The sequence below is a fragment of the Janthinobacterium sp. GW822-FHT07H10 genome (genome assembly GCF_058798675.1).
In genome coordinates this window covers 452,065-509,735 of the sequence record NZ_JBXAKS010000004.1, presented here as the reverse complement: position 1 = coordinate 509,735, position 57,671 = coordinate 452,065, and the positions used below count along the sequence as shown (strand labels likewise).

Here is a 57,671-nt window from a genome sequence, read left to right as displayed (position 1 = left end):
CCCTGCCAGGCAAAGTGTATGTGGGCGGCAGCGCCACGGCCGGCGTCAGCTGGTCGGCGCTGGAAACGGGCAAGCGCTACCTCGGCGGCGTGGTCTTCCTTGATGGCAACAACGCGGCGGCTTCCACCACCGTGCTGTCGGTGGAAACCAACAGCCCGCTGCCGCTGGCAGTGCCGAGCCTGCGCAACGTGAAAGCGGACGCCAAGCTGTAAGCACCTCGTTCCAACGGCAACACGGCGCGCCCTGCGGGGCGCGTTTTTTTATGTGCGGCCGGTAGCGCCGCAGATACAGGCGTAGAATCGGCAGCACAGGTACCTCCCCTACGCCTGGAAAGCATGCCATGCCCTCGAAACACTGGATACTAGCCGCGATCGCCGGCGTAAGCAGCATGGCCGGCGCCGCGCAGGCGGACCAGCACAAGCCGGCGCAGCAGGCGCGACACGCCTATATCGTGCAATTGACGGATGCGCCGCTGGCCTCGTACACGGGCGGCGTGGCGGGCCTGGCCCCCACCCTCGTCCAGGGCCGGCGCCTGGACACGGGCAGCGAGGCGGCGCGCCGCTACACGGCTTACCTGGAAGAGCGCCAGCGCGCCGTGCTGGCGCTGGTGGCCAAGGCCCCCGTGCAATACCGCTATACGGTGACCCTGAACGGCTTCGCGGCCATGCTGACACCGGACGAGGTGGCGCGCCTGAGAGCCAGCCCGGACGTGGCGCAGGTGTCGCTGAGCACCATCGAATACACGCACGGCGACGGCGGCAATGGCAATGGAAGGCAGCAGGCCACGCCGCGGGACCAGCGCTAGTGGCTGAGCAGGCGCAGCGCGATGCCGCGCGACACGGCTTGCATGCGGTTGCTCACGCCCAGTAATTTATAGATGCGCTGCAAATGGCTTTTCACGGTGGCGCCGCTGATGCCGAGGATTTGTCCCACTTCATCGTTGCTTTTTCCCTCGCGCACCCAATGCAGCACTTCCAGCTCGCGCGCGCTGGCCGCGCGCGACGCGGCCGGGCCAGCCATGGACGTGCGCCCGCTGTCCTGCAGCGCCAGCCAGTGCATATGCAGGCAGGGCAGCAGCAATTCCAGCATGTAGGTTTGCCGCATTGCATCGGCCGACGACAGCGCGAACAAGGCGAAAAAACTGCCGCCCCCCGCCGCCGCATTGCCATGCACCAAGACCTGCCCGATAACGGCCGCCTTCTGGCCGCCCGCGCGCCAGGCCTGCGCCAGGCGCGCCACCTGGCCATCGCGTATATCGTTGATGTCGCGCAACTGCGCGGCATCGAGCACGCAGCTGTGCCACGCCTCGCTGCGCAGCACGCTCCCATCGGCGCCCAGCTGCGCGCAGACGAGGATGGCGTGCGGCAGCAAGGCTTGCAGCGGCCCCTGGCTCCACAGGAAAAAATCGCTGGGCGCGACGATGCCATGCGCGCCCACGATGGCATGCAGCAGATACTCCTGTTCGCGTCCCGTCAGCAATATCATGCGCAGACAGCCGCATCGGCTGCCAGGTAGCGGTAACCGCTGCCGCGCACGGTTTCGATATGGTGGCCGCAGCCGCCCGGCTGCAACGCTTGCCGCAAGCGCCCCACATGGGCATCCACCGTGCGCTCGTCGAGGTAGGCGGCATGGCCCCATACCTGGTCCAGCAGTTGCGCGCGGCTATGCACGCGGCCCGGATGGCCCATGAGGAAATGCAGCAGCTTGAATTCCACGCGCCCCAGGTTGACGGCCACGCTGCCTGCCGTCACGCGCAAGGTGTGCGGATCGAGGCGCAAGGCGGTGGCCGCCGTCCCGCGCAGGGCCGAGGGCGCGCGCCGGCGCAGCAGCGCATGCACGCGGGCCAGCATTTCACGGGGACCGAAGGGCTTGCACAGGTAATCGTCGGCGCCGCTCTCGAGTGCCAGCACCTTGTCGTGCTCGCTGTCGCGCGCACTGGCCATGATGATGGGCAAGTCGCACAGCAGCCCATCCTGGCGCACCTGGCGCAGCAGCGCGATGCCGGAAGCGTCCGGCAATTCCCATTCCAGCAGCAGCAAGTCCGGCGCAGCGGCCGCCAGCAGCGCCAGCGCACCGCGCGCGTCCGGGGCGCAGCTGACGCGGTAGCCGGCGCCCGTCAGGTTATGCGCCAGCAACGCTTGCATGGCTGGCGCGGGGTCCAGCACCAGGATATGGCCAGGCATCGATGCATCCTCCGGAAAAAGTTGGCGGCAGTCCATGAAAAACTAGACTGCTCGACAAGTTTTTACTATGCATCAAGCGTAAAACGCTGACTAATACAATTTAGTTTCCTGATTTATAGTTTTTACAAATAAATGGCGAAAAAAAACACAGCGGGCCGAGGGCGCGCTGTGTTCAAGCTGGAAAGACGGTGCTTAGGCTGGCGTCACCGCCCGGCGCCGGCGCAAGGCGAAACCGATCAGCGCCAGGCCGCCCGTCAGCATCATCCATTCCGACGCTTCCGGCACGGCCGAGATCGACGCGATGCTCGCATACGTGCTGCCGGCTATGCTCGCTGGCAAGCCACCGTTCAGCGGCGTCAGTTCGAATTGCAGCAGGTTGCCATTCACGTTGCCTAGGTAAGACGTGGCCGTGGCGTCGAGCAAGCCCACGCCGAAGGTCGTGCCCGCATTGCCTGCCGTGTTCAGGAAGTCGCCGCCAAAGACGATATTGAAGGCGAACTTGCCGCCCAGCGTCACGTTCTGGAACCAGTCGTTGTAGGCGCCGCTATTGCCGAAGGTCAAGGTCCCCGGCGCGCTGCCGCTGACGCTGCCCTCCTGCGTTTCCAGCGCGCCAAAGGCGCCCGTGAACTGGCTCAGGGTCGCGGTCGCGCCCGGTGCGGGGCTGTTGCCGGCGATGAAGGCGAAGTCGAGGAAACCGGCGCCCGAGAACTGGCTCGTGTCGATTTCCACGTGGTAGCCGAGCGGATCGGCCAGCGCCACGCTGGAGCTGCCGGCAAGCAAGGCGGCCAGCACGGCGCGGCGCAGGGTAAGGTTGAGTGTCGATGCAAACATGATGAGGTCCTTAGAAGTTGCCGGCAAAGATGCTGGCCGAGTAATTGATCGTCACTTTCGACGGGTTAGTGAAGCTGACGGCAAACGAGGCCGTCGCGCCAGGCGCCAGGCTGGCCGCGTTGACGCTGACATACGCCGCGCCCGCATGGCTGCCCGTGGCGTTGGCCAGGGTCACGCCGGCCGGCAAGCCGCCGAACACGACCTGGAATGGCCCGTTGATGGCGGCCGTGCCCGTGTTGGTGAAGGAGAAGGTGCCCGTGTACTTTTGCGTCACGCGGTTGAAGGTCAAGCCCGAGCTGGCCTGCGCCACGCCGGCCGTGATGTCGCGGTAGGCAGGCTGCAGGTCCAGGCTGATGACGACGGGATCGTGGTCCGAGGCGCGGTACGGCAAGGCGTTGTACAAGTCTTGCGGCTTGGCCGAGTCGATGTTGTAGTCGATCACTTCCGGCTCGTCCGCATTCACATGCCATTCAGCCACGCCGGCTACTTGCGGGCTCAGCGAAGCACTGGCCAGGGCATGGTCGAGGTAGCCGCTCTGCCCGCCGAACACGTACGAGTACGGCATGCCGGACGGCCGCACGAAGCGCTCGAGCTCATTGACGAAGCCGGCGCCCGTGATGACCTGGATCGGGTCTTCCGCGCCATACGAGTTGAGGTCGCCGATGACCAGCACGTCGGCGTCGCCGGCCGCAGCGGCCACCTGCGGCACGAAGCTGCCCACCAGGCGCTGCGCTTGCTGCACGCGCGTGGCGTTCCAGCAGCTCTGGCTGTCGTTTTGATCCGCATCAAGACCGCCGCCGGACGGGCAGCTGCCCTTCGATTTCAGGTGGTTGACGATCAGCGAGAATTTCTCGCCATTGCCGGCGCGGAAAGTTTGCGCCATCGGCGGACGGTTGTTGATGGCATTCGCGTCCGACAGGGCGCCGCCCACCAGGCCCAGCTTGGCAGGCTTGTAGATCATCGCCACGCGGATGGCGTCCGTGCCCGTGGCGGCCGGCTTCGGCACCACCGCGTACGTGACGCCGCCGATGGCCGCGTTCAGCTGCTCGACCAGGTAGGTGACGGCCGTCTCGCCATTGTTCTGGATTTCCATCAAGCCCACCACGTCCGCGTCGATGGCTTTCAGCTCGGCCACGATCTTGTCGCGCTGGCGCACAAACTCGGCCAGGTTGTCGGCGCCGCGGCAATTGCTCTTCGTGGTCGACGAACCGACGGTGCAGCCCTGCCCCGTCTGGCCAAACACGTTGTTGCCATTCGTAAAGGTCGTGAAGAAGTTCAGCACGTTGGCGCTCGCCACTTTCACGTTACCTGCGGCCAATTCCGGCGCGCCGGCGCGCGGATTGTCGCGCGAGAACTGCGGCGTTTGCGTCGGCTGCAGTTTATAGGCGGCGCCGCCACCGCCGATGGCGCCAAAATCGACCACGCCCGTCAGGTCGGATACCGTGTCGCCGCTGCGCACGGTGCCATCCTGGCCGATATACGGTATCGTCGGCGGTGCGACAAAGATGCCATCATCGAGCACGATCAGGTTGTTCGCATTGGCCGCGATCAAGGCTTGCGCCTCGGCGGAACCGGCCGGATGGCGGTTGGTCGGCACTTCGCGCCGTCCTGCCGACAGGGTCAGCTCGCCGCGCGCGCCCAGGTAGGCGTTTTGCGACACGGTCAACGGCTGCGTGAAGCGCACCAGCATGCCTTCCACGGCGCCCAAGTTGTCGTTTGGCAAAGTTACATTCGCCGGCACGACGCTGTGGCCCGCGCTTTGCGTGAGGATGGCCGTCACGTCCTTGAATTCCGTGTAGGAATTCTTTGCGCCCGACGGCGTATATTCGAAGACCGTGCCCGTCACGCGCACCAGCTCGCCCGGCTGCACGGTGGTGGTGTTCGCGCCGGTGTAGACAAAGATGCCGTCCGAAGTCGATGGATCGCCATCGCCGGCCGCATCCTGGAGGAAGAAGCCGGTGCCCACTTTCAGGGTCACCACGCCCTCCGTCGTCTGCACGGAATTGGCGTACGGGCTGGTGGCGCCGCTGCCCTGGATTTGCGGAATCGTGTGGCTGACGGCCGCCAGTCCCTGCACGGCCACGTCGATCCGGCACGAAGCCGTCTGCTGCTGGTCGTTGCCGAACTGCACGACGACGGGATAGTTGCCCACCGGTACGCCCGCTGCCACCAGCAGGCTGACGCTGGCGCTCTCGCCGGCCACGCCGGCGGCGCTGAAACCGGCCAGGCTGATGCCGGCCACGGCCGGCGAAGTCAGGATGGCGGCATTGACGACGCCATCGATGTCGGACGCGCGCAGCACGGCGTTGCCGCCATTGCCTGCGGCCAGCGCCAGGCTGGCCGGGCAGCTGGTGATGATCTGGTGCACCACGGGGCCGCCGCAGACGTGGCGTTCGGATGCCGTATTGCGCGGCGTCACACTGCCGCTGCTAAAGTCGGCGCCGTTGTCGTCCGTGTCGCCGCAGCCGCCATTGGCGCGCGAAATCGACAGCGTATTCGATGGCGCGGGCGCCACATTGCCCTCGTAACCGTTGGCCGTGCCGAAGCCGACCAGGTCGATGACGGCCGCACCCGTCGGGCTGGCGCCCGATTGCGCCGTCTTGCTATTGCTGAGCAGCACCTTGCCCGCCGTGCCCGACATCGCCAGGCTGCCGGTGGCGTCCGGCGTCGGCAGCGCTGCCGTCCCCCCCGCCCCCTTGGCTTGCTGGACCAGCAAATACTGGCCAGGTTGCAAGTCGATAGCCGGCAAAGCCGTCACGGCCCAGGTGGTGCCCGCGGCGGACGCGTACTGCACGCTCCAGTTGTTCACATTCACGGGGCTGGCGCCGCGGTTGAAAATTTCGATGAAGTCGTTGGTATACAAGGCGCCGCTATTGCCGCCGCCGCCATAGACCTGGCTGATGACGATATCGGAAGCGGCCAGGGCCGGCACGGACAGACCGGCCAGCAAGGCGGCCATGACGGTCAGGCGCAGGGGCGCGCGCAAGGGGGAGAACGAGGTGTGCATGAGTATCCCGGTCGGTAAATAAATGGCGCCGGTCCCGGATGGTCGGCCGGCGCACGACAATTAACAAAAGTATTTCAGACTTGTTATTTGCATATTAAACGTCCACGATGACGACTTGATGACATTTGATTAATCCGAACGGCGTAAAAACCTTGCCCTTCGGCCTCTTCTGATGCCTGGTGAAACGTATTTTTTGAACAACATGCAGCACGGCCGATCAGGCCAAAAAGACGCTGCCAGGAAAAATGTGATATATTTAAGGCAAATAAGTTTGGTTCCTGATAACAACAACCAGCTTCGCAACAACGATACCGCGACAATGAGAGCAAGCCCCAGCCTCGCTTGCCTCTTGGAATGCACATCCGGCCATGCACATAAAGGTCGCATTACCGGTAGCAACATTAATCGCATCACGAACGGACAGCGCACCAGCGCGACGCTCGGGTGCATTCTGAAGAGATACACCATGTTCAAACCAAGCAAGCAATATTCCGTTCTCTGCGCCGCCATGGCGGCAGCCCTGTTCATGTCGGCAGGGATGGCCCAGGCGCAAAGCACGGCGCCCCAGGCCAATGCGGACAGCAAGCGCTGCGAAGCGGGCAATGCGGATGGCGGTGGCAAGGGCGCCGAATTCAACCCCGACAGTTCAAGCAGCGCCTGCAGCCTGGCGAATGGTTTCGTCAACTTTGGCACGCGCAGCAATGACGGTGTCGGCTCGACGCCCGAATTCGGCACGGGCGAGTCCGACCAGGTATTGCGCGCGCCGGCATTTTCCGGCAATAACCATCGCCTGGCCAACGCCCTGGGCCAGCCTGCCGATGCAGGCTACGCCGGCAGCGCCAGCCTGCTGAGCAGCACCGGCGAACACCATTTCGGCAGCCGCGACTTCGTGTATGCGCAGGAAGAACCGGCCATCGAGGGCCGCGGCTATCACGCTGGCCGCGGCCTGCCCGCCGGCGACGTGTATGAGCCATTGCTGGTCTCGTCGGGCGGCGGCATCGCGCCACCGGCCGGTGGCGGCGGCATCGGCGGCGGCGGCGCCGGCGGCGGCTTCGACCGCAGTGGCGGCGGCACGATCGACACGGGCGGCAATGGCGTCGTGGTGCCGCCGATTCCTCCCGTGCCGGAACCGGAAACCTATGTGATGCTGCTGGCAGGCTTGGGACTGCTGAGCTGGATCGGCCGCCGACGCAACGGCAAGGCATAAAAAAAAATGGCTCGTACGAGCCATTTTTTTCGCCTGCCGTCATGCCAGCTTGCCGTCAGCGACGGAAGCTGGCGTAGGGCGCCGCCAGGGGGTCGCCGATGAACAAGCCCTGGGCCGGCCAGGCGACGCTGCCCCAGTACGCTTCGAGCGCCGTCATGCCGCTCAGGTAGCGGCGCAGCAGCACCGTGGGGTTGGGAAATTTCTGCCAATAATTGCAGGGCTCGCTGACGGTGCCATAACTGGCGGTCGCGCCCGCCTCCAGCCAACGCTGGCTGCTCATCTGCGCCGTGCCCTGCAAATCGCCGCCGAACGAGGTCAGATGGTCGGCCAGGGCGCCCGGCAGGAAGCGCAAGGTGTCGAGCTTGTCCACCTTCGCCATGCCCGTCTGGTACACCATGATGTCCTGTGCGCCTTCCAGCACATCGGCCTTCATGTTCTTGATCGTCAGCTTGCGCTGGCGCACCATCCCGGCAGGCGGGAAAAATGCCGCGCGGCTGTTGCGCGCGCCTTCACTCGTGTTCAGGTAATAGGCGCTGGCGGCCGGCACGGCAAAACCGCTGGCGGTGCCGCGGTCGACGACCGCCTTGGCCTCTTCGACAAAATCGATGGGCAGCAACATCGACAGACGCAGGCCCAGCTGGCTGAAGGGCTGGCCCGTATTGCTGTTGAAGTAGGTGCTGGCCTTGCCGGCGCCGCAGCTCTTCGCGCACTGTCCGCCGTCATACCCCAAGGTAAAGGCCGACGTGATCGAATTGCACTCGACCGCATACGGCGCGCTCCACACCATCAGCACGGCCTGGATGCCCGGCTTCAGCTGGCTGTCGATGCGCTCCTTCAGTTGTGCGAACTGGTCCATGCTCAGCTTGCGCGGCCGGTTCGGGATATGCACATGCACGACATTGGCGGCAGGAATGGCGTGCGCCTGGCGGTAATATTCGCCCACCTCGATACTGTTCGGCTCTGCATCATTGATGACGATGGCCAATTGTGACGGCTGCAAGCCGGGCGCGGCGGCAGGTTCGGCGCCATGGGCGCTACTGGCCAGCAATGCCAGCGACAGACAGAGTGAAATACGCAATGGGGATACCGTGGCAAGATACACGTGCGATTGATCAAAACGGCCGTTTGCCGGCCGCCAATAGTGCCAACAATTATAGCCGCGAACATGGCCCCGGAAACGGGGCCCAAAAAAAACGGAGGCCGAGGCCTCCGCTTTTCCATTCACGCCACGGCCATCACGCCTGCTGCTTGCGGCGGCGCGCCATGAAGCCCACGAGACCCAGGCCTGCCAGCAGCATGGCATAGGTTTCCGGTTCCGGCACGGGATTGACCGACACGTTGCCGCTATAGCTGCCGCCGGCGGCTGAAGCCACGTAGCCATTGACTTCCAGGAAGTAATCGCCAGCGCTCAGGGGCGCCGCGTTGGACGACAGGACCCAGGCCTGGTCCGCCGCCGTGAAGTTCACCAGGTCCAGCGCGCCTTGCAAGACGATGCCGCCGGCGTTTTTCAGGCTGAAGCCCGTCAAGGTCAGGCCCGAGTTCAGGCTCGGCTTCAGGGAAGTGGCCAGGCCGCTGAAATCATTGCTACCCGTCAAGGTAAACAGGAACTTGTCGCTGAAGAAGTTGTGCTCGGCGCCTGCCAACTGGCCCGGCGCCAGCGTAAACGAACCGAACAGGTTGCTGCCCGAATAATCGAGCAAGTCCTGCGTCAGGTCGACGGGCGCGTGGCTGATGTCGACGGGGGCCGCTTGCGCGCCCAGGCTGCTGCCGGCCAGCATGATCGCCAGGAACAGGGATTTGAGAATTTTGTTCATACTTTTCACCAAGAAAACAGCGGCCGGCACAGGCTGGCCGCAGGATAAAAATGCGGAAAGGGAGCGATGCCGCGGTGTTCAGGCAGACTTCTGGCGACGGCGTGCCAGGAAGCCCAGCAGGCCCAGGCCGCCCAGCAGCATGCCGTAGCTTGCCGGTTCCGGCACGGCCGACACCAGGCTGCCATTGCCGCTGAAGGTAGCGCCCGCACCCGAAACGAGGTTGCCGCTGACCTTGACGTAATAAGAACCGGCTGCCAGGTTGGCAAAGGACAAGGTCCACTTGTCATCCTTGCCCGTCAATACCTGCGCACCCTGCAGCAGGCTGTGGTTGGCGCTGTCGTACAGGCCCAGGCCCGTCAGGTTCAAGCCATTCGCCGCGCTCGTGCTGGTCGACGTCACCACCAGGTTCACATTGCTGAGCTGCGCCACGTTGAACGTGAAATGATCGTTGAAAAAGTTGTCTTTGTTGCCGGATTTAAACTTGTCGCCAAAGGTCAGCGATCCGCCATTCGCCAGCGTCACGGCCGTCGGCACGGAGCTGATGTCGACGACGGCGGCTGCGGCGGCCTGGGAAAACAGGGCGGCACCGGCAAATGCCACGGTGGCCACGACTGAGCAAATATGTTTCTTCATGCGACTCCACCAAACGTAATTGCAGGCTATAAGTTGCCCACGAGAATTGAATTAATTTAACCAGTGAGAATGATAGCATAAAGCAATTTATTGCATTATTCTTTTTTTAATGAATAATTTCTTTATGGCATCAAATTTGGATGCCGGTTTTTATCGCGGCATGCACAAACATAGTAAAGATATAATCAGTGCCAACGACAACAGGATGGGAAACATGGTGACTGTATGGCAACTTGGACAGCATTAAAGGCGGACACGTATCGGCAATTCGGTCGCAGCAGCTGGGGCTTGACCTTCAAGCAAATTTTACTCAGTAGGACCTTCCGTGTCGTCGCCACCGCCCGCCTCTGCCAGGCGGCATCGCAGGCGGGCGGCTTGTGGCCCATGTTCTTGCCCTTTTGCAAGCTGCTGCATCGCTACGCGGCCAGCCGGGCGGGCGTGGACTTCCCGTGGAAGGCGCAGATCGGCGCCGGCTTTTCCCTCACCCACGGTTGGGGCATGGTCATGAGTCCGGGCGCCGTCCTTGGCCGCAATGTCACACTGTTCCATGGCGTCACGCTGGGCCGCAGCGACCGCATTGCCAAGGATGGCCAGCGCATCACCGGTTACCCGACCCTGGAAGACGAGGTGTGGGTCGGCCCGCACGCCATCATCACGGGCGGCATCACCATCGGGCGCGGCAGCCGCATTGGCGGCGGCGCCGTCGTCACGGAAGACATCCCGCCGTATTCCATCGTCGTGGGCAACCCTGGCAAGGTCGTCAAGAGCGGCTGCACGCCGGATGTGATGCACCGCGTGCCCTGAACCTCAGGCGCGCTGGTAGGCGTCGGCGTAGCGCACGATATCGTCTTCCCCCAGATAGCTGCCCGTCTGCACCTCGATCAGGTGCAGCGGCAGCTTGCCCGGGTTTTCCAGGCGATGCGTCATGCCGATGGGAATGTAAGTGGACTCGTTTTCCGTCAGTAATTTGACGGTCTCGCCGCAGGTGACGCGGGCCGTGCCGCGCACGACCACCCAGTGTTCGGCGCGGTGATGGTGCATCTGCAGCGACAGCTGCCCGCCGGGATTGACGACGATGCGCTTGACCTGGAAGCGCTCGCCCATGTCGATGCCTTCGTAGCTGCCCCAGGGGCGGTACACAAGGCGGTGCTGGACATGCTCGGTGCGCGCATGACGCTCCAGGTGCTCGACCACCTGCCGCACGCGCTGCACCTGGTCGCGGTGCGCGACCAGCACGGCATCATCGGTCTCGACGACCACCAGGTCGTCCACCCCGAGCACGGCCAGCATGCGGCTGCCGGCCCGTACCAGGCAATTGTGCGCGCCATCGAGATAGGCATCGCCGCGCACGACATTGCCATGCTCATCGCCTGGCAAGGCTTGCCACAGGGCCGACCAGGAGCCGATATCGCTCCAGCCGATGGCGGCCGGCACGACGACGGCCCGCTGCGTGTGCTCCATCACGGCATGGTCGATCGAGACGCTGCGGCAGCGGGCAAAGGCGGCCGGCTCCAGGCGGAAAAAGTCGAGGTCGCGGCAGCCGTGCGCGACGGCCAGCTCGCAATCGGCCAGCATGGCCGGTTCCAGCGCCTGCAACTCGCCGAGGCAGGCGGCGGCGCGCATCAGGAACATGCCGCTGTTCCACAGGTAGCGCTCATCGGCGAGCAAGGCGCGGGCCGTGGGCAAGTCCGGCTTTTCCACGAAGCGCTCGACCTGCCGCCCTTGCGCCGAGCCGGGCACCGCGGCGCCGGCCAGGATATAGCCGTAACCCGTTTCGGCGGCGGTCGGCACGATGCCGAACGTGGCCAGGGCGCCCGCGGCCGCCAGCGGCGCGGCCTGCGCGATCGCCCGGTGAAACGCGGCCACGTCGCCGATCAGGTGATCGGCCGGCAAGACCAGCATCAGGGCATCGGCATCGCGCGCCAGCAGATACTGCGCGGCGGCCGCCATGGCCGGCGCCGTGTTGCGCCCCAGCGGTTCCAGCAGGATGGCCAGCGGCGCCACGCCGATCTGGCGCAGCTGTTCTGCCACCATGAAACGGTGCTCGTTGCCGCACACCAGCAGCGGCGGCATGACCGTCAGCCCGACGGCGCCCAGGTCGCGCACGCGCAGCACGGTTTCCTGCAGCAGGGTCTGGCTCGATACCAGCGGCAACAATTGCTTGGGCAGCGCCTGGCGCGACAGCGGCCATAGACGGCTACCGGAGCCTCCCGACAAGATCACTGGATAGATGTTCATGTCGGGGCTCCTGGTTATTTGACTGCGCGTAATTCCACGGACATGTCGGCACGCCGGCGGTTGCGCCGGTCGCGCGCATTGGCCCAGGCGTCGGGGTCATACTGCGACGCGTGCCGCATCTCGCCGGCCCGGTCGACGCTGTAATCCTTGAAGACGATCATTTCATCGAGCACCACGCCCGGCAGCACGCGCGTGTACTCGAACAGCACGCTGCGCACCACTTCGGCGCCCGCGCACACGTGGCTGCCGTGGCCGATCCAGGTCGGCCCGATGATCGTCGCGCCCGCCTCGATGCGGCTGCCCGAACCGATGTAGACGGGGCCTTCGATGCGCGTGCCGCCGCTCCAGTCGATGCTGGTATTCAAGCCGACCCACAGGCCGTCGTCGATCTGGATGCCGGGCACGTCCAGCTGGGCCACTTCGCCCATCAGCACGCTTTGCAGCACTTCCCAGTAATCCTTGACGCTGCCGATATCGATCCAGTTGTAGTCGCGTTTTTGCGCATAGAAAGGCAAGCCCTTCTCGACCAGCAGGGGGAACAGTTCGGAGCCGATGTCGAACGGCCGGTCGCTGGGGATCAATGCCAGCACTTCCGGTTCGAAAATATAGATGCCCGTGCTGACGCAATTGGACAGCGCATCGGCTTGCGCCGGCTTTTCCTGGAAGGCGCGGATGCGGCCGTCGGCGTCGCTGACCACCACGCCATAGCTCGACACCTTGTCCCACGGCACTTCAAGCGTGATGACGGATGCCAGCGCGCCCTTGCGGCGGTGTTCGAACAGGGCCGACTTGATGTCGAGGTCGATCAAGGCATCGCCGCACAGCACGATGGTCGTTTCATCGAAAAAGTTGCCGAATTCCTGGATCTTCTTCATGCCGCCGGCCGAACCCAGCGGCTCGGGCACGACTTCGCCCGCGTCATTCGTATAACCTTCGAAGGAATAGCCGATCTGCACGCCGAACTGGTGCCCCTCGCCGAAATATTCCTCGATTTTTTCATGCAGGTAGCTGACATTGACCATGATTTCGGTAATGCCGTAGCGGGACAGATGTTCGACCAGGTAAGCCATCACCGGCTTGCCCAGGATGGGTATCATCGGTTTCGGTAAATCATAGGTCAGGGGGCGCACGCGGGTGCCCTTGCCTGCAGCCAGTATCATTGCTTTCATCGTCGATCGCTTTCCATCGTTGTTTGGGGTGGATGCGGCGTCCGGCTGGCGTGCCGCCAGCCATCGGCCGTCTTGCGAGCGCATGGGCGGCGCTATCCGTGTCCGCCCTGTGCGCCAGTCCAGTCCTCTTTCAGCCTATCCCTTGCCTGCCTATGCCAGTTCCTGGTCCAGTTGCGCCACGATGCGCTGCGCGGCCTGGCCATCCCACAGGTGCGGGCGGCGGCCCTGCTTGCCTTCGCCGCGCAGCACCTTGCGCGCCTCGGCCACGATGCGCAGCGGATCCGTGCCGGCCAGGACATTGCTGCCCTCGTCGACGGTGACGGGACGCTCCGTATTGTCGCGGATGGTGATGCAGGGCACGCCCAGCGCCGTGGTCTCTTCCTGCAGGCCGCCGCTGTCGGTCAGCACCAGCGCCGCATCCTTCCACAGGTCGAGGAAGGCCATGTAGCCTTGCGGCCCCACCAGCGTGATGTTCGGTCCCAGGTCGATGCCAAACTTGTCGAGGTTGGCGCGCGTGCGTGGATGCACGGGAAAGATCAGGGGCAGGTCGGCGGCGATCTCGACCAGGGCGCCCGCTACCTTGCGCATGTCTTCGGCACTGTCGACATTGCTCGGACGGTGCAGGGTCACCACGCCATAGCGCGCGCCCGCGCCGCTGTGCGCCGCCTTGAAGGCCGACGTTTCAAATTGCTGCGGCGACTCGCGGCCCAGTTTTTCAGCCTGGTACAGGACGTTGTCGACCATCACGTGGCCCACGTAATGCACGGCGGCTTCCGGCTTGCCTTCGCGCCGCAAATGCTCGACGGCGCTCGGCTCCGTGACAAAGAACCAGTCCGAGATACTGTCCGTCACGAGACGGTTGATCTCTTCCGGCATGCCCATGTCGCCGCTGCGCAGGCCCGCCTCCACGTGCGCCACGGGAATGCCGAGCTTTTTCGCCGCGATCGAGCAGGCCAGCGTGGAATTGACGTCGCCCACCACCAGCACGGCGGCAGGCCGTTCGGCCTGGCACAGCTGCTCGAAGGCCAGCATGATCTTGCCCGTCTGTTCCGCGTGCGAGCCGCCGCCTGCCGCCATGAAGACGTCCGGCTCGGGGATGCCCAGCTCTTCAAAAAACACGTCGTTCATCTCGCGGTCGTAGTGCTGGCCCGTATGGATGATCTTGAACGCCAGGCGCGCATGGCCTTGCAGCGCGCGCACGATGGGCGCGATCTTCATGAAATTGGGCCGCGCGCCGGCCACCAGGTAGATCGTCTTCATGATGCCTGCTCCTGCGCCGCCGGCCAGTAGCGGTCCACCAGTTCGCGCGTGTTGCGGATATTGCCGCGGCTGGAAGCGCCAAAGACGATGGACTCGATGTTCGGCTGCTGGCACACCCATTCGATCGCTTCTTCGGGAGCGATGGCGCCCGAGGCGAAGACGGACATGGCGATCGCGCGGAACTTGCGGTCGCGCAAGGCGCTCTGGTAGGCGTCGAAGCCGCCGGACATGCGGAAGCCCACCTTGTTGATGTTCGAACAGACGATGGGGTTGTCGATGCCCTGCTCTTCGAGCACGTCGAGCAGCATCGGCAGATTCATCGTGATGAAGCCGGGCTCGGCGTTGTAGCGCTTGCGCACGTGATTGGCGAAGATCGAGAAGGCATCCTTGAAACCCAGGCCCAGCAACAGGTCGACCACCACGTTCTGCAGGAAGATCACGGGCGTATTCAGGCCGGCGAACATCTTCATTTCCGCATCCACCAGCAGGGTGATGATGCCTTCGATATCCTTGGTCGCCAAGGCCTTGCCGCCACGCAAGGCGGCATTCAGGAAGCCTTCATCGGGCGTAAAACGCTTGAGCGCGCCCATGATGCCGTCTTCCGTGACGGCATTCGCATACTTGTGGGCATACGGCATGCAAGGCATGAATTTGAAGTCCTTGTAGCGCACCGGGTCGGCGCGCATGTGATCGCACACCTGTGCGATACGGTCATGGGTCGTGCACATGAAGGATTTCACTCCTTCATCATAGGCACTATCGAGCACCTTGATAACGGCCTTGATATCCTGGAAACGCATGGCCTGGGCCCGCGCTTTTTCCTCCGACATATGATTCACGCCGAAGAACTGATTATCACCAAATAACAAACGATCGAGTTGATCCATTTCCTGCTCCATTCATATTTCGTATCGAATTCCTGCTGCGCGGCATGTCAGCGGCCGAAAAAGAAACCTTTTTTCTTTTTCGGCAGTTCCGGCAAGGCATCGCCGGACAGCACGCCAGGACCTTTTTCCGCATCGGCGATCAGCATCGAAATGACGCGGTCGGTCGCCAGCGCGGAAGCGAACGAGTTGACATTGTCGTCCGCGCGCTTGTCGACGATGCAACGGACAAAGTAATCGAGCTGGGCCGAGTACTCCTCGCCGCGCAGGTAAAAGTCGACCGGTTCCGTCAATTCCGTGGTGTAGCGCACGGTCCAGCCTTCGCCGTAGCCTTCCGGCGCGCCGCTGGCGTCGCGCAGATAGACCTGGATTTCCTGACGGTCGGCGGTGATGCGGCCGTTCTTGCCCCACACGCTGATCTTCGTCGACATCTTGCGGTAGGACTCATCGCTCCAGTTGACGGACAGCTGGGCGCTCTTGCCATCGGGGTAATACAGGGTGGAAAACACTTCATCGTCCGTGTCGGCCGAGAAAATCTTGTTCAGCACGGAGCCGCCCACGCCGCGCGGCGCGCCAAAATACCAGTTCAGCAGGTTCAGCGGATGGGCCGCGTAGTCGTACAGACAGCCGCCGCCTTCCGAGCGCTGGGTACGCCACGTGGAACCCTTCGGCTTCAGCACCACCGGGCCGTAGGCCTCGGCCAGCATATGCGTCACCTCGCCGATCACGCCCAGGTCCAGCAGGCGCTTGACTTCCTGGAAGGCGCCGACGAAGCGGTAGTGGTAGCCGACCTGGTTGACCAGGCCTTTTTCCGCCGCCAGGCGGGTCGCCTGCTCGCCTTCCTCGGTATCGAGGCAGAACGGCTTTTCGCAAAATACGTGGATATTCTTGTTCAGCGCGGCCAGCACCATCTTGCCGTGCATGCTGGATGGCGTGGCGATGATGACGGCATCGAGTTCCAGTTCATTGAGCATGACGTCGAAGTCCGTATAGGTCTTGACGCCCGTATATTTGCCCAGGATGTCGAGCATGTAGCCGGTGGCGTCGCAGACGGCCGCCAGCGTGACACCGGGATGTGCATTGATCATGGAGTGATGGGACAAGCCCATCTTGCCCAAGCCTACTACTGCGAGGCGTATCATATTGTCCTGTCCTTTAGCGCTGCCGTGACAATGAGGGCCTGTGCCGCCATCGTCACGGATGTTGTTGATTAAAATTAGCCTTTGACGAGCTGCCGCTTGACCAGCTCATATGCGGCGCGGCCCTTTTCCAGCAGGCTGCGATTCGGCGGTTTCTGCGTGGCGCTGTCCAGGTAAGCCAGCGCCTGCGCGGCTGTCAAGTCGGGCCAGTGCTCGAAGGCGCCCACTTCCAGCAGGTGGCGGTCGACATCGAGCAAGGCATCCTGGTAGACGGAAATGGTGGGAATGCCCAGCACCGCCATCTCGCGCGTCATGGTGCCGCCGGCGCCGATGAACAGGTCGCAGTCGGGCGCGATATCGGCGATATCGAGCGCGGTGGTAACCACGCGCACGCCGGCAAACTTGGGATCCTGGTAATGCACGCCCTGCTCTTTTCCACGCGGCAATAACACGATATCGACCCGGTCTTTCATGCCCAACAGCAACTCATCAAGAAAATTGCGGCTGCCCTTGTAATACTGGGCCGTCCAGGGTTCCGGACGGATATACACCACGGGCCGCGCCCGCCCGGCCCGCTGCTGCACCGCTTTGGCGCCGAGGCGCTGGTCCAGTTCCCACAGATAGATCCCTTCCTTGACGCCCGGATAGTGCAGGACCTTGCGCGGATTGGCCCATTGCTTCTTCAATTTATCCATGCCGAGAAACTCCGGCACCATGATGCTGTTGGCGAATAAAAACGCGGGAATATTGCCTACCGCATGTTCGTTATCGTTCATGTAGATGGAACGGATGCCCATCAGGCGCGCCACCACCGGCGAATGGAAGGAACTCTGCGAGATCGCCACGTCGATCTTCTTGCCACTCAGAAAGCGGCACAGCTGGTAGACGCGCACGGGGAAACCAAACAGCTTGGCCGATAGCTGGCCGCCATAATGCTTGCCCACCACCGTGTACTTGAAGCCATGCAAGTCGAGCAGCTCGACCGTATTGGCCAGCGGCCGGCACGTGATCACGACCTCGTGCTCGCGTTCCAGTTCGCGGATCATGGCCCCAAACATATTGATGTGCGGCGAGTTGGTCAGTTCAAACCAGATACGCATGAATTACCCTTGCAACAATAAAAAAAATGCCGCGCCGATGCGCGGCGCCGGCCCTTACAGGCGCCAGACCTTGATGCCTGCCTCTTCCAGCGCCTGCTGGTCGAAACACGCCTTGACGTCGATGAAGCAGCCGCTCTTGATCAGCTTGCGCTGCAGCTCTTCCACGGGCAGGTCGAGCAATTGCTGGTGCGACACGGCCGCCACGATGGCGTCGGCGCGCGGCAACTCTTCCCAGCTGAACAGGCGCACGCCATACTCGTGCATCGCCTCTTCCTGTTCCGCGTACGGATCGTGCACGAACACCTCCACGCCGTAGGTCTTCAGTTCACGGATGACGTCGCCCACCTTCGAGTTGCGCAGGTCGGCGCAGTTTTCCTTGAACGTCAGCCCCAGCACATTCACGCGGGCGCCCTTGATGTAGCTGCCCGACGCGATCATGTTCTTGATGGTTTGCTCGGCGATGTACTTGCCCATGCCATCGTTGATGCGGCGCCCTGCCAGGATCACCTGCGGGTGATAGCCGAGCATTTCCGCCTTGTGCGTCAGGTAATACGGGTCGACGCCGATGCAATGCCCGCCCACCAGGCCCGGCGAAAACTTCAGGAAATTCCACTTGGTGCCGGCCGCCTTCAGCACTTCCGACGTATCGATGCCGATCTTGTCGAAAATGATCGCCAGCTCGTTCATCAACGCGATATTCAGGTCGCGCTGGGTGTTTTCGATCACCTTGCACGCTTCCGCCGCCTTGATGCTGGAGCAGCGGTGCACGCCTGGCTCGACAATGGTTTCATACATGGTGGCAACGCGCTCGAGCGTCTGCGGCGTGTCGCCAGAGACAACCTTGATGACATTCGTCAACATATGCTTGCGGTCGCCCGGATTGATACGCTCGGGGGAATAACCGACAAAGAAATCCTGCATCCACTTCAAGCCGGAAACCTCTTCCAGCACGGGGATGCACACTTCTTCGGTCGCGCCCGGATACACGGTCGACTCATACACGACGGTGGCGCCTTTTTTCAGGTACTGGCCCACCGTGCGGCTGGCACCGATCAGGGGCGAGAAATCCGGGTTGTGGGCCTGGTCGACGGGGGTAGGCACGGCAACGATGATGATATCGGCCTCGGCCAGTATCTGCGGCTCGGACGAATACTCGGCCTGCACGGCCGCCGCCATTTGCTGGTCGCTCAGTTCGCGCGAAGGATCCGTGCCGCGCTGGCAAGACTGAACCTTCTCGACGGAAATATCAAAGCCGATGGTACGCCCCAGCTTGCCAAACTCCACGACCAACGGCAGGCCTACGTAGCCAAGGCCAATCACGGCAATCACACTCATAATCAGCTTTCAAAATATTAGGGAACGTATCTAAAGAGACAATGCAGCACGAAGAAAAACATTGTCAAAGAAACTCCATTATAGAATAAAATACAATTGATGCAGCGCACCGTACGCAATTAAATTTCAAATGAAATATATTTCATAATGAAAAACATCATGCCTACGCCCGGGGATTGCCACTAAAAACGACACTTCCGCCATGCCACAGCGATTCTTCGTTTACTGTTGCAGGAACATCCACGCGTCTCGGTAGCGGCCACTTGCATGCCCACACGCCCGCAACACAGCCTTTTTAACAATATATTTCTTGCTGGACAGTATGAAAAGTATGATGAGTTCTTCCCCCTTATGCGTCATGATCGGTCCCGGACCACAATCCCAGGGTGGCATCGCCAGCGTCGTCCGCGTCTATGCGGAAGCAGGCCTGTTCGCAGACGGCGAAGTATGCATGTTGCCCAGTTTCAGCGAAGGCGGCAAAACCCACAAGCTGGGCGTGGCAGCACTCGCCCTGCTCCAGTATGCCGGCTTGCTAATGCGCGGCAAGGGGGCGGTACTGCACATTCATGTCGCCTCCGATGCCAGCTTCTGGCGCAAGTCGATCTTTATCTGGATGGCCTCCCTGGCCAGGCGCAAGATCATCTTTCACCTGCACAGTGGCGGTTTTGGCCGCTTCATAGACAATCTCGCGGGATGGCAGCGGCGCTACGCCATTGCCACCATCCGTCGCAGCAGTCAGTTGCTATGCCTGTCCACGCCGGCCCAGAACTGGCTGAAGCAGATAGCACCGGAGTTGCCGCTACGCCTGTGGCCCAATCCCGTGCCGGCATGTTTATTTGAGGACAACGAAGATCATATGGCACGTGAACCCGTTGTGTTGTTTTTGGGCGCACTGCTGCCAGCCAAGGGCGTCGCGGAGTTGCTGCAGGCCTTCGCCACCCTGCATGCGGCAGATCCCTCTGCGCAACTGGTACTCGCCGGCAGCGGGCCGGATCTGGCGGCGTTGCAAGCGCAGGCTGCCGAGCTCCACATACAGGATAACGTGCATTTCCCCGGCTGGATCGATGCACAGGAAAAGGCCGGCTGGCTGCGCCAGGCTCGCGTCTTAACGCTGGCGTCCCACGTCGAGGGACAACCGATGGTCTTGCTGGAAGCCATGGCCAGCGGAACGGCAGTACTGAGTACCACGGTCGGCGGCATTCCCGACTTGATCGAGCACGGCGTGCATGGCCTGCTAGTCCCGGCACACGACACGGCGGCACTTACGGCCGAACTGCTGCGTTTATGGGACGATGAGGCCTTGCGCAAGCGCTTGATTCAGGCGGCGCGTGCGCACGTCAGCGAGCGGCACCACGCGCTGCAGGTCAATACCGCGCTGATGCAGCTCTACCGGCAACTGGCGACACCTGCGGCAGCGCCCCCCTGATCAGACACGGCACGCCAAGTTCAGCGTGCCGCAAGTTGGCGATATTCTGCGGCAACATCGTTGGCGATCACCTGGTAGCTGCGGTGCGATGCGATATATCCGGGCCCCGCGGCGGAGCGCGCTTTCGCGGCAGGAATATCGTGCAAAATATCCAGCAAGCCCTGCGCCATCGCTTCAGTCGAACTATCCACCAGCCAGCCAGCGCCGCTGTCGCGCAATACACGCACTTGGTCCGGATTGTCGTTGGCCACGACAGGCATCGCCAGGGCCAGGTACTCCATCAGTTTGGTGGGAGAGCATACGTCATGAATAAGGCCGCGGGGGAAATACGAGACAGCCGCATCGGCACTGGCCAGCAAAGTCCAGGCTTGCTGCGATGGCAGCCACCCCGTTATGCGCACGGCATCGGCCAGTCCCAGGCTGCTGGCATGCGCGAGCAGGCGGTCAGTGTCGGCCGGCAAGGCCGACGCCCCGATCAGCAACAGCCGTGCCGCAGGGATCCGGGGGCGCACAAGCGCCAGCGCATCGATCATGCGTTCGATCTGCCGGCTCGCATCGAGCGTGCCAAGATAGGCAATCAGGGGACCATCCTGCCAATCGGGCGGACGCCGGGCATCCACCTGCATGCCTGACAACGATTGGGTATCCACGCCCATGGGCACGGCGCTCAGGCGCTCCCTGCGTATGCCCTTCTGCAACATCATCTGCAGCATCGCATCGCTCTGCACGAAAACATGCCGAGCGTGTGGCAGCACAACGCGATACAGGATGCGCTCCTCTATCAGCCCCTTCAACAGTACCAGGCGATTGCGCAAGCCGCCATGCGCCGCCAATTGCGCGCGCGCCCGGGCAATCCGCGCTTCGCACATGAGGAACGATACCCAGTACGCAAAGGGGATGCCCTTGCAGCGGGCGATCAGCAGGCCCAGCACGCCAATCGAAACCATGTCGCGCACCTGGATCACATCACACTGAGTCCGCTTCGCCTTCAGCAAGGCGCCAAGATAGGTGCCGAGATATGACAACTCCCGGCGCAAGCGGCCACCACGGGCGCTACCGGTGCGGACACGGGAAAATGCCGTGACCTCATCATTGGCCACGCCGCCCGGCTTGCCCACCAGGTCGCAATCGATGCCGAGACGCGGCAGATAGCGGCCAAACAACACCGCGACGTCGGCGCGGAAGGTGGGAAGCGGTTCAGGCACCAGTTGCAGGAGTCGCACCCTGCCCGGCGTTGTCACAGTCGCTTGCGTATCCATGAAAATAAACCTTGCCTAAAATATAATTTAATTATTGCAATTATATCATGGCATTCAGCTTATCCCAGCAGTGCGACGCCCCTGTCCGGCCGGCAGATAGGGGCACGGCCATTTTCTCAAGGTGTCAGTTCACAACCAGCACGCTCTGTGTACCGACGGTAACCTGACGTCCGGTGGCAGTGGGAGTCACCGTCACGGCCGGATTCTTGCAGCCGACATCGAGCAGCATCAGAAAATCCACACTGGTGGCGGGCACTTCGTTCAGGAATACGGCATGGTCCTCGTAGGTGCCGGCCCGTGGCGGCGGCCCCGTTCTTTTTTCGAAACGCACGGCAGTCGCTCCGATGGGCTTGACGCAAACGGAACGTCCCTGATTCGAAATGGAGACCTTTCCTGCCGCATCGCGCAGTATCGGGGCCAAGGCGTGGAAATTCCATTCAAACGTACGCTTGGTGGCCGAACTCGCCTTATCGCGCACAATGACCGCATCGCTGCTGCGCAAATACCAGACCTGGCGTACGACGGAGCTGAGGGCGCCGGCATACGCCATCGTCGCGTCCCCCTGCACGAAGTCGAGTGCCGGGGTCGTTGAAAAGGCGGTAATCGTGCCGTTGTAAATCTTCGGTTCGCGGAACCCTTCCACGACCTGCCCCACCCCGCCGTCAAATGTCAGCGCATTCGTGGACTTGGTTTGGCGATACCAGCTGGTATGCATCGGCGACCCGAACCAGTCATACCAGCCTGTTTCGCTCAGCAAAGGAACGCCTGCGCTGGTCAACACGAAACCATTCTGGTTGCCATGGCTGTGGGATACCGAGCCATACGGACTGGATTTGAAGTATACGGACGTACGCTGCAGATTATTCAAGTCGCTATGCATCGCGGCCCAGCCAATACTCGGATACAAGGCGCCGTTGGCGGGAGGGCGCGGCGCGGCGGTCACGGTATTCACGGGCAGCGGGTACGGCGCCTGCAGCAAGCTCAAGGCATCCTCCGTACCGTTTATATTCTTCACATACCATGCCGCTTCCGGCGTGGCATAGCGGGCGACAAAAGCCTTCTGGAAGCGGTAGACCGGTTCGATTTCCTGTCCATCGCCGAAAAGATGGTTTTTGGCTCCCGGCGGCACGAAATGCATGAAAAACCGTGCCAGGCCAGCCGACCAGGGCTTGTTGAACAGATTGATGCCGGTAGCCTGCTCCAGGCCGGGCCAGATTTGCAAAGCATTATCGGCTGTAAATTCGGCATAGGCGGTACCTTCAGAAAAACCACCTTCCGGGCCGCTCCAGATCATCAGGGAACTGGCCAGATAGCGTACCGAGAAGTCAAACCACTTGTCGGCCTCGGGAATATCGCCCAGGGACAGGGAGGAGATCAGCGCCAGATAGCCCAGATTCGAACCGGCATGCGAATCATACGGATAATTGTCAATGCGGCCATTATTCGATGTCATGTCATTGTAAAAATCAATGACGCGCAGCTTGACCACATTCAACCACACCGCCTTGCGCGCCGGATCGAGCGCGGAACCCAGGCTGTCCACGGCACGCACCAGTGCCAGGGACGTGGCGCGGCTGCCCTGGTCCTGGTTCAGATAACTTGTCGGGCCTGATGGGCTGAGAGCGGCCAGTGCATCGCCACGGCTCAGCGCCTCATTCAGGAAACGCTGCTCGCCCGTCAGGCGATACATGAGCGAGGCCGCCGTCAACTGCCGCGTATTCAAATTGATCGCTGTCCGAATCGACGTCATCTGGCTGGCAAAGGCGGCCGTGACCACTTTATCCGCAGACAGTTTCAAGGTCCAGTCGCTATCGCGAGGATAGGCCAGGGCTGTAGCCTGTCGCGTGACCTCGTTGGTCAAGCTGAGCAATGCCAAGCTGCGCTCGGCCTTGATATCCGCCGGCCAGGCGCTGGCCAGCGGCAGGTTCGCCTGCAAGCCGCGCGGTCTCGGTTTCTTCAGAATCGCGGCCCGCAAGTCGGCATTTTCCGGCAATTCAAATGGAATCGACGATGCACTGATCACAAAGGCGCGGTCGGCGGACCAATCCGTGCCACTTGTCGGACGGACGCGCCAGGTGTAAGTGCCAGCCGGCAGCGCTTTGCTCGGCAGATACCAGTTGCGCGTGCTCGTGTAGGTGCGCACCACGGTTGTCCCCGAACGTATCTCCAGCGTGTAGGAGGTAAAATTGGTCGGGTGACGTGCCCACGTAAAGCTCGGTGGATTCTGTACCTGGACATCCATATTGAACGGTGCAGGCCGCACGACCATGGCATCGGTCGATTGTGCCCAGTCTGCATGCGCGTAATGCGAATAAGGAAACAGCAACCAGGCTGCGCTGCACAACAAAGTGCGTTTAGCGGCTTTCATGCTTGTAGCCTCCATAAAAATAGAATGACATCCTTGCGGGCGGCGCCCATAACGCTGTGCCTCAAATTTGACGTCATCGCAAAGCTTCAGCACGAACACCTGAGGCGGTCGGCACTTATGTTGCAAACATTCTAATACATCAGCGCTTTCTGATTATACCTAAAGTACTTTCAGGCAATCCATAAAATTAGCTACGCATCCGCATTTCCCGCCACAATTCCCATCGTTTCAGCAGAGAACCATTGCCTACCGAACACATAATCAATGTAACCAACCATCGCAAATTAACCGCATGGCGGGCCGCCCTGCGCAGCGCGGCAAAGGCATCGGCACGGCGTCCATCCTGCAATGCATATCTGGCAACGCCAACGTATGCATCGGCAACGATACGCAATGCCGGCCGCCTTGAAGGATTGTCAACAGGTAATTGCAAGGCGCGCTCCTCCAGTCGGGAAAACACGCGCGGCATGACCCGCAGGTCGTACACGGTACACAGGCTGCCGGCGACATCCATCCGGTACGCAACCAGCTTGGCAGGACAAAAGACCAGTTGCAGACGCTCGGCCAAGCGAAACCATAAGTCCTGATCCTCGCCGAAATGATCGCCCTCCGGAAAACACTGTGGCATGGACTGCAAGGCTGCGCGAGGCACCGCGATTGAATTGGTGCAATAGAAAACGCCATGGGCGGCGCGGTATTCGTAAAAATTCTCCAGCGCGGAAAAGTGCGCGCCCGCATCGGTATCGAGTTGGCCATCCGCGGGATCCGTCATGCACAGGAACGAGGTGGAAAAAAAACTGCCTGCAGGATAGCGTTGGTACATCGCCACCAGAACCGCCAGGAATGCCGGGCCATACCAGTCATCGGCGTCGAGGAAGCACACCAGGTCGCCGCGCGCGGCGGCGATACCGCTATTGCGCGCGCGCGAAACACCGCCATTGGCCTGCCGGATCAAACGAATCCGCGGGTCGCCGATCGCCTCCACCATGGCGGCGCCGCCATCAATGGAACCATCGTCCACTACGACAATTTCAAAATCCTGATGACTTTGCGCCAAAACGGAAGCAATGGCAGAGGTTATATATTGCTCCTTGTTATACAGAGGAATAATGACCGAACACAACATTACGATAACTCTCCTTCCATGGCGTGGCGCCGTTGCGACGCCTGATCGCGCAGCGCCTGGCCAGCAGGAACGTAGTAACGCACCAGGACGGCCAACTGCAGCATATGAATGGGCAAGTCAGGCCCCAGGCTGGCCATGGACAGCGGCACCTCGCTGATCGATTTGCAAATGAGCAGAATAAAAAGCGCCAGCGACAAACCCTGGCTTGCCCGCACGGTCCTGGCGACAAAATACGCAATCACAAAGGTGTAGAACACGAGCCCGGCGGCCCCGATGCTGCCAGCGCTCGACAGGCTCTGGAAAAATTGACTATGAGCATGTGTCGCATAGGGCATGCCGACACTGTTACGGAATGCCTCGTCAAAAATATTCAGGCCATAGCCGAAGACGGGATACTTGCGCCACTCTTCGATCGCCACCTGCCATATCTGGTCGCGCCCCATGAAGGTCATCAGTTCGGCGCCGTCGCGTGTCGTGAAGAAGCGGGCGATTTTGTCACCCGCACCGCCAAACATGAAGATGACCAGCATCGAGGCACCGCAGAACATCAGCGCCAGGACCAGCAGGACAGGCAGGTGAGGACGGCGGAAGTCCTGGATGCGCGCGTGGATTTCATCGCGCCGGCTATACCAGGCCAAGACCACGACAGACAGAACAAAGGCAATCCAGCTGGTCTTCGATTGCGTCAGGATCAGGCTGATGATGCCCATGGCCCAGCCAAAACGCATCAGCCAGCGATTTTTCAGCGGCTGGTACCACAGGCACAGCATGAACAGCACGCATAACGGCCCCAGGCTGTTCGCATGGCTGGTCAAGCCCGCATAGCGCAGCTTCAGCCCGGGAATCAATCCGTGATAGTTGGTGCTTAGAACAAGTCCATGCTTCCAGACGATGCAGGCGGCGCTGGCCACCAGCAAGGCATACAGGGCGTTGCGCAACACGACCGTCATGGCATCGACATCGGCCTTGGTATTGGCGAACAATGCGGCCTGACAAGCGAGTAAGGCATACAGAAACTCGTGCGAAAGGTAAAAATACTGGCCAAAAAATGCCGGGCTCAACGTATTACTGATAAAGAATGCCCAGAATGCAAATATCAACATGCCCGGCAAAGGTTTGACATCGGTGCTCAGCAAGCGCCGCACTATCCGTTCGCCGCAGGCAAAAATCAGAAAGATGGAGGTAAAACGGCCTATCCATACAAGTATGGGACTCTTGTTGACGACGATCGCCAGCACGTCATCGGGAAAGGCAAGGTCTCTGCCCGATAACAACATGGACAATGCATAGGTGAGCAAAATCGGATAGGCAATGTACTGCACCAAGCCCAATTCCCGTTTTTGCCCCCAATGCGCACTGAGGGCGACGCCCGCGACCACCACGATTGCGGCGATCAACACCACCAAGCCGACGATAAATTCAATCATATCAATCTCATCATACTGAACATTTACTACGAAGATAAACACCGACCCGTGCCGGCACCGGCGGACTGAAGCGTCCAAGCAGGTCGACGATGCGCCGTCCCAGCAATTGTGGATGAAGCAAGCCGGCCAGCAGGCACAGGCCGCCGCCGCCTAACGAACCGAGCAACAAGGCCGGCAACGGCCCGTGGCCAAGCGCATGCCCCAGCAGCGAACCGCCATGCGCGCCGGCCGCCGCCAGCAGCATCAGCACGACGGAGCGCCAGGCGCTGGGCCACAGGTCGATAATGCCCAGCTGCAAGCGCCGGCACGCCGTCACGCCGATCACCAGCGCGCGCGCCAGCAAGGTGGCGGACGCGATGGCGGCCACCACCACCACGCCGAGGCTGGAAAACTGCCAGAGTGCGATACCCGCCAGCACGATCAGCGGCATCTGCAGCAGCGCCTCCAGGTGCTTGCCGCCCGTATTCCACAGTATGGGCGTCGACATGCCCCACGTGACATAGGCGGGCATGCCCAGCGCCAGCACCGTCAGCACGCGGCTCGATTCGCGCCAGGCATCGCCATACAGGGTGGCGATCAGGTCGCCGGCAAGGCAGGCCAGCACCACGAAGATGGGGCCGATGACGATCCAAGTGGCGGCGATGACGGACAGGTAGGCCTGCCGCAAGCCCGCCACGTCGTCCTGCAGGCGCGCGCCGGCCGCCAGGAAGGCCGGCTGCAAGGCGCTGAGGAACAGCGAATTGGGCGTGTTGGCCAGGTTGTAGCCCACCGCATACACGCCGACGGCGTGGGCATTCAGGATGCGGCCCAGGAAAACCCGGTCCAGGTTGTTCAAGAACCAGTTGCTCAGATTGGTGATGAAGACGGTGCCGCCCGTATGCGTCGAACGGCGCGCCCCCGCATACCACAGCAGCGGACGCAAGGAATGGGGGTGGCGGCAATACGTCAGCAACAGCAGGCTCAACGCCTGCACCAGCCAGGCGCTGACGAGGGTCCAGACGCCCGCGCCGAGCAGGGCCAGCGGAATGCCCACGCACAGGTAGCCCAGCACATAGCTGAGAATCTGCGCGATATTGAGCCAGCGGAAATTGAGCTGGCGCCGCAGCAGGTTGCTGCTGGGCGCCGTCATCGCGCTCAGCAGGCATGTCAGGCTCAGCCAGCAAACGATGGGCACCAGCCGCGGCTCCTTGAAGTAGGCGGCGATCCACGGCGCCAGCAGGTACAGGCCCAGCATGGCGGCCGCGCCGGACAGGCATTGCCACGTGAAGGCGAAGCGGATGTCGTCATCATGCAGTTCCTGGTTTTGCACGAGACCCCAGGCAAAGCCGAAATCGGCCAGGAAGGTACTCAGTGTCATGACCAGCAAGCCCATGGCGAACAGGCCGTAGATTTCCGGCCCCAGCAAGCGCGCCAGCACGATCTGCACGCCCATCTGCAGCACGAAGCGCGTCACCGTGCCGAGCGCTGCCCATTTGACGGCGCTTACCGCGCGCGTCTTGACGTCAGCGCTGGCGGACATGGCGCGACACAGGACAGGATGAGGCGCACTGGCGCTGCAACGTAGGGTTAATGGCAATTCCTATCGACAAAATATCAGGGCTCCACGCGGGCCGGCAGCGCCATTGCGCTCCGCTTATCCAGGGAAGTTGCCGATGATGCGCGCGCGGTCCTGCGGCTTCATGCCCGACAACATGGCGCGCACAAAACCTTCCTGTATCGCGTAGGCGGCGCCCGTGTCGCTGTCGATGCTCGACACGCGCACCAGCATGGCATCGGGAATCGCCCCGCTCAAGCCGTAGCGCAATTCCTGCATGCGCTGGTCCAGGCCCGGCGTGAGCGCCTTGTCGCCGACGGTAATCCAGTAGGTGATCGGCTCCTGGCGCGGGCCATTCGTGGCATACAAATGTTTCACCGGCAAGGTGCCGTAATCGGTGCGCAGCTCGCTGCGGCCCGACTTCTGCACCTCGAAGCCCTGTGCGCCATAGCACACTTCCGGCAGGTGGACGGCCATATTGCTGCTCTGGTCGCCACCGTAGGCGATCGACAGCATGACGCGGTTGCCTTGCGGATCGACATAGGTGCGCGACAGGGTCTGGTTGTAGATCTTGTCCAGGCGCGCCTGGGTTTCCGGATCGACCTGCAGCGGAATGATGGTCGTGTCGATGGTCCAGCCGCCGAACGCCACGGGGATGATGTCCGCGAGCTGGAACTGGCTCTTGCTGTCGGCAATCTTGACGCTCGGCGTCAAGTGCTTGGCCAGTCCGGCCGACGCCACCATCAGGATGCCGGCCAGCACGCTGACCTTGACGGAATTGGTCATCGATTTCATGCCTGGCTCCCCGATGCAGTGCGCGCGCGCAATTTAACGATCCATTGCAGCAAGGTATCGGCAGACAGGATCAGGATCAGCGCCGTGATGAACAGCACCATGCCGGCGAAACCATGCAGGAAGCCCTGTCCCGCCGCATCGCCGAAGTAATAGGTAATCAGGGTCAGCACGATGACGCGCACGACGTTGGCCGAGAACGAGATCGGGATGATCAGGATGGCCAGGGCGATATTGCGCAGCGCCGACGTGTGGCGCACGACGTTCAGGTAAAACAGGCCCAGCGCCTCCAGCGACAGCAGGGTCTGCAGGCCGGCGCACGCGTCGGCCACCATCAGCTGGTACTGGCCGATCTGCAGGATCACGCCCGTGCGGGCGATCGGATAGCCGGCAAAGAACAGCAGGTGCTCGACCACGTACGACACGGCCATCTTCATCGGCATCGTCAGCATGATCACGATCTGGGCCGGCAAGGGCACCATGAACAGCATGAAGAAGAAGGGAAACCACAACACTTTCAAGGCACGCAAGCCCCGTTTCAGCAACAGTATGGCCGCCAGCATCCAGATGAAGGAGCCGATTTCAAAGGCCATGATATGTTGCGAACGGCCCAGCACATACAGGATCAGGGCGATGGCCAGCACCACCCAGCCGAGCACGGTAGGTTCGCTGCCGCGGGTCTTTTCCAGCATGCCCGGCCAGTTGCGCCAGATCAGCCACAGCGACAGGACCAGGATGATGGGGCCATGCGCCTGCTCTTCCGTGGCCCAGATACCGGTGAACAGGCCGGTAAAGGACGGGATATACATGGCCAGCAGGCCGATGGCCAACGGCAGCCATTCCGGCAAGTATTCCTTACATTGCTGCAAGTTCAGGCCCGACCACCGCTTGGCTTGCGTATTCATTTAGAAGTCCACCATCACGGAACCGACCACCTTGGCGCCGCTCTGCACGATCTGCTCGGCCATGGCGTTGATATCGCTCAACAAGGATTGATTCTTGCGTGCCACGATCAGCACGCCGCCGGCGCGTGCCGCAATGGCCATCGCGTCGGAACCGAGCGCATATGCGGCCACGTCATAGATGACGATGTCGAACAGCGACTCGAGTTCCGTGTTCAGGCTGGCAAACGAGCTACGGCTGAGCAACTCCTGCGGATTCGGCGGCAAGGTGCCCGATCCCAGCACGGACAGGTCGACGAACGATTCGACCTTGGTGATGGCGTCGAGCTGGGCGCGGCCAGCGAGCACGTCGGACAGGCCCTGGCGCGTCTGGACATCGAAAATTTCATGCTGGCGCGGATTGCGCAAGTTGGCGTCGACCAGCAGCGTGCGTTCGCCCAGCTGCGAAAACACGACGGCCAGGTTGGCCGCAAACAGGCTGGCGCCGTCGCCGGACGCGCCGCCCAGCACCACCAGCGCCTTGTGCCCGCGGGCAAACCAGCGCAGCATGACCTGGCTGCGGATCGCGCGCAGGGTTTCCACTTGCGGGCTGAACGGTTCATAAGCTGCCACCAGCAGCTCCGAATACTTGCCCTCGCCTTTTTGCAGGTAGGGATAATCGAACTGGCGTGCCAGCACTTGCTGGATGTCGGCTTCCGTGATCAGGCCCAGGCGCAGGGCCGCTTCGCCGAAGCGGATGCCGAGTTCCTTCTGCATGCGCAGCACGCGTTCTGCGTTCTCGGGCGTGATCTTGCCCGACTCGAGCAGCAGACCGCCAATACTGGAGTCGCCGGTACGTGGCACGGTGTTCATCGAAATGGGGAGCGCGGCTTGGTTCATCGTCATATCCATGTTTAACGTAAGCGCAGGCGGCGCGGCAGAATGCCGTTCAACACACCTTTTTTGCGCGGCGACTTGCGGGCATTCCAGTCGATGGCGCCGAAGACGGGAATCTGCAGCGTTTCTTGCAAGTCGGCTTCCGAACGCACGCGGCGATACAGCATCTCGATCACGATCGCCAGGCCCACGCCCAGCAAGGTGCCGAGGAAAATCGACAGCAAGGTATTGAGCAGCACGCGCGGACCGGCCGGGTCGATCGGCGGCACGGCAGGATTGAGCACGGAAATATCCGACTGCTCGGCCTGGCCTTCGATGCGCGTTTGCGACAGGCGCTGCGACGTCACGTCGAAGGCGCGCTGGGCGCTCTCGACATCCTTCATCAGCACGCCCATCTCGTCGCGGGTACGGTTCAGTTCCAGCACCTTGGCCTTTTGCGCCTGCAGGGCGGCGCGCACGGCGCCCTCGCGCTGCTGCAGGATCTGCGCATTGTTGCCCACGCTATTCGAGGTATTGGCCAGCTGTTCGCGCAGGTCGGCGCGCAGCTTGTCGACTTCCGCCTTGGCGCTCTCGTATTGCGGGTGATTGCGGCCCAGGCGCTGGGCGATTTCCGCCAGCTTGCCTTCGGCATTGCCCAGGCCAATCTTCAAATTCTGGATCAGCGGATTGGACGACACGTCGGGCGAGGCCATGCCATTGCTGCCCTGCGCCATGCGCTGGCGCGACGACGCTTCCATCGACTGGCCCTGGGCCATGACGAGCTGCGCCGACAAGTCATTCAGGCGGTTCGACTCCACATCGAGGCGGTTGTCGACGCTGACGATGCCATTGTCCTGCTGGTATTTGGAAAGCTTGCTTTGCGCCACTTCCAGGTTATCGCGCAGCAGCTTGGTCTGTTCGCTGAAATACGTCGAGACGCGGCGCATCGGATCGACCTTCAGCTGGATGCTGGTCTTCTGGTACTCGTCCGCGAAGGCATTTGCCACGGCAGCGACGAACTGCGGGTCGCTGCCCTTGAAGCTGATGTCGACCACGCTGCTTTCGCGCGATGGCACGATTTCCACCTTTTTCAGCAGCAGATCGGCCAGCCAGTCGCGCACGGTGCCGCCCTTGCCTTCCGTCGCTTCATTGAATTGCGCGATCACGGCCGGGCTTTCCGCCAGTTTCAAATGGTCGACGACGCGCAAGGCAACGTTCTTGCTGCTGATGATGTCGATTTGCGTCGCCATAAAACCAGGCAACAACTGGCCCGGCATGGCCAGGCCCGTCAGGGGATCGACACCTTTGTAGTTCAAGAGCAACGAACTTGTCGCCTTGTATGTTTTAGGCAATAGCAAACTGATCGACAACGTGCCGAGGACAGTGACCAGCAGCGTGATCAAGATCAACTTCTTGTGCGCACGCAGGATCAGTAGGAGCTGTGACAAATTCATGGGGAAACCTCAACACAGAATGAAAAACATCCGGCTTGCGCCGGAAAGATACGGACAGCGGCTTAGAACAGGCTTTCCTGCACGTACACCATATCGTCAACTTGCAGCAGGTCGTCATGCTTGGCGTTGATGATTTCCAGCTTGCCAGCCTCGTCGCGGCGCTTGATGCGAATGCCGCGTTCGGTGCCACGCTGCGTCAGACCGCCGCCGACGGACAAGGCCTGCAGCACCGTCATCGAACGCTCGAGGCGGAAGGCGCCCGGACGCTGGACTTCGCCATAGATATAGAAGCGCGGCGCGCGCTCGACGAAGATGACGTCGTTGCCGGCCACATCGAGGTCGCGGTTCAGGTCGGCCGAACGCACCATGTCGACGATGTCGATGACTTCGCGCGTCGTCTTGCCGTTGCGCTTGCGGATCAGGCTGACGGCATCGCCGCCATCCTGGCTGACGCCGCCGGCCATGGCCAGCATGTCCATCAGGCTGCGCTTGCCTTCAATCGGATAGCGCCCGGGACGGTTGACCTGGCCCAGCACCGACACTTGCTGGCTTTGCAGCTGCGTCACGATGATGTTGACCTGCGCCTTGCGCAGGAAGCCGCCGCTTTCCAGCAAGCCGCCCAGCTTTTTTTCCGCTGCCGAGACCGACAAGCCGCCCAGGGCCACATTGCCGACCAGGGGGAAGGTGATTTCGCCCGCCTCGCTGACGCGCGTTTCGAGCGCCAGGTCGGGATTGCCATAGACGGAAATTTTCAATACGTCGCCGGCGCCGAGCTGTACATCGGCAGCGCCGGCAAAACCGGCACTCAGGGCCAACAGGGTGGCCATGCACCACATCAGAAGTCGTTTCATGATTCGTTTATTCCATTGATGAGTTACTTACCTAAAATGCTGCGACTTACTTCAAGCCAGCAACGCCACGATCATTTGCTTCCGAGGAACCCTGCGCCGGTGCGGCCGGAGCCGCGGCTGCCGGAGCCGGCGCGGCAGGCGCTGCGGCACTGGCCGCTGCCGCTGCGGCGGCGGGAGCGCCATCCTTGCCCAGGTATTCGATCTTGGCGGTGGCGCGCAGACGCTTCAGCTCAGCGTCGGCGGCATCCTTGTTTTTCTTGTTGAACAAAAATTGTTCGATCTGCGGCGCGGCCTGCGCCAGCGTCACGGGATTGTCGCGGATATCGGCCAGGGAGATGAGCAGCGTGCGGTCGCCCTCGCGGATGATGAACAGCTGGCCCTTCGGCATGGACAGCAATTTCGCGCTCAACTCGGGCGCCAGGTCGGCGCTGGTGCGCGACAGCTGGGTGCGGGCAAACTTGACCTTGTGCGTCTCGAGCCAGGCCGCCACGTCGTCGAGCGTCTTGGCGCTATCCATGGCCGCCTTCAGCTGGTCGTTCATGTCGGCGCTGGCGATCACCAGTTCGCGCATGTCGAATTGCTTGCGCTCGCTGAAAAATTGCGGATTCTTGTGGAAGTACTCTTCCACTTCCTGCTTGGTGGGACGGGCGATCGTGCCGATGCGCTTTTGCATGTAGGCTTGCGCGACGATCAGCGCCTTGGCGCGTTCGATCGCCTGCACCACCTTGGGATCGCGGTCCGTCTTGTCCTTGGCCGCCTCGTTCTGCAGCAACTGGCGGTCAATCAGCGATTCCAGCAACTGCTTGCTGGCCGCTTCCTGCTGCGGCGCCTGCACGTTGGCGCGCTGCATTTCCTCATTGAGCTGCAGGACGGTAATTTCCTCCCCATTCACACTCGCCAGCGCCTGGCCGGGCTTTTTTTCTTTGTTGCCACAAGCAGACAATCCTGCGACGGCCAGCACGACCAGGCCTGCGCACAGCAGACGGGAAGGCATGGCGGGCTTGCTCGAAGACACACGGGCGATTTGCGGTTGGTTCAAAATGACTCCTTCAGTTCAGGTAAGGAAATCCGCTGATAGTTTTGTGAACGTGATGATAACTCACTTAACAACAAAACATTGTCAAAAAAACAGATTTCGATTGAAATTATGGGTTGCGACCACATGATTGTCAATATTATAAATATGATACACAGTGTACTAGCTTGCTAGGAAACTATTTGCTTAAAAAACTATTAAAAGGTCTTAAAAACAACTGTTTCGTTAGAAACACAAGCCTTGGATGGCATGCATCTCAGTAAATGGTTTTCACAGGGCAATATTTCTCGCGCGGAAACACTCGCTGCCGTCACGCCGCACGGCAATTGGGCACAGGCCAATGCGGGAGAGCGGCGGGGATGGGGCCGGTCCTCTTGGAGCAGCATGTTGTGCAAGGCGGCCACGTGCGAGGCTGGCCGGGCGACACGCCGGCGCGCATGGCGCGCGGCTGGCCCGCCGCCAGGCAGCATGCCGCCGTCCACACCATGTCGCCGTGCTTGCCTCATAATCGTCTGATGGCTCGTCACATCACTGTTCAGCCAGCTCCGGGAGCCGGACATTTGAAACCTTGCATGATTGCGTCATTTTAACGCTTATTAATTCCCTGCAAAAAATATTCAAGTCCAGCCGTGCGCGTGCCGGCAACGGGCCCGCGCTCAATGCGCGTTGTCGCGCTTCAGCACCACCTTGACGGTGCGCAAAATGATCCACAAGTCGAGCCACAGCGACCAGTTGCGCAGGTAATCGAGGTCGAAATGGATGCGCGCCTCCATCTTGTCGAGTGTTTCCGTCTCCCCGCGCAAGCCATTCACCTGCGCCCAGCCGGTAATGCCCGGCTTGACCTTGTGGCGCAGCATGTAGCCCTTGATCAGCTTGCGGTACTGCTCGTTGTGCGCCACGGCATGCGGACGCGGCCCGACTATGCTCATGCGTCCCTGCAGCACATTAATGAACTGCGGCAACTCATCGAGCGAACTGCGGCGCAAGAAGCCGCCCACGCGCGTCACGCGCTGGTCGTTCTTGGTGGCCTGCACCACCTTGTCGCCATCCTCGCTGACCGTCATCGAGCGGAATTTATAGACGATGATCTCTTCGCCATACAGGCCGTAGCGGCGCTGGCGGAAGATCACCGGCCCCTTCGACGTCGACTTGACGGCGATGGCGATGACCAGCATGACGGGCAGCAGCATGATCTGGATCAGCAAGCCCAGCACGATGTCGCTGCCCCGCTTGACCATGCTGTTAAAGCCCGTGAACGGCGATTCGCGGATGGCGATCACGGGCATGCCGCCCACATTGTCGAAGCGCGCCTGCATCAGGTCGAAGATATAGATATCGGGCAGGAAGTACACGGAAGCCGTCGTATCCTGCAACTCATCGAGCATCTTGCGGATGCGCGGCTGGGCCGAAATGGGCTGGCTGATGAATATCATCTTGATATTGTGTTCGCGCACATAGGCGGCGATATCGGCCATTTTTCCCAGCATCGGTTCGCGCATCGTCTCGGGCCAGCGGTCATCGGTGCGGTCGTCGAAAAAGCCGCGCACGCTCATGAACAGGTTCGGATTGCGCTCCACGGTGGCGGCAAATTTCAGGCTGGCATCATTGGCGCCGATGATGACGACGGAACGCACCTCGCTGTCGCGCCCCGGATCGGCCACCATGCGGCGCGCGGCCAGATGACTGAGCAGCAGTATGAACGGGGTCAGCACGAACCAGGCCAGCACCAGCTCGCGGTCGTAATGGAACGCCAGCCCCGTCGCCGAACCGAGGAAGACGAGGATCAGGGCCGTGATGCCCCAGCTGACGAAAACATCGCGCGCATACGCCAGCATGCGGCCGCTGCGCCAGGTGCGGTAGGGGTCGACATACTGGAACACGGACGAGGAAATGAAAAACGCCAATATCATCAGTACCAGCGAATAGCCGGTAAAGGGCGAGCCCGACAAGGCGGACAACAGGTACAGCGTGCCCATGATGATCAAGGGATCAAGGATGCGCTGGAAAAACGAAATCAGGGGTATATCATTGACCGTCATAATACTCTTCAGAACTGGACACTGGCGCTAAAGGAAACGCCTTTGGCGCGGTAGCTGCCCGTATTGATAATAGGGGCGCCTTTGCGGGTATCGCGGAAGGCGTTCAGACCCAGCTGGATATTCGGCTGCGGCGCATAGGTCAGCCCCAGCGACTCGGTACGCGTCGTATCGCTGACGTCAACAGGAAAGACTAGCCCGCTGGCGGCCGAGAAGTCGCGCTTCTCGCGCCGCACCTGGGCATCCATGCGCACCTTGGACGTGATATCCCAGGCCGCGGCCACGCTGGCGCCATTATTCAGACTGCTCGAAATCAGCGCATTTTCCACGACGCCATACTCATGCCACAGGGAGCCGGTGAAACGCACCTTGCCCAGCGGCGCCCAGTTCACCACGACACGGCCGTTGGCGCCACTCGAATCGCGCCCCGAATAGAAGGAATGGCTGCGGCGCACCCAACCGCCCAACACCTGCACCTGGGTAATGGCACTGTAGATCCAGTAAATATTCGCCTTGATCTCATCCTGGGTATAGCCATCGTCGACGCCGAACTGGCCACCGTTGACGCGGTTCGGATAGCTGCCATTAACATGTCGCAACTGCACGCCGATGCGGCTATTGCTTGCTGGCAAATAATCAAGCCCCAGTTCCGTCGCCTTTTCCTCGCGATTGGACACGCGCTGCGACAGCAGGTCATACGAGTAACGTTCCCGGCTGTAAGCGCCACGCACGCGCCAGCTCGGATGAAAACGCCAGCCGCCGTCGACGTACTCGCGCTGGCGCGTCCGCAAATTGCGTTCGGTGCTCTGGAAATCGCTGAACGGCGTCAGGGTTTGCGAATACAGGGCGCCCGCATGGCCCTCGAGATGATTGCCGAGATGCCATTCAAGATCGGCCAGGAAATCCTTGCCGTTGTAGTTAAACTGGTCAAAATGCTGGAACGACACGCGCGACCACTTGGCCTGCCCCGTCAGGACCTGCCGTCCGATCGGCCGGTTGACGAGAAACCCCGCCTGTATCTGGCGCGATGTATCGGAACGGGGCCCGTTGTAGCCGGGGACATTGTCGTCGAGGCGCAACAGATTGTCGTCATACGAATACGACGTCGCCAGGAACGGGAAAATGGTATCGCTGAGCGAGGCCATGGCCGACGAACTGGCCATGCCGCCGGCCACGAGCACGCAGGCGGCGCGCAGGACAGACATGAGCGGCATGCCGGGCGACTGAGACGGCCGGCGACGGTGGCTTTTTGGCGGGGAATTCAACATGGGATATCGTCTTTTGAGAGAGCAAACAGTTGATTGGCAATATTACCAGTAAGTCCAGTATCCACCGGAAACAATCCAGAGACCCAGCACGCCATTCGTGACGCCGTGCGCCAGAATGGGCGACCACAATGACTGGCTGCGCATGTACAGCAGAGTATAGGCGGCACCGGCAACAATGCCCGCCAGCCACAGATTATGTTCAAAGCCAAACAGCACGACGCTGATGACAAAGGCCTTGGCACTGGCCAGGCGGGGCTGGAAGGCGAGGAAGTCCGGGGCGTCGATCCAGCGCAGCAGGAAGGAGCGCCAGAACAGCTCTTCCATCACGGGCACCACCAAGGCTGCTCCGGCGATGCGCAGCACGACCAGGCTCCATTCGATCCGGCCCTCATTGCGGGGGTCGAAGCCATCGGCGCTGCCGACCGTCATCCAGCCCGCATCGAGGTTGATCCACAGCAAAAAAACAACAATGCCGGCCACCAGCGCCACGGCCAGCGCGCGCGCGCCCAATGGCACCCAGGCCAGTTCCGTGTAGCTGCGGCGCCAGTACAGCAGCATGCCCAGCACGACGCCGATCTTGACGGCGTACAGCCAGCGCAAATCCTGCGCGGCAAAGCCGAGCCGGCCCAGCATGTCGGCGATGAAGATGAAGGAAAGGTAGGCGAGGAATGGCGCTACCCGGGGCAAGGCGGCACGGTCAAACATGGTGCCGCGCTTCCGCGACAGGACCACGCGCCGGACGCGGTGGTCCGGAGCGCGTGTTTTTCATGACAAACATGCATCCCCCGATGTAAAAAATATAATTATATAATTATATCAAGCTGAACCGTTGCCGTGGCAAATAATCCTAACTTAATTACAACAGGAGAGGGGGAAAACTATCAAGCGTTGGCGCGCGCCTCGATCTGTTCCCATTTTTCCAGCGCTTCGAGCAGTTCGCTTTCGATCTCGGCCACGCGCGCGTTCAGGCGCTTGCCCTCGGCCGGCGTCTTCTTGTAGAAGTCGGGATGCGACAGCTCGGCGGCCAGCACCGATTGCTCGTCTTCCAGCTTGGCGATCAGCTTGGGCAATTCCTCGAGCTCGCGCTGCTCCTTGTAGCTGAGCTTTTTCTGCTTGGCGGCCGGCGCGGCCGCTTCGGCCTTGACGGCGGGCTTGCTGGCCGGCGCCGTGGCGACCGGCAAGGTGCGCACGCGCTCCCAGTCCGTATAGCCGCCGACGAATTCGCGCCACTTGCCTTCGCCTTCGGCGACGATGACCTGCGTTACCACGTTATCGAGGAAGGTACGGTCATGGCTGACGAGGAAGACGGTGCCGGTGTATTCTTCTAGCAACTCTTCCAGCAATTCCAGGGTATCGATATCCAAGTCATTGGTCGGCTCATCGAGCACCAGCACGTTGGCCGGCTTGGCGAACAGGCGCGCCAGCAGCAAACGGTTGCGCTCGCCACCGGACAGCGACTTGACGGGCGAACGCGCGCGTTCCGGGGCGAACAGGAAATCGTTCAGGTAAGTCATCACGTGGCGGCGCTGGCCATTGATCTCGACCCAGTCGCTGCCCGGGGCGATGGTTTCCATCAGGTTCGCCTCTTCGTTCAGCTGCGTGCGCATCTGGTCGAAATACGCCACCTGCAGCTTGGTGCCCAGGCGGATGGTGCCCGTGTCCGACTGTTCTTCGCCGAGGATCATCTTCAGCAGGGTGGTCTTGCCGGCGCCGTTGGCACCGATCAGGCCGACCTTGTCGCCACGCAAGATGGTGGCGCTGAAATCCTTGACGATGACCTTGTCGCCATAGATCTTCGAGACGTTTTCCAGGTCCGCCACGATCTTGCCCGAGCGTTCGCCAGCCGATACGTCCAGCTTTACCTGGCCCTGCTGTTCGCGACGCGCATTGCGCGTCAGGCGCAGCGCTTCCAGGCGGCGCACGCGGCCTTCGTCACGCACGCGGCGCGCCTTGACGCCCTTGCGTATCCACACTTCTTCCTGCGCCAGGAACTTGTCGAACTTGGCGTTTTCCACTTCCTCGATTTCCAGCTGCTCGGCCTTGCGGGTCTGGTACGCCGTGAAGTTGCCCGGATACGACAGCAAGCGACCGCGGTCGAGCTCGATGATGCGCGTGGCAACGTTGTCGAGGAAGGAGCGGTCATGGGTAATGAACAGCACGCTGCCCTTGAAGTCGCGCAGCAAGCCTTCCAGCCACAGGATGGAGGTGAAATCCAGATGGTTGGTCGGCTCATCGAGCAGCAGCACGTCCGGCGCCGAGACCAGCGCGCGCGCCAGCGCGACGCGCTTCTGCATCCCGCCCGACAGGGTTTTCATCAGCATGTCGCCCGTCAGGTTCAGACGGTCGAGCACGGTTTCCACCTTGTTCGGCAAGCTCCACGCATCGGCCGCATCGAGTTTGACCTGGATGTCGTGCATGCGTTCCATCAATTCATCGTCGTTGCCCTGGCCAAACTGGCCCGTCAACGCATCGTATTCCTTCAGCCATGCCTGCGATTCGCCCATGCCGGAAGCGACGGCGTCGAACACCGACATCTCCGGATCGAATTGCGGTTCCTGCTCCACGTAGGCGATTTTGATGCCTTGCTGCATGACCAACAAGCCGTCATCGAGCTTGAACTTGCCCGAAATAACCTTCAGCAACGAGGATTTCCCCGTGCCGTTGCGGCCGATCAGACCGACCCGCTCCGAGGTTTCCAGTGAAAATTCCGCGTGATCGAGCAGCGCGACGTGACCGAACGCAAGTTGCGCCGATGAAAGAGAAATGACAGCCATAATGAGTAAGAGTGCTCGGGCGCCGTTACCTGCACACCGCATGGTGCGCAAAACAGCCGCCGATTGGATGAATGAAGCACGCATTGTACCGATAACTCGGACTTCAATCGCCATCGACCGGTAACTACGCCTGGATGATCACAGGCTGCCGACGCGCGTTGCGTGGAAACGTGGTGTCGCCAGCAGGAATCGAACCTGCATTTAAGTCTTAGGAGGACCTTGTACTATCCATTGTACGATGGCGACACGCGCAGCGGCATTATACAGGGTGGCGCGCGCCATGGACATAGCGCGCGCCGGTGCGCGATGGAAAATCCGCCTGGCGCGGTGCAGCGCCCCGCGCTATGGCTGCCGGGCCGGCAACAGCACGGGCAAGACATGCTGCGCGGCCAGGCCATGCGCCACCTTGTTCCAGTGCCCATCCATCGGCAGGAAATCGAGCCGCTCGGCGCGCTGGCGCCAATGTTCCTCGAACACGGGCTGCATGTCGACCACGACGTGGCCATGTTGCCGGGCCTGCGCCATGAACACCTGGCGGTCGTCGCCATGCCACGACGGCTTGCCCTTTTTCGGCTCGTACAAGGTGTTGCGCTCGCCATCGACGACAAAGACCACTTGCCTGTCGGCGGCGCCCGGCACCGCCTTGAGCTGCGCAAAATAGTAGGCCAGCATCTGGTCGCGCGCCGCCGGCGCGGCATCGTCCGCCCCTGGCGCGGGAGCTTCGCGCCGCAGCGACGAGATCCAGTCCGGCAGCTTCAGGTTGTAATAGGTATAGCGCACGAGGGCCGAGTGCGCGAGCCAGCGCTTGAGCTTTGATTCGGCATAGTCGACGTGGACCGTCCGCACGCCATCGGGACCGGCCACGAACTGGCTGTGGCTGCGCGGCGCGGGCAACAGCAGGTTGTTCAGATTGCCCGAATCGATCAGCACGACCACGTTGCGCGGATGCAGGCGCGGCGCGTAGTGGCGCAGCATCTCGAGCGTATCGGCCAGGCCGTTGCCCGAGCTGGCGGCCGACACCACGGCGCCGCCCAGCATGCGATCCAGTTCCCCCTGCAGGGTGTCCGGGTAGTCGAGCATCAGGCTTTCGACGAAGCTGTCGCCCAGCACCAGCACGGCGGCATCGGCCTTGAACTCGGCGGAATTGGCAAACCCCTGCCCGTTGGTGACGCCGCGGCGCGCATTCGACAATGCCCAGCCATGGGAATACACATACTCCTGCCGGGGCAGGTAGCGGCTGAGCGGCATGCTGGCGCTGCTTTGCTCGAGGCGCAGGCCGGACGACACCGGCAGGCACTGCAACACGGCCTCGAGCACCAGCGCCATCAGCAGCACACCGATTCCTATCGTAATGGATGAACGCATGATGATTTAAAAGTTAAAGTACAGAAATTCGGATACGCCGCGGGTCTCGCTGATCGACAGCAGGAACAGGCACAGCAACAACAAGGCGCCCAGCAACAGGTTGCCGCGCCGGCCTTCCAGGCGGCTTTCCTGCTCCAGGCGCAAGCCACGGCCCAGCAGCTCATAGGCATTCGGCAAAAAGAACGCGATCGCGGCGCAGGCGCCCAGCCACCCCAGGCAGCTGCCGAGCTCCATGATGCGGTTCATGCCCAGCACGGTCTCGCGCATGGCCGGCGTCAGGGTGCCGCCCCACATCGCATGCAGCACGTCCAGCGCCACGCCCACGGACGTGGCGCGGAAGAAGACCCAGGCCACGACCACGGCCAGGAAGGTGGCGCATGCACCGCCCAGGCGCAGCGCCCAGTTGCTGCGCCCGCCCAGCACATGGCGCAAGGCATGGTTAATGATCAGATAAATGCCATGCAACATTCCCCACAGCAAGAACGTCCAGTTGGCGCCATGCCACAGTCCGCCCAGCAGCATCGTCAGCAGCAGATTGCGGTAGCGCAGGAATGCGCTCTTGCGATTGCCGCCCAGCGGAATGTACAGGTAGTCGCGCAGGAAATTGGACAGCGTGATATGCCAGCGGCGCCAGAAATCGATGATGGACGCCGCCTTGTACGGCGAGTTGAAATTGATGGGCAAGACGATGCCGAACATATACGACAGGCCATAGGCCATGTCGGAATACGCCGAAAAGTCGAAATACAGCTGGAAGGTATAGGCCAGCGCGCCGGCCCAGGCTTCGAGCATGCTCAGGTGCTGATGGTGCAGGTCGAAGACCGGCCCCACGAAGCGGGCCACGCCATCGGCCAGGACGACCTTCTTGAACAGGCCGATGGTAAAGAAACTCAGGCCCACCACCAGCCGTCCGCGGTGCGGGACATGCCGGGCCGGCTCCGAGAACTGCGGCATCATCTCCTTGTGATGCAGGATGGGGCCGGCAATCAGGTGCGGGAAATACGTAACGAACAAGCCGTAGCTTTCAGGCTGATAATCCTTGACCTTGCCGGCGTGGCAATCGACGAGATAGGCGATTTGCGTGAAGGTGAAGAAGGAAATGCCGATGGGCAAGGTAATCCCGATGGGCTCGATGGGCGCTCCCGTGAGCGCGGCGATATTACTCAGCAGGAAGTCAAAATACTTGAAAAACACGAGCAGGGACAGATTGAAGACGAGGCCGCCAATCAGCCACAGCTTGGCCTGGCGCAGCCTGCCCTGGCCATGGTGCAGCGAAATGCTGCGCCCGACGGCAAAGTTGGTGCAGATGGACAGGGCCAGCAAAGGCAGGAAGGCGATATCCCAGTAACAATAGAATGCCACCGAGGCCAGCAATAGAAAAATGATGGACAGGCGCAGCGAATAGCGTGACAGGACAAAGTAGCCCAGCAGCGCCAGCGGCAGGAAAACGAGGAAAAATGAAAAGGTATTAAATAACACTACAAGATCCCAAGCGTGGGTGGTTGTTCATACGACAGCATCCAGCCCAGGCGACTAGCGATGAGCTGATGACCATCAAACATTTTTCCGGCGATGCAGGTGCGGCGCGATGGACGCCATGCCGGACGCGGCAGGCGACAGGGCGCGCCGCTCCAGCGGCACGCGCAAGCGTACCCGATATCAGCGCGACTGCCGCATTCAGGTGCGGGCGCGCAAGCTTGTCCGCTGCTGGCGCACATGCATGCCAGCCAGCAAGATCAATCCCGCCAGCAGCATGCCATAGGTGGCCGGTTCCGGCACCGCGCTGATGGTAAACACCTGGATCGCGCCATACGTGATGTTCGGGTTCGTGAAACTGGAACCATCGATCAGGCTGATGCCGCTCGCCGGTTGCCCATGGTAATTATAGGTGTACAGGGAGGAGTAGCCGCCATGCGTCAAGTCCTGCGGCACATACAGGTCATGGCCGACGCCAAAGGTGGGGCCATAGTCGTGCTTGTTGTACGTCTGGCCGCTGCCGATGCCATCGCCGCTGAAATACTGCTTCAGTTGCGGCAGCATGAAGCCCGCCGTCAGGTTGAACAGGAAACCCGTGCGCTGGCTGTCCTCCATGGTCACATGCATGCCATCGGTGGAACTCCAGCTTTGCGGATTGTAGCCACCGACGAGCCAGGTTTGCCCCGAGGCATTCGTCGCTTCCATGATGGAAAAGGTCCGCCCCTTGCCATCGGATGCCTTGTGAAAATCGAGCGAAGTGTCGCCCGTCGCCTTGCTGTAGACATTCGTCAGCGCCAGGCGGCCCTCGCCGAGCCAGGTTTCCAGCTGCGCCTGATAGCCGGGAGAGAGTAGTGACGTACCGGATCCGGCCTGCGCACCCAGGCAAACACCCATGCCGGCCACGGCCAGCACCACGCTTCTTGCTGCTCTGAAATTATTGTGCATCCTCTACCTCGACTGTCAGTATTTAAAACCGGCGTATTTTCCGGTTGCCAAATATAACACGATAGATAATGTTTTTATATTTATTATTTAGATGCTAGTACGCAATATTTCATAGCAGAAATTCAGCCCGGCACCACCGCCGTCACTTCGATCTCGACACGCGCCCTGTCCTCGATCAGGCCGGCCACCTGCACCGCCGTCATGGTGGGGAAATGCTTGCCGATGAGCTCACGGTAGGCGATGCCGATCTGTGGATATGCCGCCACATATTCCTGCTTGTCCAGCACATACCAGTTCATGCGCACGATATGTTCCGGCAAGGCGCCCGCCTCGGCCAGCACGGCGACGACGTTCTGCAGCGCCTGGCGCACCTGGCCCGCGAAGTCATCCGTATGGAACTGGCCCTGCGCATCCCAGCCTATCATGCCGCTCACGTACACGCTGCGTCCGCTGGCCGCCACGCCATTCGCATAGCCGCGCGGTCTTGCCCATCCGGGCGGTTGTAACACTTGCATAGGATTTTCCTCGTTGTTCATGCGTGGCCCGCCTCGCGCAGCAACTCGCGCGCGATGATCAGCTGCTGTACCTCGCTGGCCCCTTCGTAGATGCGCAGCGCGCGGATTTCCCGGTACAGGCGTTCGACCGGGTGCTCGCTGACCACGCCCAGGCCGCCAAACAGCTGCACGGCCGCGTCGATCACCTGCTGCGCCGTCTCGGTGGCCGTCAGCTTGGCCATGGCCGCCTCTTTCGTCACCTTGCGGCCCTGGTCGCGCTGCCAGGCGGCGCGGTAGGTCAGCAGGGCAGCCGCGTCGATGCCGGTCGCCATCTGCGCCAGCTTGGCCTGCGTCAGCTGGAAATCGGCCAGGGTCTGGCCAAACATCTGGCGCGCCGTGGCATGGCGCAGCGCTTCGTCGAAGGCGCGCCGCGCAAAGCCCAGCGCGGCGGCGGCGACCGAGGTGCGAAACACGTCGAGCGTGGCCATCGCCACCTTGAAGCCCTGCCCCGCCTCGCCCAGGCGCTGCGACACGGGCACGCGGCAATTGGCAAAGCGCAGGCGCGCCAGCGGGTGCGGCGCGATGACGGCGATGCGCTCGGCGATCTCGAGTCCGGGATTGTCGGCGTCGACGATGAAGGCGCTGATGCCGCGCGCCCCCGGCGCCTCGCCCGTGCGCGCGAAGACCACGTAAAAGTCGGCGATGCCGCCATTCGAGATCCACGTCTTTTCGCCATCGAGCACGTAATCGTCGCCGTCGCGTCGCGCCGCGCACGCCATGGCCGCCACGTCGGAACCGGCCTGCGGCTCGGACAGGGCAAACGCGGCGATGCGCTTGCCGCTGGCCACGTCCGGCAGGTAGCGCGCCTTGTTTTCCGCGCTGCCGAACAGGCCGATGGCGCCCGAACCCAGGCCCTGCATGGCAAAGGCGAAATCGGCCAGGCCATTGTGGCGCGCCAGGGTTTCGCGGATCAGGCAAATGGCGCGCGTGTCGATCTGGCCGTCCGCCCCGGTGGCATGCGCGAGCCAGCCGCCCTGCCCCAGTTGCGCCACCAGCGCGCGGCAAGCCGCATCGACATCGCCGCCATGCGCATCGTCCAGGTGCCGCGTCGCCCAGGCATCGAGCTGGCGCTCAAGCTCCGCATGGCGCGCCTCGAAGAATGGCCAGTCCAGGTAAGTGGTGTCGCGTGTCTTTTCCATGCTCAATCGCCCTCGAACTGCGGTTGTTCCTTCGCCACGAAGGCGTGATAGGCACGGTGGAAATCGTTGGTGGCCATGCAAATGGCCTGCGCCTGCGCTTCCGCCTCGATGGCTTCGTCGACGCCCATGCTCCACTCCTGCTGCAGCATTTTCTTCGTCATGCCGTGCGCGAAGGTGGGGCCGCCGGCCAGGCCGGCGGCGAACAGGCGCGCCGCCTCCAGCAATTCCTCCGGCTCGGCCAGGCGGTTGAAAAAGCCCCAGCGTTCCGCCTCGGCCCCCGCCATCGAACGGCCCGTGTACAGCAGTTCGGCGGCGCGGCCCTGGCCGATCACGCGCGGCAGCAAGGCGCAGGCGCCCATGTCGCAGCCGGCCAGGCCGACGCGGGTAAACAGAAAGGCCGTCTTGCTGCGCGCCGTGCCGATGCGGATGTCGGAAGCCAGCGCCAGCATGGCGCCGGCGCCGGCGCAAATGCCGTCGATGGCCGCGATGACGGGTTGCGGGCAGGCGCGCATGGCTTTCACCACGTCGCCCGTCATGCGCGTAAAGGCCAGCAGGCCGGGCATGTCGAGCTGCGTCAGGGGGCCGATGATGTCGTGCACGTCGCCGCCCGAACAGAAATTGCCGCCGCTGCCGGCGATCACCACGGCCTTGACGTCGTCGGCATAGGCCAGCGCGCGGAACAGCTCGCGCAACTCGGCGTAGGAATCGAAGGTCAGCGGATTCTTGCGCTCGGGCCGGTGCAGGGTCAAGGTGGCGACGCCGGCATCGACGCTGAACAGGAAATGCCGCGCGGCGTAGCTGGCCAGGCTGGCGCGGTTGCCAGGCAGTGCTTGCGGCTGGCCGGGAAGATGGCGCATGGTGCTTCCTTTATCGTTGGATTACTTGTCTATCGTGTCGTTCAGCTGCTGCTTCATCTGCGACAGCAGGTCGATCAGTTGCGTCTTGTCGTCCGGCGTGACGCCTTGCAGCAGTTCGGCGATCCAGCCTTCGTGCACGCGCGCCATCTCGTCGAAGGCGCGCCGGCCGGCCGGCGTCAACTTGACGCTGTACGAGCGCCGGTCCTTCGGATCGACCACGCGCACCACCAGCTTTTCCTGCTCCAGCTGGTCGGTGATGCCCGTGATATTGCCGCCGGTGACCATCATGCGCCGGGACAGCTCGCCCATGCGCAAGCCATCGGGAAAGCGCTCGAGCTGCGCCATCAAATCGAAGCGGGGCAAGGTGATGCCAAAGCTGGCGCGCAGGCGCGTGCGCACCTCGTTTTCGATTTTCACCGTGCACGACAGCATGCGCAGCCACAGCTTGAGCGACTGGTGGTGGTCCTGCGTCAGGCGGCTGGCCAGGTCCAGCACGGGTTCGGCCGCGTCGCCATCGCTTGCGGCATCAAGTTCTTTATTCATCATATCCATCTTGTTTACATGACCTCGCCGCCGGCGACGGCGATCGATTGCCCATTCATGGCGGACGACGCGGGCAGGCATAGCCACGCCACCGCATCGGCCACTTCGCGCGCCTGCACCAGGCGCTGCTGCGGGTTGGCGGCCGCCAGCTCGGCGCGCGCCGCCTCTTCGCCGCGCCCCGTCTTGCGCACGATATTCTGCACCGCCTGCTGCACCATCTCCGTTTCCGTGTAGCCGGGGCAGACGGCGTTGACGGTCACGCCGCGCGGCGCCACTTCCAGCGCCAGCGCGCGCGTCAGGCCGATCACGCCATGCTTGGCGGCGACATACGCGCTGACGTAACGGTAGCCTTTCAAGCCCGCCGTCGACGCCACGTTGACGATGCGCCCCCAGCCCGCCTCCAGCATGCCCGGCATGGCCGCCTGGCAGCAGTGGAACACGCCCGTCAGGTTCACGGCCAGCATCTGCTGCCAGATGGCGGCATCGGTCTTGCCGAACGGCGCCGCATGCGCCTGGCCCGCATTATTGACCAATATGTCGATGCGGCCGAAATGCGCGGCCGCCTGCGCGAACCCTGCCTGCACGGACGCTTCCACGCTCACGTCGAGCACGCAGATGGCCACCCTGCCCGCATGGCCGCCCTCTTCCAGCTGCAGGCGCGCGCGCGCCAGGCGCGCGCCGTCGCGCCCGGCCAGCGTGACCCTGGCCCCCGCATCGAGCAGGGCGCCCGCGCAAGCGAGGCCGATGCCGCTGCCGGCCCCCGTCACCAGTGCGTGCTTGTCCATCAATGCTTGCGTCGTCATGTCATCCTTCCAGCAGCCGCGCGGCCACCTGTTGCGGGCTCAGGCCCGAGCTGGCGGCGGCCAGTTGCCGCTCGCGCTGCAGATTGCGTTCCAGCTGCTGCTGGCCCGGCCGGTACTGTTTCGGCCAGGCGGCACCAGCGCCCGCACCGCTGTAGCCGATGCGCGCCGCTTCCGTCAGGGTCCACGCCGGATTGGCCAGGTGCGGCCGGCCCACGGCGCACAGGTCGGCGCGCCCGGCGGCGATGATGCTGTTGGCGTGGTCGGCTTCGAAGATCGAGCCCACGGCCATGCTGGCGATGCCCGCCTCGTTGCGCACGCGGTCGGCGAACGGCGCCTGGAACATGCGTCCATACACGGGCTGTTCCAGCTTGCTGACCTGGCCCGAGGAGCAGTCGATCAGGTCCGCGCCGGCCTGCCTGAACAGGCGCGCGATGAGCACCGCGTCATCGGGCGTGATGCCGCCCTCGACCCAGTCGTGGGCCGAAATGCGCACGCTCATCGGCTTGTCCTGCGGCCAGGCCGCGCGCATGGCGCGAAACACGCGCAGCGGATAGCGGCAGCGGTTGTCCAGGCTGCCCCCATACTCGTCCGTGCGGCGGTTGGTCAGCGGCGAGATAAAACTCGACAGCAGGTAGCCGTGCGCGCAATGCAGTTCCAGCCAGTCGAAACCGGCGGCCGCCGCCGCCAGCGTGGCGCGCACGAAATCGTGCTCGATGCGCGCCATATCGTCTTCCTGCGCCGCGCGCGCCGTCTGCGACACGCCGGCCAGGTATTGCTGCTCCGACGCCGCCAGCAGCGGCCAGTTGCCCTCCTTGAGCGGCAGGTCGATGCCGTCCCACATGGGACGCGTCGAGCCTTTGGCTCCCGCGTGGCCCAGCTGCAGGGCGATCTTCGCATCGCTGTTCGCATGCACGAAATCGACGATGCGCCGCCAGGCCTGCGTGTGCGCCTCGCTGTACATGCCGGGACAGGCGGGCGTGATGCGCGCATCGGCCGAGACGCACGTCATCTCGGCAAACACGAGACCGGCGCCGCCCATGGCGCGCGCGCCCAGATGCATCAGGTGGTAGTCGCCGGCCACGCCGTCGACGGCGCTGTACTGCGCCATCGGCGAGACGGCGATGCGGTTCTTCAGCAGCACGCCGCGCAGCCTGAACGGCGTGAGCATCGGCGGCAGCGGACCGTCCGGCACCTCCACGCCAGCCTCTTCGCAGGCGCGCCGCGCCAGCCACCGTTCATAATCGTCCACGTAGGCGGCATCGCGCAGGCGCAGGTTTTCATGCGAGATGCGCTGGCTGCGCGTGAGCATGGAATAGGCGAACTGCGGCGCCTCCATGGCGCTGTAGCGCTCGACGTTCTCGAACCACTCCATGGAATTGCGCGCCGCGCTTTGCAGCTTGAGCACTTCGACGGCGCGCGCCTGCTGGTAGGCGGCCAGCGCGGCAGCCGTATCGGCATGCTGGCCAAGGCAGCGCGCCAGTTCGATCGCGTCCTCCAGCGCCAGCTTGGTGCCCGAGCCGATCGAGTAATGCGCCGTGTGGGCCGCGTCGCCCATCAGGACCAGCGGCACGCCGTCCTGCCAGTGCAGCCACTGGCGGCAGACGATGCGGGGAAAGGTGATCCACATGGCCGAGCCGCGCAAATGCGGCGAATTGCTCAGCAGGCCATGGCCGTCGAGTTCATCGGCGAACAGGGCCTCGCAGAAGGCGATGCTCTCTTCCTGGCTCATGCTGTCGAGGCCCGCCGCGCGCCACACGCTTTCCGGCGTCTCGACGATGAAGGTCGAGGTGTCGCCGTCATACTGGTAGATATGCGCCTGGAACCAGCCGTGCGGCGTCTGGCGGAAGGCAAACGTGAAGGCCTCGAACTGCTTGCGCGTGCCCAGCCAGACGAAGCGGCAATGGCGCGCCTCGATGTCGGGCTGGTAGCTGGCCGCATAGCGCGTGCGGATGCGGCTGTTCAAGCCATCGCTGGCGATCACCAGGTCGGCGCCATACTGGCGCGCGATGGCCTGGTCGTCCTGGACTTCCGTTTCGAAGACGAGCTCCACGCCGAGTTCCTCGCAGCGCTCCTGCAGGATATTGAGCAGGCGCTTGCGGCCGATGCCGCAAAAGCCGTGGCCGCCCGAGCGCACGCTCTGGCCCTTGAAATGGATCTCGATATCGTCCCAGTGGTTGAACGCCTGCAGGATGGCGCGCGCCGTCGGCTCGTCCGCGCCGGCCAGGTTGCCCAGGGTCTGGTCGGAAAACACGACGCCCCAGCCAAACGTGTCGTACGGGCGGTTGCGCTCGATGACCGTGACGCGGTGCTCCGGATTCTGCTTTTTCATGAGCAGGCTGAAATACAGGCCGGCGGGACCGCCGCCGATGCAGACGATATTCATGGGGTATCCGTGCGAAGTTTGAAACGCTGCAGCTTGCCCGTTTCCGTGCGCGGCAAGGCGGAAAGGAAGCGGATGGCGCGCGGATATTTGTAGGGGGCGATCTGCTGGCGCACGAAGTCCTGCAGTTCGGCTGCCAGCGCGTCGCCGGCAGGAAAGCCATCCTTCAGCACCACGTGCGCCTCGACGATCTGGCCGCGCTCGGCATCGGCGCGGCCGACCACGCCGCATTCGGCCACGGCCGGATGGCGCAGCAGCGCCTCTTCCACTTCCGGGCCGGCGATGTTGTAGCCGGCCGAGACGATCATGTCGTCGCTGCGCGAGCGGTAATAGAAATAGCCGTCGCCGTCCATTTCGAAGGTGTCGCCCGTCAGGTTCCAGCCATGGAGCACGTACTCGCGCTGGCGCGGATCGGCCAGGTAGCGGCATCCGGTCGGCCCCTTCACGGCCAGCCGGCCCGTCACGCCGGGCGGCTGCGGCACGCCGGCGTCGTCGACGATGCAGGCCTGGTAGCCCGGGATGGCCTTGCCGATGGCGCCGCGGCGGATACCGTCGCCCGTGGCGGAAATGAAGATGTGCAGCATTTCGGTGGCGCCGATGCCATCCGTCATGGCCAGTCCGGTCGCCGCCTGCCAGGCGTCGCGCGTGGCCAGCGGCAGCGCTTCGCCGGCCGACACCGACAGGCGCAGGCTGCGCACGTCGTGGCCGGCCGCCAGGGGCGCCATCTGGCGGTAAAAGGTGGGCGCCGTGAAGCAGATGGTAGCCTGATAGGCGCCGATGGCGCGCAGCAGGGCCTCGGGCGTGAGCTTTTCCAGCAGCACGGTGGCCGCGCCAAAGCGCAGGGGGAACAGCAGCAGGCCGCCGAGACCGAAGGTGAATGCCAGCGGCGGCGTGCCGATGAAGATGTCGTCGGCGCGCACTTGCAGCATGGAACGGGGAAAGCAGTCGCAGATGGCCAGCAAGTCGCGCTGCATGTGCATCGTGCCCTTGGGGACGCCCGTCGTGCCCGAGGTAAAACTGATCAGGCAGACCTCGTCGGCCGCCGTATCGTGCGCGGCGAATGGCGCATCATGGGCCGCCATGCGCCGCTCCAGTTCAGCATCGTCGGCGCCAAAGCACAGCATGGGCGGCAAGCCGGGCAAGCCATCGAGTTCGGCGCGCAAGCCTTGCGCGCACAGCACGGCGTTCACTTCGGCCTTGGCCACGATGGTCGACAGTTCGCGCGCGCGCAGCAGCGGCATGGTGGGCACGGCGATGCAGCCAGCCTTCAGCACGGCCAGCAGGCAGGCGGCCATCATCGGCGTATTCGCGCCGCGCAGCAGCACCCGGTTGCCCGGCATCAGGCGCAGGTCGCCGCGCAGCACGTGGGCGATACGGTCGACCTGGCGCGCCAGCTGCGCGTAGCTCCAGCGCTGTCCTTCGGCATGGATGGCGATGCGCTCGCCGCCACCGCCGGCGACGGCGTCATCGAGCAGCACGGCGACGCAGTTCAGGCGCGCCGGATACTGCAGCTCGGGCAAGTCAAAGCACAGCTGCGGCCAGAGTGCGCGCGGCGGCAGGTGCGTGCGCGCGAAGTCGTCATGGGGTGACGCGGGGGAATCCGAAAGATCGCTGTTCATGCTGATCCTGGCTGGTTGCGGGCATGCGGGCATGCGCCGAAAGCAGATACTTTAAACCTAAAGTATTTTTCCAGCAAGCGAAAAGCGTATGCGGGCGTGTGCTCAGCCGCCGTCCTGCTGGCGCAGCAGGCGCGCCTGTTGCGCCACGCTGCGCGCCAGGGCGGCCAGCACCGTGGGCAGCTGGTCGCCATCGAGCACCGCCGCCTGCAGCAAGGCCGCCATGTCGGCCGCCGCCCCCTGCAAGCCGAGGGTGCGGCAGCCCAGGTGCAGCCGTTCGAGCAGTTGGCGCGCCTGGGCCGGTTCGCCGCGCGCCAGCAAGCCATCGACCTGCCCGCCGGCCGCGCCCACCTGCTCCTGGAATCCCGTCAGATACGCCAGCAGGCGTTCGTCATCGATGCCCAGGCGTCGCGCCGTCTCCTGCGGCGCCTCGGCCGGCAAGAGCGGCATGTCGAAGCAGGCGTCGATATGCTGGCGCACCTGCTCCGGCTGGAATGGCTTGACGATATAGCCGGCGGCGCCGGCCTGCACGGCGTCGCGCACGGTGTCGTGGTCATTGGCGGACGAGACCAGCACCAGCGGCATGGCGTCGAGCGCACTGTCGGAGCGGATTTTCTGCAGCAGTTCCATGCCCGACAGGCGCGGCATGCGCAAGTCGCAAAAGCACAGCGCCGGCCGCAGCCCGCCTTCGAGCTGCTCCCACGCGGCCGCGCCATCCTCGGCTTCCACGATATCGTGCACGCCGCAGCTGTCGATCAGGTGCATCAGCACCATGCGCGAAACGACATCATCATCCACCACCAGTACTTTCATTACGCTCTCCAGGACCGGCACTGTCAGGGGTGCCTGCCGCATATTCTACCGAGTTTCCGGCCGATTCCGATTGCCGATCTTGTATATTTTACATTTCCCTGTCCAAAACGGCGATTTGCGTCAGCAGTGCGTGCAGGCGCGGCAAATGCAGGGCCACCTGTTGCCAGCGGCCGCCGTCGGCCGCCTCCTCCAGTTCCGTGCACAGCATGTGCAGCGCCGTTTCATCGAGATACGCGGCGCTGCCCTTCAAGCCGTGCAGCAGGCGCCCCGCGCCCTCCTTGTCGCGCGCGGCCAGAGCCACGTCGAGTTCGTGCAACCGCCCCTCCAGGTCGGCGACAAAGGCGGTGCGGATGCGGCGCTGCAGCTCGCCGCCGCGGCTGGCCTGGGCCGGCAGCGCCGTGCCGGCGGCCGGTGCGACGCCGAACAGCGCATCGAGTTCGGCCTGGCCGCGCTGTACGCCGCGCGGCGCGGCGCCCGGCATGCGCGGCAGCATGAAGCCGCGCTGCAGCTGGCGCTCGATGGCGCGCGCCAGCAAGGCATGCAGCGCCGCCTCGTCGACTGGCTTGCTGAGGAAATCGTCCATGCCCACGCCCAGGTAGCGGCTGCGGTCCTCCTCGCTGGCATTCGCCGTCAGGGCCACGATCATCAATTCCTGGTCGCGCACCGGCTGCTCGGGCCAGCCGCCGACGCGGATCAAGCGCGTCGCCGTGGCGCCATCCATCTCCGGCATGCGCCCGTCCATCAGCACCAGGTCATAGCGCGTATGCACGCAGGCGGCCACCGCCAGCACGCCATTGGCCACCACGTCGACGCGGTGGCCCAGCTCCTCGAGCATGACGCGGATGATGATCTGGTTGGTCGGGAAGTCTTCCGCGCACAGCACGCGCAGCTGGTGGCTGTGCGGCGCCAGCGCCACCTGCGGCACCAGCGGCGGCGCCACGCCATCGGCCAGCGGCAGCGTAAACGTGAAGATGCTGCCCTGCCCCGGCGTGCTGGCCACCTCGATCTCGCCTTGCATCAGCTCGACCAGCTGGCGGCAGATCGCCAGGCCCAGGCCCGTGCCGCCATAGCGCCGCGTGGTGCTGGCATCGGCCTGCTCGAACTTCTGGAACAGGCGCGCCATCGCTTCGGCGTCGATGCCGATGCCGCTGTCGCTGACGGTGAAGCGAATCAGGTTGACCTGGCGCCCGCCACGCATGCCGGCTACCCCGGCCCGCTCGACGTACACGCTGACGCCGCCGCGCTGGGTAAATTTGAAGGCATTGCCGACCAGGTTGACGAGCACCTGGCGCAGGCGCGTCGGGTCGCCCACCACGAATGGCGGCAGGTCGGGCGCGAAGTCGATGGAAAAGCCGATGCTGCGCGCGGCCGCCTGTTCCTCGAACAGGCTGACCACGTTCTCGATCGCCGCGCCGAGCGCGAAATCGATGTTTTCAATACTCAGCTTGCCCGCCTCGATCTTGGAAAAGTCGAGCAGGTCGTTGATGATCACCAGCAGCGACTGCGCATTGGCCTGGCCGCGCAGGATCTGCTCGCGCGTCGCATCGTGCAACTGCTCATCGCGCAGGGCAAAGCCCAGCATGCCGATCACGCCGGCCAGCGGCGTGCGCATCTCGTGGCTCATATTGGCGAGGAATTCCGATTTCTGGCGCGTCGCATCCTCGGCCTTGCGCTTGGCCTGGCGCAGGCTTTCCTCGTTTTTCTTCAGGCTGCTGTTGACCTGCGCCAGCTTGTCCGACTGCGCCAGCACCTCGATTTCCTTGCTCTGCAGCTCGGCGTTCTTCTGGTACACCTCGGCCGTGCGCTCGCTGACCTGCTTTTCCAGTTCGTTCTGCTGGCGCCGCACCGTGCGCATGCGCTGGCGGTAGGCGCCATACACGGCGCCCAGCAGCAACAGCGCCATCAGGGTGCGGAACCACCAGGTTTTCCAGAACGGCGGCAGGATCGTGATGGCCAGGGTGGCGCCGCTCTCGTTCCACACGCCGTCCTTGTTGGCCGCCTTGACGCGGAAGACATAATTGCCGGGATCGAGGTTGGTGTAGGTGGCGAAGCGCCGGCCCGCATTCGTCATGACCCAGTCCTGGTCGAAGCCTTCGAGCCGGTAAGCGAACACATTGCGCTGCGGCGCGGCGAAATGCAGCGCCGCGAATTCCAGGGAAAACACGCTCTCGCGGCTGGTCAGGCTCAGGGTGCGCGTATGGTCGATGGCCGTGGCGAGCACCCGCGCGAATTCGCCGCGGCCGATGGCCACCGGCTTGTTGAAGATCTGCAGCTCGGTGATGGCCACCAGCGGCGGCACGCGGTTGTCATGGATGTCGCGCGGCGAGAAGGCCGTCATGCCGTTGAAGCCGCCGAAATACATGGTGCCGTCGGCCGCGCGCAGCGCCGCGCCGTCGAAGTACGAGCCTTCCACCGTGCCGTCGGCGCTGTCGTAGTTGCGGAACAAGCCGCTGCGCATGTCGAGCCGGGTGATGCCGCTGTTGGTGCTGAGCCACAGCTGCTCGTTGTCGTCGCCCAGGATGCTGGCGACGGCATCGTCGGCCATACCGTCCTTGCGCAGGAAGCGGCGGAAGCGGATCTCGCCCTTCGCATCGACGTCCATGCGGTTCAGGCCATTGGCCGTGCCCACCCACAGCACGCCGCGCTTGTCCTCGTGCAGGAAATGCACTTCATCGTGACTGAGGCTGTGCGGGTTTTGCGGGTCGTGGCGGAAGTGGCGGAAATGGCCAGTGGCGCGGTCGAACAGGTCGATGCCATGGAAGGTGCCTATCCACAGCTGGCCCTTGCTGTCTTCCAGCACCGGGCGCACCATGTTGTCGGACAGGCTGTTCGGGTCGGCGGGATCGTGGCGGTAGGTGGTGAATTGCTTGCTGACGGGGTCGAACAGGTGCACGCCGCCGCGCGACGACACCCACAGCTTGCCGCTGCGCTCGCCCGCGATATTGCGGATCGTGTCGCTGTTCGGATCGCCGACGGCAAAGCGCGTGGTGGAAAAGCGCCGCGTAAGCGGGTCGAAGCGGTGCAAGCCCGTGCGCCCGCCCACCCACAGCACGCCGTCGGGCGCCAGGTACAGCGACGAGACCTGCTCGTCGCGCGCCATGCCGGGCGTGGCGCGGATGTCGAACAGCTGCGCCGTGCCATCGCGCGTGTCGTACAGCTTCAAGCCGCTGCTGGTGGCCAGCCACAGCTTGCCGCCGCCCGCATCGGCCAGGGCCCGCACTTTCTTGTCGGCCAGCGCGCCCACGTCGCCGGGCGCGCGCACCATGCGCGAAAAGCCGCCGCTGCCCAGGTCGACCCTGCTCACGCCGTTGTACCAGGAACCGACCCAGAAGGTGCCGGCGCGGTCGCGGTACAGCGACGACAGCTGGTTGTCGGCGACGCTGAACTTGTCGCCCGTCTGGTGGCGGTACTGCAGGAAGGTGTCGCTCTCGGGCAGCCAGCGGAACAGGCCATCGGCATTACTGCCGACCCAGACCGTGGCGTCGATATCCTGGTACAGGCTGGCGACGCGGATGGCGGAAAAGCCATTTTTCTCGCCGAGACGCACGCGCGACTGCGGCGCCTGGCCGGCCGCCCCCAGGCGCCAGCGTTCGGCGCCGGCCATGGTGCCGATCCACAGGTTTTGCTGGCGGTCGATCAGCAGCGACTGGATGACGTTGTACTTCGAGCCGGGCGTCGTGTCGACGGCAAAGTGTTCGAAGCGCTCGCTGCCCGGCGCCAGCATGTCCAGCCCCGTGACGGTGCCTATCCACAGGCGCTTTTGCGCGTCCAGCGCCAGCGTCTTGATCTCGTTGTCGCCCAGGCTGTGCGGGTTGTCCTCTTCATGGTGCCAGCTGCGGAAGGCGCCCGTGGCATGGTCGAAATGCTGCAAGCCGTCCGAGGTGGCGATCCAGAAGCCGCGCGCGCCATCGTCGAGGATGGCGTGGATATGCCGGTTGCCGTTGCCGCGCTTGCTTTTTTCCTTGGGCAGGTAGTGGATGAAGGTCTGGCTGGCCGAATCGAAACGGTCGAGGCCATTGTCCGTGCCCACCCATAGCTGGCCCTGGCTATCGACGTGCAGCACGCCGACCCAGTTGTCGGCCAGGCTGGTGCTGTCACCCTCGATATTCTTGTAGACGACGACGCGATAGCCGTCAAAGCGGCTCAGGCCGGACTGGCTGCCGAACCACATATAGCCTTGCCGGTCCTGGGCGATGGCCAGCACGGATTCCTGCGCCAGGCCATGTTCGACGCTGAGCTGGTCGAAACGCAAGGTGCGCGCGGGCGCCGCCCCGGCCCAGCCACTCAATAGTAGACTGAATAACAACACCACATCGCAAACACGTCGAAATACCAGCACAGTCGTCCTGTCAAAAAAACGCGAAAAACCCGCACGCCGCTCCAAGGGCCGTCTCAGGAACCAAAGAACGCCAGGACATCATCCTTGCGGGCTTGCGTATCGCGCTGTCCAAGACGGATCAGCTCGTTAGTATACGTCGATTCGAACAATAAATACGAAGCCAGCGCCGCGCCGCGGGCTTCGGCCGCGCCAATTCCCGACAACATGGTGCGTATCGGCCGCGGCAGACTGCCGATATGCCGGCTGGCGATGGCGTCGAGCCGCTCGGACGGCGCGATGACCAGCAACTCCACGGGCCGCAGCGCCGTCTTGCCCAGCAATTCGGGCGGCAGCATCGACAGGGTCAGGTTGATGCGGTTCAGGCGTTCGATATCCACGGCCAGGCCGTCGAGGAAGATCGACGACAGCGCATGGCCGGCGATCTGCGCCAGGCTCGGGTAGCGCGCCGATTCGGCCGCGCCGGGCGCCGGTTCCGTCATGCGCCCGGCACCCACCACCAGCACCTTGTTCGCGCCCAGGTGGATGGCCGGCGAAATCGGCGCCAGTTGGCGCATCGAACCGTCGCCGCAGTATTCGCGCTGGCCGCCCACGTACAGGGGCACGGCGGGGAAGATGAAGGGAATCGCGGCCGAAGCGAGCAGATGCTCGACGCCGATCTGGTCCGGCAGGGCCAGGCGCTGCGTGCGCACCCACGGCGCGATCTCGGCGGCCGTCTGGTAAAACGTCATGTGCCGGCTGCCCGAATACGACGACGCCGTCACGGCCAGCGCATGCAGCAGGCCGTCGGCCAGCGCCGCGTCCAGGCGCGGCAAGTCCAGCATGCGGTGCAGCAGGCTCACCAGGGGCGTATTGTCGAGGAGGGAATTGGGCGGCGACGCGTGCCACTGGCGCAACAGCCAGCCGAACGACAGCAGCGACAGCCAGCGCGCGCCC

The 57,671-nt window shown here is 63.0% G+C and carries 47 protein-coding genes and 1 tRNA gene (2 of these 48 only partly in view); 5 read left to right on the top strand and 43 right to left on the bottom strand.

Annotated elements, in window-relative coordinates; genetic code table 11:
- A protein-coding gene (locus AC1RDJ_RS12985) for a S8 family peptidase (RefSeq protein WP_289888678.1) crosses the window boundary here: on the top strand, positions 1-212 show its 3' portion. It extends 2,941 nt beyond the left edge of the window; 212 of the gene's 3,153 nt are visible here — the last part of the coding sequence; the start codon falls outside the window, past its left edge; its stop codon occupies positions 210-212.
- 128 nt (positions 213-340) lie between these two features.
- Positions 341-805, top strand: a complete 465-nt coding sequence (locus AC1RDJ_RS12980; RefSeq protein ID WP_493027641.1) for a protease inhibitor I9 family protein — start codon at positions 341-343, stop codon at positions 803-805.
- Here the strand turns inward: AC1RDJ_RS12980 and AC1RDJ_RS12975 are convergent.
- From AC1RDJ_RS12975 to AC1RDJ_RS12960, 4 genes are all read right to left on the bottom strand, one after another.
- On the bottom strand, positions 802-1,485 hold the full coding sequence (locus tag AC1RDJ_RS12975; RefSeq protein ID WP_493027640.1) for a LuxR C-terminal-related transcriptional regulator: 684 nt from the start codon (positions 1,483-1,485) through the stop codon (positions 802-804). The two genes, AC1RDJ_RS12980 and AC1RDJ_RS12975, sit on opposite strands and share 4 nt — an antisense overlap.
- Positions 1,482-2,183, bottom strand: a complete 702-nt coding sequence (locus AC1RDJ_RS12970) for a winged helix-turn-helix domain-containing protein (protein ID WP_071326633.1) — start codon at positions 2,181-2,183, stop codon at positions 1,482-1,484. The genes AC1RDJ_RS12975 and AC1RDJ_RS12970 overlap by 4 nt, the downstream gene beginning before the upstream one ends.
- Before the next feature lie 192 nt (positions 2,184-2,375).
- The gene (locus tag AC1RDJ_RS12965; RefSeq protein WP_289888675.1) at positions 2,376-3,014 is read right to left on the bottom strand and encodes an NF038129 family PEP-CTERM protein; all 639 of its coding nucleotides are present in this window, start codon (positions 3,012-3,014) and stop codon (positions 2,376-2,378) included.
- A 10-nt stretch (positions 3,015-3,024) separates the two neighbouring features.
- Positions 3,025-6,021 (bottom strand): ExeM/NucH family extracellular endonuclease, encoded by a 2,997-nt coding sequence (locus tag AC1RDJ_RS12960; protein WP_493027639.1) that lies wholly within the window; start codon positions 6,019-6,021, stop codon positions 3,025-3,027.
- Positions 6,022-6,487: 466 nt separating this feature from the next.
- Between AC1RDJ_RS12960 and AC1RDJ_RS12955 the strand changes: the two genes are divergently transcribed.
- The gene (locus tag AC1RDJ_RS12955) at positions 6,488-7,228 is read left to right on the top strand and encodes a PEP-CTERM sorting domain-containing protein (protein ID WP_232250948.1); all 741 of its coding nucleotides are present in this window, start codon (positions 6,488-6,490) and stop codon (positions 7,226-7,228) included.
- A gap of 55 nt (positions 7,229-7,283) precedes the next feature.
- Here AC1RDJ_RS12955 and AC1RDJ_RS12950 read toward each other — a convergent pair whose 3' ends face one another.
- The 3 genes from AC1RDJ_RS12950 to AC1RDJ_RS12940 form a co-directional block, all read right to left on the bottom strand.
- Positions 7,284-8,306, bottom strand: a complete 1,023-nt coding sequence (locus AC1RDJ_RS12950) for a TIGR03790 family protein (RefSeq protein ID WP_071324828.1) — start codon at positions 8,304-8,306, stop codon at positions 7,284-7,286.
- A 157-nt stretch (positions 8,307-8,463) separates the two neighbouring features.
- On the bottom strand, positions 8,464-9,042 hold the full coding sequence (locus tag AC1RDJ_RS12945) for an FxDxF family PEP-CTERM protein (protein WP_493027638.1): 579 nt from the start codon (positions 9,040-9,042) through the stop codon (positions 8,464-8,466).
- A gap of 78 nt (positions 9,043-9,120) precedes the next feature.
- Positions 9,121-9,675 (bottom strand): FxDxF family PEP-CTERM protein, encoded by a 555-nt coding sequence (locus tag AC1RDJ_RS12940; protein ID WP_071324830.1) that lies wholly within the window; start codon positions 9,673-9,675, stop codon positions 9,121-9,123.
- A gap of 225 nt (positions 9,676-9,900) precedes the next feature.
- Here AC1RDJ_RS12940 and AC1RDJ_RS12935 point away from each other — a divergent pair, with 225 nt between their 5' ends.
- A complete protein-coding gene (locus AC1RDJ_RS12935; protein WP_071324831.1) occupies positions 9,901-10,479 on the top strand; it encodes an LbetaH domain-containing protein in 579 nt (192 codons plus the stop codon).
- Between the two features lie 3 nt (positions 10,480-10,482).
- Here the strand turns inward: AC1RDJ_RS12935 and AC1RDJ_RS12930 are convergent, their stop codons facing one another.
- The 7 genes from AC1RDJ_RS12930 to AC1RDJ_RS12900 form a co-directional block, all read right to left on the bottom strand.
- Positions 10,483-11,913 carry a mannose-1-phosphate guanylyltransferase/mannose-6-phosphate isomerase gene (locus tag AC1RDJ_RS12930; RefSeq protein WP_071324832.1) on the bottom strand — a complete coding sequence of 477 codons (1,431 nt, stop codon included), beginning with the start codon at positions 11,911-11,913 and terminating at the stop codon, positions 10,483-10,485.
- 14 nt (positions 11,914-11,927) lie between these two features.
- Positions 11,928-13,082, bottom strand: coding sequence for a nucleotidyltransferase family protein (locus AC1RDJ_RS12925; RefSeq protein WP_071324833.1), 1,155 nt, complete (start codon positions 13,080-13,082; stop codon positions 11,928-11,930).
- A gap of 150 nt (positions 13,083-13,232) precedes the next feature.
- Positions 13,233-14,342 (bottom strand): non-hydrolyzing UDP-N-acetylglucosamine 2-epimerase, encoded by a 1,110-nt coding sequence (gene wecB, locus AC1RDJ_RS12920; RefSeq protein WP_493027637.1) that lies wholly within the window; start codon positions 14,340-14,342, stop codon positions 13,233-13,235.
- Entirely contained in the window at positions 14,339-15,229 is an 891-nt protein-coding gene (locus AC1RDJ_RS12915; protein ID WP_493027635.1) for a hypothetical protein, read from the bottom strand. The genes wecB and AC1RDJ_RS12915 overlap by 4 nt, the downstream gene beginning before the upstream one ends.
- A gap of 47 nt (positions 15,230-15,276) precedes the next feature.
- On the bottom strand, positions 15,277-16,368 hold the full coding sequence (locus AC1RDJ_RS12910) for a Gfo/Idh/MocA family protein (RefSeq protein ID WP_083411966.1): 1,092 nt from the start codon (positions 16,366-16,368) through the stop codon (positions 15,277-15,279).
- Positions 16,369-16,442: 74 nt separating this feature from the next.
- Positions 16,443-17,465 carry a DUF354 domain-containing protein gene (locus AC1RDJ_RS12905; protein ID WP_071324836.1) on the bottom strand — a complete coding sequence of 341 codons (1,023 nt, stop codon included), beginning with the start codon at positions 17,463-17,465 and terminating at the stop codon, positions 16,443-16,445.
- Positions 17,466-17,519: 54 nt separating this feature from the next.
- The gene (locus tag AC1RDJ_RS12900) at positions 17,520-18,800 is read right to left on the bottom strand and encodes a nucleotide sugar dehydrogenase (protein ID WP_071324837.1); all 1,281 of its coding nucleotides are present in this window, start codon (positions 18,798-18,800) and stop codon (positions 17,520-17,522) included.
- 331 nt (positions 18,801-19,131) lie between these two features.
- Here AC1RDJ_RS12900 and AC1RDJ_RS12895 point away from each other — a divergent pair, with 331 nt between their 5' ends.
- Entirely contained in the window at positions 19,132-20,226 is a 1,095-nt protein-coding gene (locus tag AC1RDJ_RS12895; RefSeq protein ID WP_493027634.1) for a glycosyltransferase family 4 protein, read from the top strand.
- A gap of 20 nt (positions 20,227-20,246) precedes the next feature.
- Here the strand turns inward: AC1RDJ_RS12895 and AC1RDJ_RS12890 are convergent, their stop codons facing one another.
- The 29 genes from AC1RDJ_RS12890 to AC1RDJ_RS12750 form a co-directional block, all read right to left on the bottom strand.
- Positions 20,247-21,485 carry a glycosyltransferase gene (locus AC1RDJ_RS12890; protein ID WP_071324839.1) on the bottom strand — a complete coding sequence of 413 codons (1,239 nt, stop codon included), beginning with the start codon at positions 21,483-21,485 and terminating at the stop codon, positions 20,247-20,249.
- Positions 21,486-21,609: 124 nt separating this feature from the next.
- The gene (locus AC1RDJ_RS12885; protein ID WP_232250950.1) at positions 21,610-23,853 is read right to left on the bottom strand and encodes a heparinase II/III domain-containing protein; all 2,244 of its coding nucleotides are present in this window, start codon (positions 23,851-23,853) and stop codon (positions 21,610-21,612) included.
- Between the two features lie 187 nt (positions 23,854-24,040).
- Positions 24,041-24,979: a glycosyltransferase family 2 protein gene (locus tag AC1RDJ_RS12880; RefSeq protein WP_493027633.1), complete on the bottom strand. Its 939-nt coding sequence runs from the start codon at positions 24,977-24,979 to the stop codon at positions 24,041-24,043.
- On the bottom strand, positions 24,979-26,406 hold the full coding sequence (locus AC1RDJ_RS12875) for an O-antigen ligase family protein (protein ID WP_071324841.1): 1,428 nt from the start codon (positions 26,404-26,406) through the stop codon (positions 24,979-24,981). The genes AC1RDJ_RS12880 and AC1RDJ_RS12875 overlap by 1 nt, the downstream gene beginning before the upstream one ends.
- Positions 26,407-26,416: 10 nt before the next feature.
- Positions 26,417-27,925, bottom strand: coding sequence for a lipopolysaccharide biosynthesis protein (locus AC1RDJ_RS12870; protein WP_493027632.1), 1,509 nt, complete (start codon positions 27,923-27,925; stop codon positions 26,417-26,419).
- 114 nt (positions 27,926-28,039) lie between these two features.
- Positions 28,040-28,735 carry an exosortase-associated protein EpsI, B-type gene (gene epsI, locus AC1RDJ_RS12865; protein WP_083411968.1) on the bottom strand — a complete coding sequence of 232 codons (696 nt, stop codon included), beginning with the start codon at positions 28,733-28,735 and terminating at the stop codon, positions 28,040-28,042.
- The gene (xrtB, locus tag AC1RDJ_RS12860; RefSeq protein WP_493027631.1) at positions 28,732-29,637 is read right to left on the bottom strand and encodes an exosortase B; all 906 of its coding nucleotides are present in this window, start codon (positions 29,635-29,637) and stop codon (positions 28,732-28,734) included. The genes epsI and xrtB overlap by 4 nt, the downstream gene beginning before the upstream one ends.
- A complete protein-coding gene (gene epsG / locus AC1RDJ_RS12855) occupies positions 29,638-30,513 on the bottom strand; it encodes a chain length determinant protein tyrosine kinase EpsG (protein ID WP_071326636.1) in 876 nt (291 codons plus the stop codon).
- A 14-nt stretch (positions 30,514-30,527) separates the two neighbouring features.
- A complete protein-coding gene (gene epsF, locus AC1RDJ_RS12850) occupies positions 30,528-31,943 on the bottom strand; it encodes a chain length determinant protein EpsF (protein WP_071324845.1) in 1,416 nt (471 codons plus the stop codon).
- 62 nt (positions 31,944-32,005) lie between these two features.
- Positions 32,006-32,794, bottom strand: a complete 789-nt coding sequence (gene epsE / locus AC1RDJ_RS12845) for a polysaccharide export protein EpsE (RefSeq protein WP_071324846.1) — start codon at positions 32,792-32,794, stop codon at positions 32,006-32,008.
- A 46-nt stretch (positions 32,795-32,840) separates the two neighbouring features.
- Complete coding sequence (locus AC1RDJ_RS12840; RefSeq protein WP_071326637.1) at positions 32,841-33,788, bottom strand: EpsD family peptidyl-prolyl cis-trans isomerase; 948 nt, start codon at positions 33,786-33,788, stop codon at positions 32,841-32,843.
- A 698-nt stretch (positions 33,789-34,486) separates the two neighbouring features.
- Positions 34,487-35,869 carry an undecaprenyl-phosphate glucose phosphotransferase gene (locus tag AC1RDJ_RS12835; RefSeq protein WP_071324847.1) on the bottom strand — a complete coding sequence of 461 codons (1,383 nt, stop codon included), beginning with the start codon at positions 35,867-35,869 and terminating at the stop codon, positions 34,487-34,489.
- Positions 35,870-35,877: 8 nt separating this feature from the next.
- Positions 35,878-37,011, bottom strand: a complete 1,134-nt coding sequence (gene epsL, locus AC1RDJ_RS12830; protein WP_493027663.1) for an XrtB/PEP-CTERM-associated polysaccharide biosynthesis outer membrane protein EpsL — start codon at positions 37,009-37,011, stop codon at positions 35,878-35,880.
- 165 nt (positions 37,012-37,176) lie between these two features.
- Positions 37,177-37,839, bottom strand: a complete 663-nt coding sequence (locus tag AC1RDJ_RS12825) for a CAAX prenyl protease-related protein (RefSeq protein WP_071326638.1) — start codon at positions 37,837-37,839, stop codon at positions 37,177-37,179.
- Positions 37,840-38,015: 176 nt separating this feature from the next.
- Positions 38,016-39,908, bottom strand: a complete 1,893-nt coding sequence (locus AC1RDJ_RS12820; RefSeq protein ID WP_289888650.1) for an ATP-binding cassette domain-containing protein — start codon at positions 39,906-39,908, stop codon at positions 38,016-38,018.
- Between the two features lie 171 nt (positions 39,909-40,079).
- Positions 40,080-40,154, bottom strand: a tRNA-Arg gene (locus AC1RDJ_RS12815).
- Between the two features lie 96 nt (positions 40,155-40,250).
- The gene (locus tag AC1RDJ_RS12810) at positions 40,251-41,273 is read right to left on the bottom strand and encodes an SGNH/GDSL hydrolase family protein (RefSeq protein WP_493027630.1); all 1,023 of its coding nucleotides are present in this window, start codon (positions 41,271-41,273) and stop codon (positions 40,251-40,253) included.
- A gap of 6 nt (positions 41,274-41,279) precedes the next feature.
- Positions 41,280-42,752, bottom strand: coding sequence for an MBOAT family O-acyltransferase (locus tag AC1RDJ_RS12805; RefSeq protein ID WP_071324851.1), 1,473 nt, complete (start codon positions 42,750-42,752; stop codon positions 41,280-41,282).
- A gap of 198 nt (positions 42,753-42,950) precedes the next feature.
- Positions 42,951-43,694, bottom strand: coding sequence for a PEP_CTERM-anchored TLD domain-containing protein (locus tag AC1RDJ_RS12800; protein ID WP_493027629.1), 744 nt, complete (start codon positions 43,692-43,694; stop codon positions 42,951-42,953).
- A 122-nt stretch (positions 43,695-43,816) separates the two neighbouring features.
- A complete protein-coding gene (locus AC1RDJ_RS12795) occupies positions 43,817-44,209 on the bottom strand; it encodes a RidA family protein (RefSeq protein ID WP_493027628.1) in 393 nt (130 codons plus the stop codon).
- A 17-nt stretch (positions 44,210-44,226) separates the two neighbouring features.
- On the bottom strand, positions 44,227-45,387 hold the full coding sequence (locus AC1RDJ_RS12790) for an acyl-CoA dehydrogenase family protein (RefSeq protein ID WP_493027627.1): 1,161 nt from the start codon (positions 45,385-45,387) through the stop codon (positions 44,227-44,229).
- Positions 45,388-45,389: 2 nt separating this feature from the next.
- On the bottom strand, positions 45,390-46,244 hold the full coding sequence (locus tag AC1RDJ_RS12785; protein WP_493027626.1) for an enoyl-CoA hydratase family protein: 855 nt from the start codon (positions 46,242-46,244) through the stop codon (positions 45,390-45,392).
- Between the two features lie 21 nt (positions 46,245-46,265).
- Positions 46,266-46,790, bottom strand: coding sequence for a MarR family winged helix-turn-helix transcriptional regulator (locus AC1RDJ_RS12780; protein WP_071326639.1), 525 nt, complete (start codon positions 46,788-46,790; stop codon positions 46,266-46,268).
- An 11-nt stretch (positions 46,791-46,801) separates the two neighbouring features.
- A complete protein-coding gene (locus tag AC1RDJ_RS12775; RefSeq protein WP_493027625.1) occupies positions 46,802-47,590 on the bottom strand; it encodes an SDR family NAD(P)-dependent oxidoreductase in 789 nt (262 codons plus the stop codon).
- Between the two features lies 1 nt (position 47,591).
- The gene (locus AC1RDJ_RS12770; protein WP_493027624.1) at positions 47,592-49,973 is read right to left on the bottom strand and encodes a bifunctional salicylyl-CoA 5-hydroxylase/oxidoreductase; all 2,382 of its coding nucleotides are present in this window, start codon (positions 49,971-49,973) and stop codon (positions 47,592-47,594) included.
- The gene (locus AC1RDJ_RS12765; protein WP_071324858.1) at positions 49,970-51,589 is read right to left on the bottom strand and encodes an AMP-binding protein; all 1,620 of its coding nucleotides are present in this window, start codon (positions 51,587-51,589) and stop codon (positions 49,970-49,972) included. Before AC1RDJ_RS12765 ends, AC1RDJ_RS12770 begins: the two co-directional genes overlap by 4 nt.
- Positions 51,590-51,691: 102 nt before the next feature.
- Positions 51,692-52,399, bottom strand: coding sequence for a response regulator (locus tag AC1RDJ_RS12760; protein WP_493027623.1), 708 nt, complete (start codon positions 52,397-52,399; stop codon positions 51,692-51,694).
- A gap of 88 nt (positions 52,400-52,487) precedes the next feature.
- Entirely contained in the window at positions 52,488-56,687 is a 4,200-nt protein-coding gene (locus AC1RDJ_RS12755) for a hybrid sensor histidine kinase/response regulator (RefSeq protein WP_493027622.1), read from the bottom strand.
- Positions 56,688-56,791: 104 nt separating this feature from the next.
- A protein-coding gene (locus AC1RDJ_RS12750) for a patatin-like phospholipase family protein (RefSeq protein ID WP_071324861.1) crosses the window boundary here: on the bottom strand, positions 56,792-57,671 show its 3' portion. Its footprint extends 290 nt past the window's final position; only the last 880 of its 1,170 coding nucleotides appear in the window; its start codon lies beyond the right edge, outside the window — the gene reads right to left on this strand; it ends in the stop codon at positions 56,792-56,794.

Excerpts from the sequence above, each read along its gene's own strand:
- AC1RDJ_RS12980 (WP_493027641.1), top strand. The coding sequence starts at position 341 with ATGCCCTCGAAACACTGGATACTAGCCGCGATCGCCGGCGTAAGCAGC.
- AC1RDJ_RS12975 (WP_493027640.1), bottom strand. The coding sequence starts at position 1,485 with ATGATATTGCTGACGGGACGCGAACAGGAGTATCTGCTGCATGCCATC.
- AC1RDJ_RS12970 (WP_071326633.1), bottom strand. The coding sequence starts at position 2,183 with ATGCCTGGCCATATCCTGGTGCTGGACCCCGCGCCAGCCATGCAAGCG.
- AC1RDJ_RS12965 (WP_289888675.1), bottom strand. The coding sequence starts at position 3,014 with ATGTTTGCATCGACACTCAACCTTACCCTGCGCCGCGCCGTGCTGGCC.
- AC1RDJ_RS12960 (WP_493027639.1), bottom strand. The coding sequence starts at position 6,021 with ATGCACACCTCGTTCTCCCCCTTGCGCGCGCCCCTGCGCCTGACCGTC.
- AC1RDJ_RS12955 (WP_232250948.1), top strand. The coding sequence starts at position 6,488 with ATGTTCAAACCAAGCAAGCAATATTCCGTTCTCTGCGCCGCCATGGCG.
- AC1RDJ_RS12945 (WP_493027638.1), bottom strand. The coding sequence starts at position 9,042 with ATGAACAAAATTCTCAAATCCCTGTTCCTGGCGATCATGCTGGCCGGC.
- AC1RDJ_RS12940 (WP_071324830.1), bottom strand. The coding sequence starts at position 9,675 with ATGAAGAAACATATTTGCTCAGTCGTGGCCACCGTGGCATTTGCCGGT.
- AC1RDJ_RS12935 (WP_071324831.1), top strand. The coding sequence starts at position 9,901 with ATGGCAACTTGGACAGCATTAAAGGCGGACACGTATCGGCAATTCGGT.
- AC1RDJ_RS12930 (WP_071324832.1), bottom strand. The coding sequence starts at position 11,913 with ATGAACATCTATCCAGTGATCTTGTCGGGAGGCTCCGGTAGCCGTCTA.
- AC1RDJ_RS12925 (WP_071324833.1), bottom strand. The coding sequence starts at position 13,082 with ATGAAAGCAATGATACTGGCTGCAGGCAAGGGCACCCGCGTGCGCCCC.
- wecB (WP_493027637.1), bottom strand. The coding sequence starts at position 14,342 with ATGAAGACGATCTACCTGGTGGCCGGCGCGCGGCCCAATTTCATGAAG.
- AC1RDJ_RS12915 (WP_493027635.1), bottom strand. The coding sequence starts at position 15,229 with ATGGATCAACTCGATCGTTTGTTATTTGGTGATAATCAGTTCTTCGGC.
- AC1RDJ_RS12910 (WP_083411966.1), bottom strand. The coding sequence starts at position 16,368 with ATGATACGCCTCGCAGTAGTAGGCTTGGGCAAGATGGGCTTGTCCCAT.
- AC1RDJ_RS12905 (WP_071324836.1), bottom strand. The coding sequence starts at position 17,465 with ATGCGTATCTGGTTTGAACTGACCAACTCGCCGCACATCAATATGTTT.
- AC1RDJ_RS12900 (WP_071324837.1), bottom strand. The coding sequence starts at position 18,800 with ATGAGTGTGATTGCCGTGATTGGCCTTGGCTACGTAGGCCTGCCGTTG.
- AC1RDJ_RS12895 (WP_493027634.1), top strand. The coding sequence starts at position 19,132 with ATGATGAGTTCTTCCCCCTTATGCGTCATGATCGGTCCCGGACCACAA.
- AC1RDJ_RS12890 (WP_071324839.1), bottom strand. The coding sequence starts at position 21,485 with ATGGATACGCAAGCGACTGTGACAACGCCGGGCAGGGTGCGACTCCTG.
- AC1RDJ_RS12885 (WP_232250950.1), bottom strand. The coding sequence starts at position 23,853 with ATGAAAGCCGCTAAACGCACTTTGTTGTGCAGCGCAGCCTGGTTGCTG.
- AC1RDJ_RS12880 (WP_493027633.1), bottom strand. The coding sequence starts at position 24,979 with ATGTTGTGTTCGGTCATTATTCCTCTGTATAACAAGGAGCAATATATA.
- AC1RDJ_RS12875 (WP_071324841.1), bottom strand. The coding sequence starts at position 26,406 with ATGATTGAATTTATCGTCGGCTTGGTGGTGTTGATCGCCGCAATCGTG.
- AC1RDJ_RS12870 (WP_493027632.1), bottom strand. The coding sequence starts at position 27,925 with ATGTCCGCCAGCGCTGACGTCAAGACGCGCGCGGTAAGCGCCGTCAAA.
- epsI (WP_083411968.1), bottom strand. The coding sequence starts at position 28,735 with ATGAAATCGATGACCAATTCCGTCAAGGTCAGCGTGCTGGCCGGCATC.
- xrtB (WP_493027631.1), bottom strand. The coding sequence starts at position 29,637 with ATGAATACGCAAGCCAAGCGGTGGTCGGGCCTGAACTTGCAGCAATGT.
- epsG (WP_071326636.1), bottom strand. The coding sequence starts at position 30,513 with ATGAACCAAGCCGCGCTCCCCATTTCGATGAACACCGTGCCACGTACC.
- epsF (WP_071324845.1), bottom strand. The coding sequence starts at position 31,943 with ATGAATTTGTCACAGCTCCTACTGATCCTGCGTGCGCACAAGAAGTTG.
- epsE (WP_071324846.1), bottom strand. The coding sequence starts at position 32,794 with ATGAAACGACTTCTGATGTGGTGCATGGCCACCCTGTTGGCCCTGAGT.
- AC1RDJ_RS12840 (WP_071326637.1), bottom strand. The coding sequence starts at position 33,788 with ATGCCTTCCCGTCTGCTGTGCGCAGGCCTGGTCGTGCTGGCCGTCGCA.
- AC1RDJ_RS12835 (WP_071324847.1), bottom strand. The coding sequence starts at position 35,869 with ATGACGGTCAATGATATACCCCTGATTTCGTTTTTCCAGCGCATCCTT.
- epsL (WP_493027663.1), bottom strand. The coding sequence starts at position 37,011 with ATGGCCTCGCTCAGCGATACCATTTTCCCGTTCCTGGCGACGTCGTAT.
- AC1RDJ_RS12825 (WP_071326638.1), bottom strand. The coding sequence starts at position 37,839 with ATGTTTGACCGTGCCGCCTTGCCCCGGGTAGCGCCATTCCTCGCCTAC.
- AC1RDJ_RS12820 (WP_289888650.1), bottom strand. The coding sequence starts at position 39,908 with ATGGCTGTCATTTCTCTTTCATCGGCGCAACTTGCGTTCGGTCACGTC.
- AC1RDJ_RS12810 (WP_493027630.1), bottom strand. The coding sequence starts at position 41,273 with ATGCGTTCATCCATTACGATAGGAATCGGTGTGCTGCTGATGGCGCTG.
- AC1RDJ_RS12800 (WP_493027629.1), bottom strand. The coding sequence starts at position 43,694 with ATGCACAATAATTTCAGAGCAGCAAGAAGCGTGGTGCTGGCCGTGGCC.
- AC1RDJ_RS12795 (WP_493027628.1), bottom strand. The coding sequence starts at position 44,209 with ATGCAAGTGTTACAACCGCCCGGATGGGCAAGACCGCGCGGCTATGCG.
- AC1RDJ_RS12790 (WP_493027627.1), bottom strand. The coding sequence starts at position 45,387 with ATGGAAAAGACACGCGACACCACTTACCTGGACTGGCCATTCTTCGAG.
- AC1RDJ_RS12785 (WP_493027626.1), bottom strand. The coding sequence starts at position 46,244 with ATGCGCCATCTTCCCGGCCAGCCGCAAGCACTGCCTGGCAACCGCGCC.
- AC1RDJ_RS12780 (WP_071326639.1), bottom strand. The coding sequence starts at position 46,790 with ATGATGAATAAAGAACTTGATGCCGCAAGCGATGGCGACGCGGCCGAA.
- AC1RDJ_RS12775 (WP_493027625.1), bottom strand. The coding sequence starts at position 47,590 with ATGACGACGCAAGCATTGATGGACAAGCACGCACTGGTGACGGGGGCC.
- AC1RDJ_RS12770 (WP_493027624.1), bottom strand. The coding sequence starts at position 49,973 with ATGAATATCGTCTGCATCGGCGGCGGTCCCGCCGGCCTGTATTTCAGC.
- AC1RDJ_RS12765 (WP_071324858.1), bottom strand. The coding sequence starts at position 51,589 with ATGAACAGCGATCTTTCGGATTCCCCCGCGTCACCCCATGACGACTTC.
- AC1RDJ_RS12760 (WP_493027623.1), bottom strand. The coding sequence starts at position 52,399 with ATGAAAGTACTGGTGGTGGATGATGATGTCGTTTCGCGCATGGTGCTG.